Annotated in this window: 57 protein-coding genes and 1 pseudogene (2 of these 58 cut by a window edge); 24 read left to right on the plus strand and 34 right to left on the minus strand. The window is 41.8% G+C overall.

Annotation, left to right across the window (positions count from 1 at the left end; translation table 11 throughout):
* The 9 genes from A391_RS0100570 to A391_RS0100610 form a co-directional block, all read right to left on the minus strand.
* A protein-coding gene (locus A391_RS0100570; protein ID WP_370867186.1) for a heavy metal translocating P-type ATPase crosses the window boundary here: on the minus strand, positions 1-1,208 show its 5' portion. It extends 1,042 nt beyond the left edge of the window; 1,208 of the gene's 2,250 nt are visible here — the first part of the coding sequence; the start codon lies at positions 1,206-1,208; its stop codon lies beyond the left edge, outside the window.
* Positions 1,209-1,293: 85 nt separating this feature from the next.
* Positions 1,294-1,503, minus strand: a complete 210-nt coding sequence (locus A391_RS0100575) for a heavy-metal-associated domain-containing protein (RefSeq protein ID WP_019896646.1) — start codon at positions 1,501-1,503, stop codon at positions 1,294-1,296.
* Positions 1,504-1,520: 17 nt separating this feature from the next.
* Complete coding sequence (locus tag A391_RS13535) at positions 1,521-2,096, minus strand: DUF2231 domain-containing protein (protein ID WP_019896647.1); 576 nt, start codon at positions 2,094-2,096, stop codon at positions 1,521-1,523.
* A complete protein-coding gene (locus A391_RS0100585) occupies positions 2,089-5,220 on the minus strand; it encodes an efflux RND transporter permease subunit (protein WP_019896648.1) in 3,132 nt (1,043 codons plus the stop codon). Before A391_RS0100585 ends, A391_RS13535 begins: the two co-directional genes overlap by 8 nt.
* Before the next feature lies 1 nt (position 5,221).
* Complete coding sequence (locus A391_RS13540; RefSeq protein ID WP_019896649.1) at positions 5,222-6,556, minus strand: efflux RND transporter periplasmic adaptor subunit; 1,335 nt, start codon at positions 6,554-6,556, stop codon at positions 5,222-5,224.
* Positions 6,553-7,839 (minus strand): TolC family protein, encoded by a 1,287-nt coding sequence (locus A391_RS0100595; RefSeq protein ID WP_029143908.1) that lies wholly within the window; start codon positions 7,837-7,839, stop codon positions 6,553-6,555. The genes A391_RS13540 and A391_RS0100595 overlap by 4 nt, the downstream gene beginning before the upstream one ends.
* 59 nt (positions 7,840-7,898) lie before the next feature.
* Positions 7,899-8,228, minus strand: a complete 330-nt coding sequence (locus tag A391_RS0100600) for a copper-binding protein (protein ID WP_019896652.1) — start codon at positions 8,226-8,228, stop codon at positions 7,899-7,901.
* 61 nt (positions 8,229-8,289) lie between these two features.
* Positions 8,290-8,715 (minus strand): hypothetical protein, encoded by a 426-nt coding sequence (locus A391_RS0100605; protein WP_019896654.1) that lies wholly within the window; start codon positions 8,713-8,715, stop codon positions 8,290-8,292.
* A gap of 225 nt (positions 8,716-8,940) precedes the next feature.
* Positions 8,941-9,228, minus strand: a complete 288-nt coding sequence (locus tag A391_RS0100610) for a hypothetical protein (RefSeq protein WP_157261312.1) — start codon at positions 9,226-9,228, stop codon at positions 8,941-8,943.
* Positions 9,229-9,386: 158 nt separating this feature from the next.
* Between A391_RS0100610 and A391_RS0100615 the strand changes: the two genes are divergently transcribed.
* Positions 9,387-9,764, plus strand: a complete 378-nt coding sequence (locus A391_RS0100615) for a septal ring lytic transglycosylase RlpA family protein (RefSeq protein WP_135276574.1) — start codon at positions 9,387-9,389, stop codon at positions 9,762-9,764.
* Between the two features lie 127 nt (positions 9,765-9,891).
* On the opposite strand, the gene A391_RS0100620 is transcribed toward A391_RS0100615, so the two are convergent.
* Positions 9,892-11,052 (minus strand): IS30 family transposase, encoded by a 1,161-nt coding sequence (locus A391_RS0100620; protein WP_019896657.1) that lies wholly within the window; start codon positions 11,050-11,052, stop codon positions 9,892-9,894.
* A 173-nt stretch (positions 11,053-11,225) separates the two neighbouring features.
* Between A391_RS0100620 and A391_RS0100625 the strand changes: the two genes are divergently transcribed.
* Complete coding sequence (locus tag A391_RS0100625) at positions 11,226-11,405, plus strand: hypothetical protein (RefSeq protein WP_019896659.1); 180 nt, start codon at positions 11,226-11,228, stop codon at positions 11,403-11,405.
* Between the two features lie 14 nt (positions 11,406-11,419).
* Here A391_RS0100625 and A391_RS0100630 read toward each other — a convergent pair whose 3' ends face one another.
* The 6 genes from A391_RS0100630 to A391_RS13555 form a co-directional block, all read right to left on the minus strand.
* Positions 11,420-11,656 carry a hypothetical protein gene (locus A391_RS0100630; protein WP_051089081.1) on the minus strand — a complete coding sequence of 79 codons (237 nt, stop codon included), beginning with the start codon at positions 11,654-11,656 and terminating at the stop codon, positions 11,420-11,422.
* 155 nt (positions 11,657-11,811) lie between these two features.
* Positions 11,812-13,674: a TniQ family protein gene (locus A391_RS0100635; protein WP_029143909.1), complete on the minus strand. Its 1,863-nt coding sequence runs from the start codon at positions 13,672-13,674 to the stop codon at positions 11,812-11,814.
* Positions 13,675-13,682: 8 nt separating this feature from the next.
* On the minus strand, positions 13,683-14,696 hold the full coding sequence (locus A391_RS13545) for a TniB family NTP-binding protein (RefSeq protein WP_019896662.1): 1,014 nt from the start codon (positions 14,694-14,696) through the stop codon (positions 13,683-13,685).
* A complete protein-coding gene (locus A391_RS0100645) occupies positions 14,668-16,602 on the minus strand; it encodes a DDE-type integrase/transposase/recombinase (protein WP_198291921.1) in 1,935 nt (644 codons plus the stop codon). Before A391_RS0100645 ends, A391_RS13545 begins: the two co-directional genes overlap by 29 nt.
* Positions 16,603-16,670: 68 nt before the next feature.
* Positions 16,671-17,471, minus strand: a complete 801-nt coding sequence (locus A391_RS14085) for a TnsA endonuclease N-terminal domain-containing protein (RefSeq protein WP_019896665.1) — start codon at positions 17,469-17,471, stop codon at positions 16,671-16,673.
* A 254-nt stretch (positions 17,472-17,725) separates the two neighbouring features.
* Positions 17,726-18,088, minus strand: a complete 363-nt coding sequence (locus A391_RS13555) for a helix-turn-helix domain-containing protein (protein ID WP_081621906.1) — start codon at positions 18,086-18,088, stop codon at positions 17,726-17,728.
* Between the two features lie 216 nt (positions 18,089-18,304).
* Here A391_RS13555 and A391_RS0100660 point away from each other — a divergent pair, with 216 nt between their 5' ends.
* From A391_RS0100660 to A391_RS0100680, 5 genes are read left to right on the plus strand one after another with little or no spacing between them, the layout of a single operon-like run.
* Complete coding sequence (locus tag A391_RS0100660) at positions 18,305-19,366, plus strand: DDE-type integrase/transposase/recombinase (protein WP_019896667.1); 1,062 nt, start codon at positions 18,305-18,307, stop codon at positions 19,364-19,366.
* 33 nt (positions 19,367-19,399) lie between these two features.
* The gene (hsdR, locus tag A391_RS0100665; protein WP_019896668.1) at positions 19,400-21,778 is read left to right on the plus strand and encodes an EcoAI/FtnUII family type I restriction enzme subunit R; all 2,379 of its coding nucleotides are present in this window, start codon (positions 19,400-19,402) and stop codon (positions 21,776-21,778) included.
* Between the two features lie 41 nt (positions 21,779-21,819).
* Positions 21,820-23,298, plus strand: coding sequence for a type I restriction-modification system subunit M (locus tag A391_RS0100670; RefSeq protein ID WP_019896669.1), 1,479 nt, complete (start codon positions 21,820-21,822; stop codon positions 23,296-23,298).
* A gap of 2 nt (positions 23,299-23,300) precedes the next feature.
* Positions 23,301-25,049: a restriction endonuclease subunit S gene (locus A391_RS0100675; protein ID WP_019896670.1), complete on the plus strand. Its 1,749-nt coding sequence runs from the start codon at positions 23,301-23,303 to the stop codon at positions 25,047-25,049.
* A gap of 8 nt (positions 25,050-25,057) precedes the next feature.
* Positions 25,058-25,711, plus strand: coding sequence for a DUF3800 domain-containing protein (locus tag A391_RS0100680; RefSeq protein ID WP_019896671.1), 654 nt, complete (start codon positions 25,058-25,060; stop codon positions 25,709-25,711).
* 402 nt (positions 25,712-26,113) lie between these two features.
* Here the strand turns inward: A391_RS0100680 and A391_RS0100685 are convergent, their stop codons facing one another.
* Entirely contained in the window at positions 26,114-26,515 is a 402-nt protein-coding gene (locus tag A391_RS0100685; RefSeq protein WP_029143910.1) for a toll/interleukin-1 receptor domain-containing protein, read from the minus strand.
* Positions 26,516-26,573: 58 nt separating this feature from the next.
* On the opposite strand from A391_RS0100685, the gene A391_RS0100695 reads away from it, so the two are divergent.
* Positions 26,574-27,661 (plus strand): IS3 family transposase gene (locus tag A391_RS0100695; RefSeq protein ID WP_088177624.1). Its coding sequence is split into 2 segments (ribosomal slippage): positions 26,574-26,826 and positions 26,826-27,661, totalling 1,089 coding nucleotides; the frame shifts between segments, so codons are not numbered across the junction.
* A 33-nt stretch (positions 27,662-27,694) separates the two neighbouring features.
* Here A391_RS0100695 and A391_RS0100700 read toward each other — a convergent pair.
* Together A391_RS0100700 and A391_RS14485 are read right to left on the minus strand one after the other, a co-directional pair.
* A complete protein-coding gene (locus A391_RS0100700) occupies positions 27,695-28,003 on the minus strand; it encodes a hypothetical protein (RefSeq protein ID WP_157261314.1) in 309 nt (102 codons plus the stop codon).
* Between the two features lie 119 nt (positions 28,004-28,122).
* Complete coding sequence (locus tag A391_RS14485; RefSeq protein ID WP_019896677.1) at positions 28,123-28,293, minus strand: hypothetical protein; 171 nt, start codon at positions 28,291-28,293, stop codon at positions 28,123-28,125.
* 480 nt (positions 28,294-28,773) lie between these two features.
* Between A391_RS14485 and A391_RS0100710 the strand changes: the two genes are divergently transcribed.
* Entirely contained in the window at positions 28,774-29,037 is a 264-nt protein-coding gene (locus A391_RS0100710; RefSeq protein ID WP_019896678.1) for a hypothetical protein, read from the plus strand.
* Between the two features lie 262 nt (positions 29,038-29,299).
* Here the strand turns inward: A391_RS0100710 and A391_RS0100715 are convergent, their stop codons facing one another.
* The 6 genes from A391_RS0100715 to A391_RS0100740 all read right to left on the minus strand — a co-directional run bounded on the left by A391_RS0100715 (position 29,300) and on the right by A391_RS0100740 (position 32,620).
* Positions 29,300-29,983, minus strand: a complete 684-nt coding sequence (locus tag A391_RS0100715) for a hypothetical protein (protein ID WP_019896679.1) — start codon at positions 29,981-29,983, stop codon at positions 29,300-29,302.
* Entirely contained in the window at positions 29,976-30,659 is a 684-nt protein-coding gene (locus tag A391_RS14090; protein ID WP_019896680.1) for a hypothetical protein, read from the minus strand. The genes A391_RS0100715 and A391_RS14090 overlap by 8 nt, the downstream gene beginning before the upstream one ends.
* A 10-nt stretch (positions 30,660-30,669) precedes the next feature.
* Positions 30,670-31,695 (minus strand): hypothetical protein, encoded by a 1,026-nt coding sequence (locus tag A391_RS0100725; RefSeq protein ID WP_019896681.1) that lies wholly within the window; start codon positions 31,693-31,695, stop codon positions 30,670-30,672.
* Positions 31,696-31,729: 34 nt separating this feature from the next.
* Positions 31,730-32,005: a hypothetical protein gene (locus tag A391_RS0100730; protein WP_019896682.1), complete on the minus strand. Its 276-nt coding sequence runs from the start codon at positions 32,003-32,005 to the stop codon at positions 31,730-31,732.
* Between the two features lie 89 nt (positions 32,006-32,094).
* On the minus strand, positions 32,095-32,316 hold the full coding sequence (locus A391_RS0100735; protein WP_019896684.1) for a DUF2188 domain-containing protein: 222 nt from the start codon (positions 32,314-32,316) through the stop codon (positions 32,095-32,097).
* Between the two features lie 28 nt (positions 32,317-32,344).
* Entirely contained in the window at positions 32,345-32,620 is a 276-nt protein-coding gene (locus tag A391_RS0100740) for a DUF3892 domain-containing protein (protein ID WP_019896685.1), read from the minus strand.
* A gap of 248 nt (positions 32,621-32,868) precedes the next feature.
* Here A391_RS0100740 and A391_RS0100745 point away from each other — a divergent pair, with 248 nt between their 5' ends.
* A complete protein-coding gene (locus tag A391_RS0100745; RefSeq protein ID WP_019896687.1) occupies positions 32,869-33,567 on the plus strand; it encodes a response regulator transcription factor in 699 nt (232 codons plus the stop codon).
* Complete coding sequence (locus A391_RS0100750; protein WP_019896688.1) at positions 33,551-35,734, plus strand: HAMP domain-containing sensor histidine kinase; 2,184 nt, start codon at positions 33,551-33,553, stop codon at positions 35,732-35,734. The genes A391_RS0100745 and A391_RS0100750 overlap by 17 nt, the downstream gene beginning before the upstream one ends.
* Positions 35,735-36,172: 438 nt before the next feature.
* On the opposite strand, the gene A391_RS0100755 is transcribed toward A391_RS0100750, so the two are convergent.
* The 5 genes from A391_RS0100755 to A391_RS0100780 all read right to left on the minus strand — a co-directional run bounded on the left by A391_RS0100755 (position 36,173) and on the right by A391_RS0100780 (position 43,444).
* Positions 36,173-38,068 (minus strand): TniQ family protein, encoded by a 1,896-nt coding sequence (locus tag A391_RS0100755; protein ID WP_019896689.1) that lies wholly within the window; start codon positions 38,066-38,068, stop codon positions 36,173-36,175.
* A complete protein-coding gene (locus A391_RS0100760) occupies positions 38,065-39,078 on the minus strand; it encodes a TniB family NTP-binding protein (RefSeq protein WP_019896690.1) in 1,014 nt (337 codons plus the stop codon). The genes A391_RS0100755 and A391_RS0100760 overlap by 4 nt, the downstream gene beginning before the upstream one ends.
* Positions 39,079-39,104: 26 nt before the next feature.
* On the minus strand, positions 39,105-41,102 hold the full coding sequence (locus tag A391_RS0100765) for a Mu transposase C-terminal domain-containing protein (RefSeq protein WP_019896691.1): 1,998 nt from the start codon (positions 41,100-41,102) through the stop codon (positions 39,105-39,107).
* 9 nt (positions 41,103-41,111) lie between these two features.
* Positions 41,112-41,792: a TnsA endonuclease N-terminal domain-containing protein gene (locus A391_RS0100770; protein ID WP_019896692.1), complete on the minus strand. Its 681-nt coding sequence runs from the start codon at positions 41,790-41,792 to the stop codon at positions 41,112-41,114.
* Positions 41,793-42,541: 749 nt separating this feature from the next.
* On the minus strand, positions 42,542-43,444 hold the full coding sequence (locus A391_RS0100780; RefSeq protein WP_019896694.1) for a LysR family transcriptional regulator: 903 nt from the start codon (positions 43,442-43,444) through the stop codon (positions 42,542-42,544).
* Between the two features lie 107 nt (positions 43,445-43,551).
* Here A391_RS0100780 and A391_RS0100785 point away from each other — a divergent pair, with 107 nt between their 5' ends.
* Entirely contained in the window at positions 43,552-43,920 is a 369-nt protein-coding gene (locus A391_RS0100785; RefSeq protein WP_019896695.1) for a nuclear transport factor 2 family protein, read from the plus strand.
* 29 nt (positions 43,921-43,949) lie between these two features.
* Positions 43,950-44,603, plus strand: coding sequence for a pyridoxamine 5'-phosphate oxidase family protein (locus tag A391_RS0100790; RefSeq protein ID WP_019896696.1), 654 nt, complete (start codon positions 43,950-43,952; stop codon positions 44,601-44,603).
* 271 nt (positions 44,604-44,874) lie between these two features.
* Here A391_RS0100790 and A391_RS0100795 read toward each other — a convergent pair whose 3' ends face one another.
* Positions 44,875-45,333 (minus strand): YybH family protein, encoded by a 459-nt coding sequence (locus A391_RS0100795; protein ID WP_019896697.1) that lies wholly within the window; start codon positions 45,331-45,333, stop codon positions 44,875-44,877.
* Between the two features lie 631 nt (positions 45,334-45,964).
* Between A391_RS0100795 and A391_RS14535 the strand changes: the two are divergent.
* The 11 genes and pseudogenes from A391_RS14535 to A391_RS13570 all read left to right on the plus strand — a co-directional run.
* Positions 45,965-46,440, plus strand: a pseudogene (locus tag A391_RS14535) (transposase); the annotation flags it as partial.
* 416 nt (positions 46,441-46,856) lie between these two features.
* Positions 46,857-47,462 (plus strand): TetR/AcrR family transcriptional regulator, encoded by a 606-nt coding sequence (locus tag A391_RS0100810; RefSeq protein WP_019896700.1) that lies wholly within the window; start codon positions 46,857-46,859, stop codon positions 47,460-47,462.
* Positions 47,463-47,530: 68 nt separating this feature from the next.
* Positions 47,531-48,700, plus strand: a complete 1,170-nt coding sequence (locus A391_RS0100815) for an iron-containing alcohol dehydrogenase (RefSeq protein ID WP_019896702.1) — start codon at positions 47,531-47,533, stop codon at positions 48,698-48,700.
* Between the two features lie 69 nt (positions 48,701-48,769).
* Positions 48,770-49,075: a putative quinol monooxygenase gene (locus A391_RS0100820; RefSeq protein WP_019896704.1), complete on the plus strand. Its 306-nt coding sequence runs from the start codon at positions 48,770-48,772 to the stop codon at positions 49,073-49,075.
* A gap of 113 nt (positions 49,076-49,188) precedes the next feature.
* Positions 49,189-50,151: an LLM class oxidoreductase gene (locus tag A391_RS0100825; protein ID WP_019896705.1), complete on the plus strand. Its 963-nt coding sequence runs from the start codon at positions 49,189-49,191 to the stop codon at positions 50,149-50,151.
* Between the two features lie 48 nt (positions 50,152-50,199).
* Positions 50,200-51,222, plus strand: a complete 1,023-nt coding sequence (locus A391_RS0100830) for a zinc-binding alcohol dehydrogenase family protein (RefSeq protein WP_019896706.1) — start codon at positions 50,200-50,202, stop codon at positions 51,220-51,222.
* A 36-nt stretch (positions 51,223-51,258) separates the two neighbouring features.
* Positions 51,259-52,248, plus strand: a complete 990-nt coding sequence (locus A391_RS0100835; RefSeq protein WP_019896707.1) for a zinc-dependent alcohol dehydrogenase family protein — start codon at positions 51,259-51,261, stop codon at positions 52,246-52,248.
* A gap of 513 nt (positions 52,249-52,761) precedes the next feature.
* Entirely contained in the window at positions 52,762-53,895 is a 1,134-nt protein-coding gene (locus A391_RS0100840; RefSeq protein ID WP_019896708.1) for an alkene reductase, read from the plus strand.
* Positions 53,896-53,933: 38 nt separating this feature from the next.
* Positions 53,934-54,245, plus strand: coding sequence for an ArsR/SmtB family transcription factor (locus tag A391_RS0100845; protein WP_019896709.1), 312 nt, complete (start codon positions 53,934-53,936; stop codon positions 54,243-54,245).
* Between the two features lie 259 nt (positions 54,246-54,504).
* Positions 54,505-54,792, plus strand: coding sequence for a hypothetical protein (locus tag A391_RS0100850; RefSeq protein WP_019896710.1), 288 nt, complete (start codon positions 54,505-54,507; stop codon positions 54,790-54,792).
* 2 nt (positions 54,793-54,794) lie between these two features.
* Positions 54,795-55,577 (plus strand): sce7726 family protein, encoded by a 783-nt coding sequence (locus tag A391_RS13570; RefSeq protein WP_019896711.1) that lies wholly within the window; start codon positions 54,795-54,797, stop codon positions 55,575-55,577.
* Here the strand turns inward: A391_RS13570 and A391_RS0100860 are convergent.
* The 3 genes from A391_RS0100860 to A391_RS0100870 form a co-directional block, all read right to left on the minus strand.
* The gene (locus A391_RS0100860; RefSeq protein WP_019896712.1) at positions 55,574-56,629 is read right to left on the minus strand and encodes a beta family protein; all 1,056 of its coding nucleotides are present in this window, start codon (positions 56,627-56,629) and stop codon (positions 55,574-55,576) included. The two genes, A391_RS13570 and A391_RS0100860, sit on opposite strands and share 4 nt — an antisense overlap.
* Positions 56,619-57,026 (minus strand): hypothetical protein, encoded by a 408-nt coding sequence (locus tag A391_RS0100865; RefSeq protein WP_019896713.1) that lies wholly within the window; start codon positions 57,024-57,026, stop codon positions 56,619-56,621. Before A391_RS0100865 ends, A391_RS0100860 begins: the two co-directional genes overlap by 11 nt.
* A 190-nt stretch (positions 57,027-57,216) precedes the next feature.
* A protein-coding gene (locus tag A391_RS0100870) for an NrdJb (protein ID WP_019896714.1) crosses the window boundary here: on the minus strand, positions 57,217-57,671 show its 3' portion. It continues 244 nt past the right edge of the window; the window shows 455 of its 699 coding nt (coding positions 245-699); the start codon falls outside the window, past its right edge; the stop codon is at positions 57,217-57,219.

The raw sequence follows: 57,671 nt of genomic DNA on the forward strand, positions 1-57,671 counted from the left end.
CCTAATGCACATGGACAGGCAATAATAAGCACCGCAACAGCATTAATGAGACCATAGACCCAACTAGGCTCTGGGCCAAATATTCCCCATGCAAAAAATGTCAGTATCGCGATGACGACAACGGTGACAACAAAGTAGCCAGCCACATGATCAGCCATACGCTGCATTGGAGCTCTGGAACGTTGAGCCTGCATCACCATTTGCACAATACTAGAGAGCACAGTCTGAGCACCTACCTTCTCGGCGCGCAACATTAATGCACCATTTATGTTTAGCGTTGCTCCAATCAGCTTATCACCGACACGTTTTGTTACAGGAACAGGTTCACCCGTTAGCATGGATTCATCTACTGCACTTCCGCCTTCAATCACGACACCATCTACCGGCACTTTCTCACCTGGACGAACGCGAAGCGTGTCACCGACATGAACGTGCGTCAAAGGCACATCCTCTTCACTGCCATCAGCATTAATCCTGCGGGCAGTCTTAGGTGCCAATCCCAGTAAGGATTTTATTGCAGCAGATGTCTGTGAGCGTGCCTTCAGTTCAAGCACCTGACCCAGCAAGGTCAGGGAAATGATTACGGCAGCCGCCTCAAAGTAGACTGCCACACGCCCCATCGCCATAAACGACTCGGGAAAAACATCAGGAGCTACCGTAGCAACAACGCTGTAAACAAATGCTGCTGAAGTACCCAGACCAATCAGAGTCCACATGTTAGGTTTGCGATTAATGACTGACTGCACACCCCGCTGGAAGAAAGGCCAGCCTGCCCATAATACAATCGGTAATGAAAGAACGAGCTCGATCCAGCTTTGTGTTGTCATTTCGAACCACTGTAATCTGTGACCCAGCATCGCTAAGACTGTGACGATGATGGTGAGTGGCAACGTCCAAATAAAACGTCGTTTGAAATCCACCAATTCGGGACTATCACCTTCTTCCAGAGTCGGCATTTCCGGCTCCAGAGACATGCCGCACTTAGGGCAGGCACCAGGTTTGTCCTGACGTACCTCGGGGTGCATTGGGCAGGTATAAATTGTACCTGTGGCATTAATTTCGGCAGTTACCGGCTCAGTATTAACAGGATTAGATTGATGATATTGAGAAGGATTTTCTGTAAATTTACCCTTACATCTCGCACTGCAGAAATAAAACATTTTGCCTGAATGCTGCAAAGAATGTGGAGACTGTTCAGTAACACTCATTCCACATACCGGATCTTTTAACTGCTCAGAGTTATTGTTATGCATATCCACGGGCTCTACTCCTTCGATTATTAATGTAGCTTAACTAACCAACCAAACCGTACCCAGCGTTTTTCACAGCCGATCTAAGCTGATCCGAGGTAGTAAAATTCTCGTCGTATTGAACCTGAGTATCGCCAGTTGATAACTCCACCTGCACTCCATCAACACCGTTAATAGATTTCAGTGCTCGCGTTAAACTATTTACGCAACCGCCACATGTCATGCCGGTTACTTTTAAAAATTCTGTTTTCATGATGATTCTCCTTAAATTTAGTGTGTATGCTCATGCTGCGAATGCTCATGAACTTGATCATCTGGCACTGTATCCGCATGGGAATGTTCACTCATGTCGGTCGCAGTGTCACTGTAGTGACCATGTCCAACACCATCTTGTGGAACTGGCAGTGACATGACTCCCAAGCCATGCCGGTAGACTAGCTCTCCACCATGCCATGCCGTGATGGCGACCATACTCCACGCGCCAATCACCGCAACTACAAACCACCAAACAGGAGGTGAATCTATCTTATTGCGCCAACCATCCCAGCTAGCCAGAATGATTAATACTATCGATGTTCCTAACGCCCAGTTGCGGTGGATTAACATGGCAGCGTGACTGGCATCATCATGGGTTACGCTGTTATAAGCCTGCCAGCCAAAAAACACGGCTGGCAATACTGATAATGCGCTTAGCCACAATAGAGTGCGAGCAAGAGTGGCAAAGTTGCTGAAAATTGGCTTCCCTCGCGTTGCAGCTGCCGCAATATGAAAAAAAGCTGACACCGTGGTAAGTGCAATTGGAAAGTGCACTATCAACGGATGCAGGTTAGGAATTATTTCAGGCATTCGGAGCTCCTTTTCTTTGGAGTGATATTTGTTTTATAAGTGCGTAAATTGCCGGGATCACGATAAGCGTCAATACCGTTGAAGAAACCATACCGCCTACCATAGGCGCAGCAATACGCCGCATCACTTCAGACCCAGTGCCGCTTCCCCACATAATAGGAAGTAAACCTGCCATGATGGCCACTACAGTCATCATCTTTGGTCGTACACGTTCTACCGCACCTTCCATCACGGCTTCATAAATATCGGCGACAGTGAAGACTTTGCCTTCGGACTCGCGCTTTGTTTTGAGCTCAATGTATGCATGATCGAGATAGATCAGCATAATCACACCGGTCTCCGCAGCTACACCAGCTAATGCAATGAACCCAACCGCAACGGCAACGCTCATGTTGTAGCCTAGCCAATACATCAGCCAGATTCCGCCAACCAGAGAAAACGGCACTGACAGCATGACGATAAAGGTTTCTGTTAAGCGCTTGAAGTTTAGATATAGCAGCACGAAGATGATGAGCAATGTAAGTGGAATCACGATCTTCATCTTGGCTTTAGCGCGTTCCATATATTCAAACTGGCCGCTCCATGTTGCGTAATATCCAGGTTGGAATTTAACCTGCTCACGAACCGCTTTCTGCGCATCGGCTACATAACTGCCGATGTCTCTATCGCGAATATCGACAAAAATATAAGCGGATAGCAATGCATTCTCGGTACGGATGCTAGGCGGCCCTTTCTCTAAGGAAATGTGCGCCAATTGACCTAGCGGGATCAATGCTCCGTTCATGGCAGGCACTAATACCTGACGCGCGATAGCATCCGGGTCTGAACGCAGTTCGCGTGGATAACGCGTGATTACCCCAAAGCGCTCTCGTCCTTCAACCGTCGTGGTAACTACTTCCCCGCCAAGCGCGCTGCTGATCACATCCTGCAAGTCGCCCACGGCTAGACCATAGCGAGCCAGTGCCATCCGATCCGGCTCAATATTCAGGTAATAACCTCCCGTGATACGCTCTGCATAAGCACTCGTGGTTCCCGGTACGTTTTTAACTACAGCCTCGATAGATTTGGCGAGCTTTTCCATTTCAATCAAATCCCTGCCGAATACCTTGATGCCGATTGGTGTGCGGATACCTGTTGACAGCATGTCGATACGTGCCTTAATCGGCATCGTCCAGGCGTTGCTCACACCGGGCAATTGCACGGCTTTATCCAGCTCCGAGATAATCTTGTCGATATTCATGCCAGGACGCCATTCGCTCTCCGGTTTAAGATTAATGACTGTCTCAAACATTTCCATAGGCGCCGGGTCCGTAGCGGTATTAGCGCGACCTGCCTTGCCAAAAACCGAGGCTACTTCCGGGAAGCTCTTAATGATTTTGTTCTGGGTTTGCATAATCTCTGCGGCCTTCGTCACAGATAGTCCGGGCAAGGTGGCTGGCATGTAGAGCAAGGTGCCTTCGTTGAGGGTGGGCATGAACTCGCTGCCGAGTTTAGTCAGAGGATAGACAGAGATACCAAGCACAAGCAGCGCAAGCAGGATGGTAGTTTTTTTCCAGCGCATCACTAATGCAATGACAGGACGATAAATCCAGATCAGGAAGCGATTTACCGGATTTTTACCTTCTGCCATGATTTTGCCTCGTACAAACAGCAGCATCAGTACTGGTACAAGCGTTACCGAAAGCAGTGCTGCTCCAGCCATCGAGAATGTCTTGGTGAATGCAAGCGGCTGAAACATGCGGCCTTCCTGCGATTCCAGCGTAAATACAGGCAAGAAGGAAACGGTAATGATCAGCAGGCTAAAAAATAGCGCAGGGCCTACCTCTTTACAGGCATCAATAATAAGCTGCAATCGAGGCGCATCAGGCGGTGCCCGTTCAATATGCTTGTGGGCATTCTCTATCATCACAATGGCAGCATCTACCATAGCGCCGATGGCAATCGCGATGCCGCCCAAGCTCATGATGTTGGAATTGAGACCTAACGCATGCATCAGCGAAAATGCAATCAGAACACCAACCGGCAACATCACAATCGCGACTAGCGCACTTCGCACATGCATCAGGAATAGCATGCAAACCAATGCGACCACGATGCTTTCTTCCAGCAGCGTGGTCTTGAGATTATCAATCGCCCGATGAATCAAATCGGAACGGTCATATACGGTTTCCACCGTAACGCCCGGTGGTAAGCCAGGCGCAAGCTCAACGAGTTTTTGCTTGATGTTGTGGATGACTTCAAGTGCATTCTGACCGTAGCGGGACATGGCAATGCCGGCGACCACTTCGCCTTCACCATTGAGCTCGGCAATGCCGCGTCGCTCATCCGGTGCCAATTCAACCCTTGCCAAATCACGCAGCAATACCGGTGTACCTTTATCGGCCTTGACTACGAGTGTTTCCAAGTCACCGATGCCGCGCAGATATCCTTTGCCACGCACCATATATTCGGTTTCCGTCATCTCGACTACGCGTCCGCCGACATCGCGATTGCTCTCGCGAATCACCTGTGTAACACGCGATGGTGATACACCATAGGCTTGCAGCTTGCGTGGATCAAGAACGACTTGATACTGTTTAACAAAGCCGCCAACGCTGGCAACCTCTGCTACGCCATGCGCCTTGGTCAGCTGATAACGTAAATACCAGTCCTGAATTGCGCGCAATTCCTCAAGAGAGCGATTTTTTGCCAATACCACATACTGATAAACCCAGCCTACACCAGTAGCATCCGGACCCAGCGTTGGCGTAACGCCGCGTGGCAATCGGCCAGTCACACTGTTCAAGTATTCCAGTACGCGAGAACGTGCCCAGTAAATATCAGTACCATCTTCAAAGATCACGTAAACAAAGCTGGCACCAAAGAACGAAAAGCCACGCACGACTTTTGATTTTGGTACTGACAACATCGAGGTAGTGAGTGGATAGGTCACCTGATCCTCTACAACCTGTGGCGCCTGCCCCGGATACTCGGTATAGACTATCACTTGAACATCGGACAAATCCGGGATGGCATCCAGAGGCGTTTTTAGCAACGAATAAACACCGGCACCCACTGTAAATAACGTGGCTAACAAGACAAGAAATACGTTGCGTACTGACCAGTTAATAATTTTTTCCAACATGTCAGTGCCCTTCGTGCCCAGTTACCGGTGCAGGAGTGGTTTCCGCAGGTTCCGGCAAACTGCTTGAATGTGAACTGTGCTCGCCAAAGCTCCCTAGTGCGGCTTTAAGATTGCTTTCAGCATCAATCAGGAAATTGGCGCGAACTACCACGTTCTCACCTTCACTTAATCCTTCAGCCACCTCAACATAACCATCGCTACGCATACCAAGCTTGACCTCACGTGGCTCATACAGCCCTTCTGTGAGTTGAACCAGCACAACCTGACGTATACCACTGTCGATCACAGCCGAATCCGGAACCGCCAATACGCTGGCATCATGACCTGACATCAGTTGAATGCTGGCATACATATCAGGTTTTAGAATTCCGTCTGGGTTAGCCAGCACTATCCGTACTTTGGCAGTGCGGGTCTCAGAGGTGACTGTTGGATAGATGTAATCAATCTTGCCTTTGAGCTCCTTACCTGGATAGGCATTGACAGTAATGTTCACCGTCTGGCCAACATGCACCAGAGCGATGTCCTGCTCGAACACATCGGCCAGCAGCCAGACTCTCGATAGATCTGCAATCTTGAACAGGAGTTCGCCCGGCATAAAGCGCATACCCTGCACAGCAGTTTTCTCCAATACCACGCCGTTTGCCGGCGAGTACATCGTAAGCGTACGTGTCGCTTTACCGTCCTTTTTCAAACGCTGTAATTGAGCATCTGAAATATCCCAGTTACGTAAACGTTTAAGCGCGCTGTCAGCCAGTTGACCAACACCAAGCAATGATTCCGAGGTGCCGTTACTCAATGACTGTCGGCCATTCCAGGCGATCAGGTATTCTTCCTGCGCAGATACCAGTTCCGGACTGTAAACTTCCATCAGTGGCTGCCCACGTTTTACCGGCTGCCCGGTTGAATTGACATAGAGTTTTTCAATGTATCCCTCAAATTTGGTGGTGACTGTTGAGAAACGCTGTTCGTTAAATTGGAACTGCCCCACCGCACGCACCGTATTGACCATTTTTCGCGATAGCACTGGCTCAGTTTTTACGCCAAGCTTCTGTACCTTGTCGGTACTGATCTTGACCTGGTTATTAGAAACTTCCTCATCTGCATACACTGGGGTGTAATCCATACCCATAGAGTCCTGCTTAGGCACTGGAGATGTATCCGGCAATCCCATAGGATTTCGGTAATAGAGTATCTTCCGTTCAGCCGGTGCTGTAATAGCCGCAGGCATTTCTACTGACGGGTGGCTAACCTGCTGCAATCCCCACCAGTAGCCGCCACTTACAGCCGCAGCAACAACAGCTAGCGCCAGTGCAATCCATATTCCAAAGCGCTTCATAAATCTTCCCCAATCATTCTTTCAATCTCTGCAAGGCGGACTTCCTGTTCAACCCGCATCTTTATCTGGCCTTGTCGCGCAAGCCTGATTGCCTTTTGTGCATCCAGCAGCGTTGCAAAGTCCACTTTACCGTTTTCGTAACCTGCCAATGCCGAGCGGAAGGTCAACTCTGCTTGCGGGAGTAATGTGTAAGTAATAAGGCGCCCTTGTTTTTCTGCTGCCTCGAAAGCGACCAGGTTTTCCTGAAGTTCGCCTATCACCTGATTCTCTACTCCGCTACGACGTTCCTTGGCTGCATCTAGCATAGCGGCAGCCTCACTTTCCTGGGACCTGCGCGTATCAAAGCGGATAGGAATATTGACCTCTACCATCGCCTCCCAGCTACTGATATTGCTACCACGTTGAGTAGGCGCAATGCCTAGCGTTAGATCTGGGTAACGATTCTTTTCTATCAATCGCTTGTTAGCATCTGCCGCTGATATTTGTGCTGATTGTGTAGCAAGTAGTGGGTTATTTCGTACCACCTTTTGTTGCAAGGCCACTGTATCCAGCTTTTCTAGCGGCAGACGACGCAACTCTGGTAACGCAGAAAGAGGCGCACCTTGTGTCCGCCCCAGTATCGCGTTAAGACGCGCCTTAGCCTGTTGCTGATCGGTCTCCAGGCTGATAATCTCGGACTGTAAGGTGGTCTTCTCAACTTGAGCGCGAATTGCATCTTGCTGCGGCACTAAACCACTGGCATAGCGAACGCGAGTGACCGATTCAAGATCGCCTAGCAAGGTTAAGATATCCTCGTTAAGCTTCTTGAGGCCAACAGTCTGAAAATACTGGGCATAAGCGTTTTTGATTCGGGCGTGGGTTTCGGCAACACCGATGAGCCTGCGTCCTTTAAACTGCTCAAGCTGTGCAGTAGCCACTTCCCTACGCAAGTCCCGCTTTCCCCAAAGTGGAATGCTCTGCATTAGAGTGTATTTAGTTCCACTTCCTTTGCCAGGAAAAGGATTAAAACCATCAGGCGCATCACGCCCAGCAAAATCCATAAATTCAACGCGCAGCAAAGGGTCAGGTAGAGCGCCTGCAGGTGCGATTCGCTCGCTTGCTGCATCCGTCTCATATCGCATTGCCGTAAGCTCAGGGTTATGTGTGTCTGCCCAGTTTAGTAATTCCTGTACATTGGCACCGATAGGGTTGCCGGAAGCGACGTCTTCCGCCCAGGAAAGGCCTGGCAACATAAGTGCTGTGAAGGTCAGGACGAGCATTGTTTTTGAATTATTTGTTTTCATTTTCATACCTGTAGTCATCTGTATGGCTACCACGTTGAATTGCGGCTAGCCCAGATTCCTTATTTAACTGGTTTGATTTTTGTAATCAATGGGCCACTACCGTCGACTTTAACGAACTCGAATTCAACCTGATCACCAATCTTTACTGTGTCCAGCAGAGCCTTGCCAGCAACGTTAAAAAACATGGTCATACCAGGCCATTTAAGCTCCGGAACAGCGTCATGCTTCAATTTAACCTTGCTTAATGCACTGTCCATGGCAACGACTTCACCTTTTGCTGAATAACTCTTTTGATTATCTGCAGTCTGATGATGGGCATCGTTTGCGTAGACTGGAGCAGCAGCGATACTCAATACCGCAACGAACATACAAATTAATAACTTTTTCATTTCTTTGATCCTTTAATGTTTGATTGAATCTGGGCGGGACGTTGCCCGCCCGATTCACAAATTAATGCTTGTGTGTATTGTCAGTTCCTTTGGACATACAGTCCATTTCACCTGACCCTTTAGACATGCCACCCATATTCATCATCATGTGATGCTCGTCCATCATCTGGCTCATCATTTCATCCATGAGTTTCTGATGCTCGCTCATCCATTCTTCATGTTCCTGCATGGTCATGCCTGACTTCGGTTTCATAGCCTGCATTTTGCCCATGTTGTCATGCATCATTTTCATGTGTTCGCCCATAAGTTTTTTACGCTCATCGCCTTTGGCGGCCTCAGCTGCTTTAAGCTTCTGCTTGGCTTGCATAACTTTTTGAGTCATCTGCCTTTGAAATTCATCCTGCGCAGCAATCGCGGACACAGATAGAAAGCTGATGCTACAGACAGCAAGTGTTGCAATCATTTTGTAAATGGTTTGATTCTTCATGATAAATACTCCTAGACAATTTATAGTCACTGCAATTGCATAGAGGTGGTTCAGCAGTCGTGCGCGGTTATGTATAGGCGTAAACAGCCATACGCTAGACCTCGAACGGATATAAAACCACCGCCGGGAATACGTGCCGAAGAAATAGAAGTGTGTTGGGTACGATCAAGTACTCAGATAAGCATCTGAGTTCGAGAGCCGTTTAAAACAAGACGACCTTCGGCACTATGCGAAGGTTTGTCTGGGGGGATGAAAAAGTGAGGGTGGAACGGTATCCGGAACTTCAGATATATCGGTGGAGTACATAGGTAATGCACCACTAAATTCCAGAGGGGTGTTAAATGGAATAATTGCCTGTGCTACGCTTAAATGGCAGGGCAGGCATTTGTCACATGTTACATTTTTAGCTGGTTTTGCACTGTCATGGTGATCGCAGTGAGCCATATCATCCATATTGCTCATGTCAGCATTCACCTGCATTTGCTGGGTATCATGCATCTGACAATTAGGCATAGCTACTGCTGCCATGCCTTCTACAGGGAGGCATATCAGCATAATGAATTTAATTATTTTGGACTTCACGGATCAATTTTACGCTTAAAAAAAACTCTTTGCAATTACTTGAACGTACTATGTATGATAAAAAATAGAAATGATAATTGGAACTCATTTTGAAAACGTTATTGATATTCGCATTTTTACTGGCTTTGTCCGGTTGTAGCAGCATTCCAAGTGGTGGTCGCGACAATTGGATAGGACATACCGAATCGGGAGAAGCTTCTTTCTACGCTGATAAATTTCAGAATCGAAAAACTGCTAGCGGAGAGCGGTATAACCATAGTTTAAAAACAGCGGCTCATAACAAAATCCCTTTCGGTTCAAGCGTAAAGGTAACGAACAAGAATAATGGCAAAAGCGTCGTTGTAAAAGTAAATGATCGTGGCCAATTCGCAAAAGGCCGAGTTATTGATCTTTCAAAATCTGCATTTATTAGTATTGGCAACCCATCTTCTGGTGTGATAAACGTTAGTATAGAAGTTGTTCAGTAGCACATGACGATTCCTTCATGCGTGACGCCGCTTCGCGGCACAGCTTAATTCAGACATTGAACGTCCGCTTTGGGCTGATCACAGTCGGTTAGCTTCTATAGTTGACCGTCAGCTTTGCGGTGTGAGTTCAACCGGTCGATGCAACACACGTTTTGAATCTTTCTGCTGGGGTCTCGTAATTTAATGTTTTACGAGGTCTGTCATTTAGCTGTCTAGCCACTGCACTTAGTTTAGCTTGTGAGTGTACCGATAAGTCAGTGCCTTTTGGAAAGTACTGCCTTAACAAGCGGTTTGTATTTTCATTACTGCCACGCTGCCATGGACTGTTTGGATCGCAAAAGTACACATCAATATTCGTCTCCACTTTAAACCGTCGATGATCTGCAAACTCCGTACCTCTATCCAGAGTTAATGATTTATATAACTCATTTGGGAGTTTCTTTGCTTGCTTAATTAAAGCAGATACAACGCTTTCGGATTTTCTGTCTTTAATTTTAGCTAACATTACAAATCGTGAATGACGCTCAACCAATGTAACGATGTAGCTGTTTTTAGACCCTGCTATCAAGTCACCCTCCCAATGTCCTGGTATAGCACGATCCTCTATAGAGGCTGGACGTTCACTAATCGAAACTGTATCAGTAATTTGCCCAAGTCCATTTCCTTTTAAGCTCGAATGCTTGGACCTACGCATAATACGTTTCGTCCTCAGGTATTGAATTAACTCCTTCTTCAATACACCGCGAGTCTGAACATACAAGCTACGATAGATGGTTTCATGTGACACTTGGTTATGCTCTTCTGTAGGAAACTCTCTTTTCAACCAACCAGCAATCTGCTGCGGTGACCAGTTTAATTGTAGCTTACATGTGATGGCTTTTATTAAACCTTGATTACATGATAGTTTGCAAAGCTTTGGACGTTTCGCACGATCCCAGGCAGCTTGATCTGCATGTGTTGCGCGATATTGCTGACAACCTTCATTTCGCTTTATTTCACGGCTAATGGTAGATGGAGAGCGTCCAAGTCGATGGGCAATCGAACGAAACGATTCTTGAATTGCCACACCTCTGGAAATTTCCTCGCGCTCTGAAAGCGATAATGCTAGATGTGATCTTACTCTTTGAGGGGGTCTAATCCCGCCCGTCACAGATAATATACCAGCTATTGAAGAGTGATTTCTGTCAAATATCCGCGCTATATCGTGTAATGAGTCACCTTTTTTCCACCGATCCCACATGATGGCTTTTTGTTCATCACTGTAATAAATTCTTGGTCTCTGTTTCATTTTTCAACACCTCATTCTTTTGTATAAGAATAACGTGTTGCATCGACCGGTTGAACTCACAGGATTTAGCAGACAAACTCAGCTATTTTTTACTATAAATCTAGGTTGTTTTACGATTCACATATAAATTAAAATATGAATTAAATTCCATCTAAATTGAAAAGAGCATATTTATGAACTCTGATATACCAACAACATGGTCCATAAAATTACTTGATGCTGGAGATGGATCTGGTGATGCAATACTTTGCTTGCCGGATGAGCTACTAGAATCAACTGGATGGTCTATAGGCGATGATTTAATGTTAGATTTTGTTGAAGATGAAAATGCAGTAAGAGTAGTGAAGACCTAAAGTCAAAGCCTACTTCAGTCCTCCATCACTAATGGCAACCCCATATCAATCCTAGCTAATCTCTGTGCGGTTTTGATCATGGATTCAGTCAAATTCTCCATCTCAGTATCTGCTAGAGATATCTGCTTATACTTCTCCAAAGCTGATTCAAAGGATGCTTCTTGAACATAGGCAATCAATTGCATATAGCGATCTCGTTGCTTAGTGTTCGTGCTTTTAGTTTTCTTGCAATAGAGGTTTTCTAGGTGCATTGAGATATAGGCAATAAATTCTAGCTGGAAAGCATTCTCTATGTTAATTTTATCCGTGTAGCAAAACCTTAAACTTGGCGGTTTCAACCTTAGATTGCCAATCGCCAATATTTTAATTAAGTGAATATCCGCTTTGCGGATTAAGGCAACCTACTCTAGTTAATCAAACTCCAGTTCGATTCTGCAGCAGCTCGATTTAAAAATGGCTGAGATTTATTGGAGTTAAATTTTGAAAATAGAACTAGTTCAATTTGCCTATATTCACATTCACGTACTATTTTATTCGAACTAGTTTTATATTTTGCAGCGATAAAAGCGCATGAAACATAGCGATCGTGAAATTCCTTCACAGAATCTACTTTTATGTATGTTCCACTAGACTTTTGTTTGCTTTCAAGTAGTCCATCCTTAGATAAATTCTTAACCACTAGCGGATCACAGTGTAAATATTTGGCAGCAACTGCAAGTGTGCAATAACCTAAAACTTGCTTTTTTTGTTCTTCAAAAAACTGTTTTACTTCTGATAGTTTAAATAATAGATCAGACAACCGCTCTGATTTATGAAAAACAATCGTAATTTCAGAGTTAAGCACTGCGGTTATGAAGTTTGCCTTAATTTTAGATGCACCTATCTTCATAGCCATGGCTTGTTTTAGGGATATACTAGGCTCCGCAAGAAAAGCTTCATTGGAAGATGCACAATTTAAAAACTGATCTCTAAAATTTATTACATCCTGTTCATGATAGGCTACAGTTGGGTTAGCGATATGTTGTACTTTAAAAATACCCTGATCACGCAAAATCTTTAAAACACTAACTGGAATATCTAAATATTTAGCAGCTTTTCTGATTGTTAGACTTTTACCATTGGAAATTTTAAATAGAAGCGTCTGACTAATATCAAAAAAATTTCTTGTTCTTCCATTTAAATGACTCGTCTTTCCAACGATTGAGCCATTCGAGACTAATCTTCTTGCAGTACTTGGCATAACCCCCAACGCTTTTGATAAGCCGTAGATACCGACTATTGGGCTATAAACGTTTTTATATGTTGTGACGTAGCCTTGCTTCCATCTATCGTTACCATAGCCCACAAATGCGTCTTTTATAAACTTTATTTTGTTTTTAGGTATTTTTGATTTGAAAAGACTTCCGTAGAAGGATTCGAACTGCTTACGCAATCCAAACCCTTCAGTTGAGGCCCTCTCTTGTCTAAAAGAATCTAAATGTTTATATAATCCTTCAGGCCAATTCTCGAGAGCTTTACTTGCTCTGGTTAGCACTGCTTCATGCGCTAGCGTTTTAACATTTTCATCATCATAGTTTGCATAACTATATTTGTTTTCAAAACGGTTTAAAACAGCTAATAACTCTGGGAGCTTTAAGCGATCAAGATTATCAAGTGGAAAGCCAAGATAATGCTTAAGAAAATTGAAATCATGCGGTTCATGCCGTAATTGATTAGAGATAAAAGCGGTCAATCCAATCAGCGCTTTGTTTATCGATAAGTCACCTTTGATTTTTGACAAATCAAAACCACATTTACATTTCAGTAACGCTGGCCGAAACCAAGATAATTTTTTATGGCAAGCAGGGCAGTCTTTAATGAGATATCTACGGTGGATAGGGCATAGAACGATGTGCTTTATATCCGTATAAGATTCAATATAGCCTTTTTCAAGAACACAATCGACGCAAATTCTTGGTTCTTTTATGCATAGGTTGTATGTCGGCAAATAATGATCGTATATAAAAATATGTTTTGAGACTTTTGCTGACCCAGGTCTTTGATAGCCAAGCTCTAATATTTCCTCTTGAGTTAGCAGGAACAATTGTTTAAGTTTCTTAAGCGGTGGAATGATTGAATCCATTTCACCTTTACTAAATCCTGCGCTTCCAAGCATCATCGCGGGCGTCGGGTATGCGTTTTCGGCTGAGACTCTTAGGATATATCCTTTTAAACTTTCGTATTCAAACGGCTTCGATGCAATCACAACTGGTTGGATTAATTCTGACATAATCATCCTCAACTTAAGGCCTCGTGAAGTGAACGAGGTTTATATGCCTGTTGAATGGTTTCTGATTGATATTCGTCAGTTCGCTTGCCGATGTCAGCCGCTTTTTTTAGCTGTACTGTCTCATAAAGCTGAAACTTGTCTGAAAATGGGCTGACTTGATATTGATCAATTTGATTCACTACATTAAGGTAGGCGTTTTCAATATCTTCGTATCGGATTACAGTGCGATCTTCATCAATCACTATCCAAGCGGCTTGTCGAATAATGTTAAATACATAGCCTGTTAGCCCACCAGTGGCTAAATAAAACCTATAGGCAAACTCATCCTCTTCAATATCGGGCAACTTAAACTTTTCACTAAGCAAGCTTTTAAAACCTTCTAAAAGTCCTATAAATTCAGCTCTGGAGTCCTCATCATTCCAGTCAAATCTTGGAAGACGCATTGTTTTAACAAACCGGCCTCTGAGTTGTTCGTTTTGATATAACAAAGCTTCTGCATATGGAAGACCTGCGATCACTACGACAATATTTGATTTATTTAGCAGTGTTTTTAACCAATCCGTCAGGTGATGAATTATTCTGTATTTGGATGTTTTATCAACAAAATGTTGAATCTCATCAATAATGATCATCCTAGTTTGACATGCGTTAATAAAATGTAATAACCGTCTAGTTTTATCTTGCTCAGTTCCTTTATTTGCGGCTGGATCTCCATACTCCGCCAACATCTCACTAGTCAGTCCTTTTACTGTAGGCTTTGATGGGACCTGTACACGTAATATGGGTAAAATTGTTGTTCCATCAGAGTTTCGACTTGATTTAAATTTAGCACTTAACTCCTCTTGTAGCCTTGACTTTCCAGTCCTTGACTCCCCAACGACGAAAACGCCTATTGAATCGCGTAATGTTGATGCGGCGTGATAAAAACTCTCTAATGACTTTTTGGTTTCATCAAATGCTGTGTGCATCACAAGCATTTCCTCAATAAAAAGTTTAAGCTCTTGCTTTGATGTCATTTGCATTTTCAAACCCTTTGTTTTCGTCACGATTAGTTCTGTTGGTCTCGAATGTCTTTCTTTTGATAGTACTGACTAATGGCGTTTTTATTTTAGAAACCACATTGTTTTCTTCATTATTTACAGTAGTACTCATACTGGACGTCTTAGTTACCAATCTTTTACTTTGTCTCCTTGTATTTTTATTCTTATTACTTAACTCCAGCCCTATCAGTTCTTGCATTTTTTCATGTGCACGAGATACTGCTTCCAGATCATCACTCATAAAATATTTTTTTGCGTATTTTTTGTTTGCCTTATGTCTTCCATATGTCAGGTTATTTGCATATTTGGCATAGCGCTCTATAACTGGCACGGTGAGTGTTGTTCCATCAGGAGGAAGGGCATAGATATAACCAAGATTTTCTGGATTCCACTTAATGCGAGCTTGTTTTATGGGTCCAAATTTAGCAACGATAGCTTGTAATTCGTCGCAATTATATTGAAGGCTATTAATTGAGATTCCTGTATGACTTAATCCTCTTTCAGCATTCGTACCCATGACGACATCTAAAACTTCAAGATTTGTCGGAATTGGTATATCAGATGTTTGGATATTATCTGACCATGCATCGTATGGCCGCATCCCTAGTACACTGTGTGTCTTTTTATGGTAAATATCTACTATCCATATTGTGATGATTTCTTCCATCGCTTTAAGCGAAATAGTCGCGTTTTTTTTAGCGTCATATCCAGCATTTTCAGAGATACTAGAAAAGGTACGGCCTGGAACACCATCTGTAACTTGACGACTCATTGTGCCTAATGCTCTTTCCACATGTCCTTTCCACCAAGGTGTTTTTCTCTGACAAAATGTCAAATTAATGCCAAGTTGACTGCAACTATCATCTAGGGATTTACTATGAAATTCCAACCCATTATCAACAACTAAATTTTCCATAACGCCAAACATAGGCCAGTCACTTTCAACGCCATTCCACTTACTTTTTAAATCAGTTTTTGGTGGTATTGCCATTTTTAACAATCGAGCGACAACCATGACTGATGGCGGGTCGTAACTTATGCAAAATCCCATTATTGATCTTGAGAAGACATCTATTGCAATAGATAGCGTAGGCCTTGATACACACAAGCCAGTTTCTTCGTCGACCAACATTACATCTAATTCCGTATGGTCGATTTCTACTCTTTCTAATGGATAACTAGCTATCACACCTTTGGTTGATGACCTAAACCTATTTCTGGCTGCATTTGCGCCGTTCCTTCTTGCATACTTATCATATTCAGGTATGTCTTTAATTAAACTAGAAATGAGAGAATAGGTTGGGTAAGATAGCTTTTCATCAGGTGGGCGTAATTTGTTCTCTTTCCTGACCTCTCTCTTTGCATCTTCTAAAGTTTTATTGATACTGCCTCTATCTGGTTGAAGGTAAACCCTGTCGATAGATTGCTCGCAAATATCATAAATTTTAGCTTGATAGCGTCGCGTTCTATTTCCTTTCCTGTCGTTCAAATGCGCCAGTGCTAATATATTCTTATCAGCCTCTATATAACGTTTCATCCATCGTGCCACAGTTGCGGGGTGTGGGGCTGCATCCCAATCTTTACGCCAGATATCGTCAATAGCTATTGATAAAATTTCACGAGATCTACAATCACCATATAACTTATATATTTCCTCTAGTAAATAACGCTTTCTTTTTATGATTACCTGCTCATGTTCGTCATACATATCAAGGTTAGCTGCGATTTTTTCGTTGCGATTTAGCTTAATAGTCCCAGGTGTATGAATAGGCATACTTGCTTCAAAAACGATTTCACCTGTTGCAATTTTTGCATAAAGATTATTGATGCTCAGATTTCGCATTCGATGAGTATTTACATCTAAGATCTGCCATTCATCATCAATCAAACGCTCCAATTTATAGGACACTTTGTTCCAAACGATATGCTGACCGTGCCTTAAGTATGCAAAAGCCATTATGCAATCTCCGAATTTCCCAAACTTAGTAACGATTCAGCAGAGAGCGGCACTGATAAATCACATACAAGAAATCCAGTTATGATCATCTTGTATATATAGTTCTCAGCTAACTCATGTTGCAAATAATTAGTAAGCTTTGATAGCTCAATCGTGTCTGTTGACAGAAAAGCACGTCTTGTTAACTCATGAATGTTTTCGGATGTTTGATACTTTCCGAAGAAAAGTAGATGTCTTGCGTTTTCAAGATAAGAAAAACTTTCAAGTTGCTGACTTACAACCATGAGGTAATCATAACCTTCGTGTTTTAAGAGCGGTTTTAGCAGAGTCGCTCGCTTTTCGAGATCCAAATCATCTAAAGCAAAATTTGGTTTAATTTCAATGAATAGGCTATTTTCTCCAGATAGCTTCACTAATATATCGGGATAATGCAGATTTATAATACCCGTATGATCCTTGTATTTAATTAATGCGGGTTGCTCGCTGTAGCTTTTAACATTTGGGCAAATCTCTAATATTCTAAATGCCGCAAGCTCGTTATGAGACTCCCAATGCATCATTCTGCCGTTTTTAAGGGATGGGAATTTCCCAGTCATGCGATAATTTGATCGTCGCACAACTTTGCGCATTCGTTGGTTCGGCTCAGCAAATTTTATCGATAGGCTCCTGCCTCTAAATAAGAAATCTTTTTCACAGTGAATTTCCTCGAATTCGTTAAGCATCGTGTATAAATTTTCACATTCAACTTTTGGTTCACTTGCTTTATTTTTGTTAAATATGCGCATCATGGCTTCGTTCATCGTTGTCCTTTTTAGAAATTTGGGCAAAATATTTCCAGCGTTGGTAATTACCAACGTTTTTTGAGAATAATGAGATTTGTGAAGACTTGACTGAACGAGGATGTTGGCAGATACTTACATCACCATAACGTAGTATCAGTAACACCAAAGAGGGCAAGTCTTTTGATTTGTCCTTTTTTACATTTGAGTACTCCTTTCTTGTGCGTACTTACTCTTGGTCAGCAACCTATTATTGGTAAAACTAGCATGCGTCATTAATCGACTTCCTTCATAAGTCTTAATACATTCGTCAAAATCTCTATTTGACTTGGTCGCAAGTATTGCGCTCTTTGACTTAGCTCATAGCAAAATTCATAAAACGAATGTGACGCCCCAGCAGGAAGTAAAAATTTCTTAGAGGACATCGACACTGCCAACGTGACCTGTGATTTTTCATTTTCATCAAGGCTTAGTGCTGAGAACATTTTTAAGATAAAGTCTTTAGTTGGCGGACCTTTTAAGCCATTTTCAAGTGCCGAAATATAACTTTGCTCATAACCCATCGCCTCCGCGAATTCAGTCTGGCGCATTCTTCTAGATTTTCGTATACCTGATAAGACTTCCGAAAAAGGACTCATAAATTAGTTAACTCGTTTAAGTAATATTAATCATATTAATCATAATTTTTATACCGTCAACAAAAATATCATTGTAAATCATACACTTACTAGTAAACAATTTCTGGTCAAAGTATTACTAATTTTAAAAATTGCAATTATAGAAATTTGAATTGCCTGATATCAGCTTGATTACATAAAATGTGACTAATTTTTTAAAGCTATCAATATCCTGCAATGACTATTACTAACGATAATTCTGCAAAAAAGATTTTTTCTAAAACCTCAAAAGAGAAATTAAAAATCTTAAATATCGCAAAAAAGCCGAGTTATATCGAAGCCATCTGCTATGAAGAAAATATTTCCGTTTCAACTTTCTACAACTGGAAAAGGGATTATGAGCAGTTTGGGCTACTTGGACTTGAGCGAAAAAAAAGCGGGGCAAGAAAACGTGAAAGTAATGTGATCATTGAAAATAGGGATCAAGTTATTTTATGTAGTATTCAAAATCCCGATTTTGGTTGTTGCAAGATTGCTGACAAATTAAAGTCACAAGGCATCAGTATTTCCTCTCCTACTATTCAAAAAATACTCAAACGTGAAGGTATAGAAAATGTAAGTAAGCGCTTATTCAAATTAGAAGAAAAGCATATCAAGGAGGGTTGGTTAATTTCCGACTTCTACCTTAAGCTAATTAATAAGAACAATCCTTGCCTAAAACATCGAAATGAAATTGGAAGTTACCCTGGCGAAATACTTGTCCAAGACACTATCTTAATTTTTGAAAACTCCCCTAAAGACTATGTCTATGTTGTTATTGATACCTATTCTAATTACGTATTTTCATACCCTTATAAAGAAAAATCAGCTGAAATGGCAATTGATTTGCTGAAAGTAAAAGCACTGAGGTTTTTTAGAGAGCGTAATTTTAAGGTTAAAAAAATATTAACAAGTAAGGGGCGTGAATTCTGCAAATTTGATCACCTATATTCAAATTTTCTTATAAGTGAAAATATTGAACATGTGATCTATTCTGGTAATTTAAAAAACTGGCATGGCTTTATTAGCCGATACAAACAAGACTTTCTACCAAAGTTTAATAAAATTTCGTTAAAAGATTTGTCTATTACTGAAATCAAAGAAACCATAAGTCAAATGACTAATGATGCGTCTAATGCAAGTAAAGCTAAATTAGGTTTTCCTGCCTTTGGTGACTCACCAGCAAACATAGTAAATAATACAATGTTGGACAAAAGTAATATCTCAAGACTTATGACTAGACGCACAAGACTGGATTAAAGTTATACTGTTAAAAAAATTTAAGATTTCAGTGTGGACAATAAAAAATATTCTGAACGCGATATTTGTTCCAAATTCATTACACCTGCGATTACAAGCGCAGGCTGGGATTTGCATAGCCAAATCCGTGAAGAAGTCAGCTTCACTAAAGGCCGCATTATCGTTCGTGGCAAGATGCATGCACGTGGTGAGCAAAAGCGTGCTGACTACATTCTCTACTACAAATCCAATATCCCGATTGCTATTATTGAAGCCAAAGATAATAGTCATAGTGTTGGCGCAGGTATGCAACAGGCGCTTAATTACGCAGAAACACTAGGTGTCCCATTTGTATTTAGCTCAAATGGCGATGCATTTTTGCTCCATGATAGAACGGGTAATGCCACACAAACTGAGCAAGCGTTAGCACTGAGTGAATTTCCTTCGCCAGATGAGTTATGGCAACGTTATTGCGATTGGAAAGGCCTACAATCTGAACAGGCTCGCACAACGGTTGAAATGCCATATTACGACGATGGTTCAGGTCGGGCGCCACGTTATTACCAGGCGAATGCCATTAATAACACGATAGAAGCTGTCGCACGTGGTCAACAACGTATTCTACTGGTCATGGCAACCGGCGTAGGTAAAACCTATACCGCCTTTCAGATCATCTGGCGTCTGTGGAAGTCAGGCACCAAAAAACGCATTCTGTTTTTAGCTGATAGAAATATCTTGGTTGATCAAACTAAAAACAATGACTTTAAGCCGTTTGGTCCTGCCATGACCAAGATTAGCAAACGCCAAATTGATAAAAGCTATGAAATATATCTATCGCTTTACCAGGCAGTCACGGGTAACGAAGAAGATAAAAACATTTATAAGCAGTTCTCACCTGACTTCTTTGATTTAATCGTCATCGACGAATGCCACCGTGGAAGTGCAGCAGAAGATTCAGCCTGGCGTGAAGTACTTACTTACTTCAACACAGCAACACATATCGGCCTAACCGCTACCCCAAAAGAAACCAAAGAGGTATCCAGCATTCATTACTTTGGTGACCCTGTGTATAGCTACTCTTTGAAGCAAGGCATTGAAGATGGTTTCTTAGCACCCTACAAAGTGGTCAGAATCGACATTGATAAAGACTTGCAAGGATGGCGCCCCCATAAAGGTCAAGTAGATAAGCATGGCCAAGTCATAGAAGACCGAGTATATAACCAGTCAGACATGGACCGTCATCTTGTCCTAGAAAAGCGTACGGAATTAGTCGCCCAAAAAATCACAGAGTTTTTAACCGCAACAGATCCCTATGCTAAAACTATTGTCTTTTGCGATGATATCGATCATGCCGAGCGTATGCGTCAGGCACTCGTCAACCTAAACCCAGCGCGTGTAAAAGAAAATCGTAAGTACGTGATGCGTATTACGGGCGATGAGATGGAAGGCAAAGCAGAGTTAGATAATTTTATTAATCCAGAAGAGCGCTATCCAGTCATCGCGACCACCTCAAAGCTGATGACCACAGGTGTGGATGCCCAGACTTGTAAGCTGGTAGTGCTGGATCAGCATATTAAATCGATGACAGAGTTCAAGCAGATCATCGGTCGAGGTACGCGGATTAACGAAGACTACGGTAAATATTGGTTTACGATTATGGACTTCAAAAAAGCCACAGAGTTGTTTGCCGATAAAGACTTCGACGGTGAAGCAGTCGTGATTTATGAGCCAAAAGGTGATGAATCCCCTGTACCGCCAGATGAAGCGCCTGAAATCATCTTAGATGAAAACGGCAACCCAATTACGCAGGTCACAGATGCAGCTGGTGAAAACACCACTCCAGATATCAGTATTGATGACGAGCCTGGCACCAAGCGTATCAAGTATGTCTTGGGTGATGTAACGGTTTATGTCGTTTCAGAACGAGTCCAATACTATGGACCAGAAGGTAAGCTGATCACAGAATCCCTAAAAGACTACACGCGCAGCACGGTGCGTAAAGACTACTCATCTTTGGATGAGTTTTTACGTAGTTGGAGCCAAGCTGATCGTAAAGCGGCTATATTAAAAGCGCTAGAACAGCATGGCGTATTACTTGAAGCGCTAGCGGAAGAAGTGGGCAAAGACTTTGATGCGTTTGATTTAATCTGCCATGTGGCGTTTGACCAACCCCCACTTACCCGTCGTGAGCGTGCGGAACAGGTGAAGAAACGTAATTACTTTGCCAAGTATGGTGAGCAAGCAAGACAAGTATTAGAAAGCTTATTAGAAAAATACCAAGATACAGGTATTGAAAACATCGAAGATATTAAAATACTGACATTAGATCCATTTAAAGACATGGGGACTGCCAGTGAGTTAGTATCTGCCTTTGGTGGCAAACCAGCCTACATTGCTGCACTACAAGAATTAGAACAGCACCTTTACGCCTAGCCCTAAGCTAGCAGTTAACACAAAAAATTAAGCATACCAATATGAGCATTTCCAGCACCATTAAATCCATTCAAGACATTATGCGTAAAGACGTTGGTGTCGATGGCGACGCACAACGCTTAAGCCAACTGGTATGGATGCTGTTTCTAAAAATATTCGATGACCGTGAAACAGAGTGGGAAATACTGCAAGACAACTATCAGTCACCCCTGCCAGAACAATATCGCTGGCGCAATTGGGCCGCCAATGCTGAAGGCATGACGGGTGACGCGCTGAAGCAGTTTCTCGATAACGAGATGTTTCCAGCCCTACAGAACCTTGAAGCCAAAGGCGGTGATCAACGCGCCTATGTGATCCGCTCGGTATTTGAAGATGCCTACAACTACATGAAGTCCGGCCAGTTAATCCGTCAAGTGATTAATAAGATTCAAGAAGGTGTGGATTTTAATAAAGCCCAAGAACGCCATTTATTTGGCGATATGTACGAGCAATTACTGCGTGATTTGCAAGCTGCAGGTAATGCTGGTGAGTTCTACACACCTCGTGCGGTCACAGAGTTTATGGTGCGCATGGTTAACCCACGCCTAGGTGAAAAGGTCATGGACCCTGCCTGTGGTACTGGTGGCTTCTTATCTTGCTCCATTGAACATATCCGCAAGCAGGATGTTAAAACGGTAGAAGACGAAGCCATACTGCAAACCAGCATCCATGGCGTAGAAAAAAAGCCCATGCCGCACCTGCTATGCACCACAAACATGATTCTGCATGGCATTGATGTGCCAAGTAACATCAGGCACGACAACACGTTGGCAAGGCCTTTAATCAGCTGGGGGCCGAATGAGCGTGTGGATGTTATTGTGACCAACCCACCATTTGGGGGCAATGAAGAAGATGGAATTGAAACCAACTTCCCTGCCACTTTCCGCACGCGTGAAACCGCAGATTTGTTCCTCGTGCTGATTATGCAGCTATTGAAAAGTGGTGGCCGTGCGGCATTAGTTCTGCCAGATGGCTTTTTGTTTGGTGAAGGGATTAAAACCCGCATCAAAGAAAAACTTCTCGAAGACTGCAATCTTCACACCATTGTGCGCCTGCCCAACAGTGTGTTTGCGCCTTACACCAGCATTAAAACCAATTTGCTGTTTTTTACCAAAGGCACCCCAACACAAGACATTTGGTTTTATGAGCATCCATTACCAAAAGGGGTAAAAGCTTATAACAAAACCAAACCGATGAAGGTAGAAGAGTTTGAACCACTCGCCGCATGGTGGGGTAATGAAGCTAATAACTTAAATACTCGTGAAGAATCGCCCCTGGCTTGGAAAGTCAGCCTAGATGACATTAAAACCCGTAATTACAACCTCGATTGCAAAAACCCACATGTGGGCGAGCAAATCACGCACGACCCTGAAGTGTTATTAGCGCAATACCACACCATGCAACAAGACATTGCCAGTCTGCGCAATCAGCTCAAAGGCATCTTGGGCGAAGCCTTAGCCTCAAGCACGCAGGGCAACTAAGCATGACCAATATTGCAAACCTGCTCACCGAGCATATCGATATTTGGACAGCGGCGGAGTCTGAGAAAAAATCAGGTCGTGGCAGAGCCAGTGGCAATGCAGGTAACGTGTATGGCGTTAAAATACTGCGCGAGCTAATTTTAGAATTGGCCGTGCGCGGGAAACTGGTGCCGCAAGACCCCAATAACGAACCCGCCAGCGAAATACTTAAACGCATTCAGGCTGAAAAATCCAAACTTATAGCAGAAGGCAAACTTAAAAAAGAAAAACCACTTCAGCCGATTGGTGATGATGAAAAAACTTTTGAATTACCATTAGGTTGGGAGTGGGTAAGAGTTGGTTCATTAGGCGATTGGGGTGCTGGAGCAACGCCATTAAGAAGCATATCAAGCTACTACGGTGGTTCAATGCCGTGGTTTAAATCTGGTGAACTCATAGCTGACTTTATTGATACCTCAGAAGAAACGGTAACAGAATTAGCTTTAAAGGAATGTTCTTTAAGATTGAACCAGCCAGGTGATGTACTGCTAGCTATGTACGGCGCAACAATTGGCAAAGCATCTATTTTAAAAGTCGCGGGAACAACAAACCAAGCTGTATGTGCCTGTACTCCAAACGGCTGTATATTTAATAGATATTTGCTTCTAATGCTAAAAGCAATGAAAGCAAACTTTGTTGGTCAAGGCGCAGGTGGTGCGCAACCAAATATATCTCGTGAAAAAATTATTGCTACATTAACGGCATTACCACCACTCCCTGAACAACATCGCATCGTCGCCAAAGTCGATGAACTGATGGCGCTGTGCGATCAGTTAGAACAACAACACAGCAATGCAAAAGAAGCGCATGAAACCTTGGTGAGCCAACTGCTCGCTACACTTACGCAAAGCCAAAACGCTACAGAGTTTAACGCCAACTGGCAACGCATCTACGCGCATTTTGATGTGCTGTTCACCACCGAAGCCAGCATAGACGCACTCAAACAAACCCTGCTACAACTCGCCGTCATGGGCAAACTCGTCCCGCAAGACCCATTTGATGAACCAGCCAGCGAACTACTCAAACGCATCCAAGCCGAAAAAGCCAAATTGATAGCAGAAGGCAAACTCAAAAAAGAAAAACCGCTTGCGCCAATTAGTGAGGATGAAAAACCTTTTGAGTTACCAATAGGTTGGTCATGGATATATTTCGGTGACTATAGCGTAATTGAACGCGGAGGTTCGCCAAGACCAATACAAGACTATATTACCAATGAAGAATCAGGATTAAATTGGATAAAAATAAGTGATACAAGTGTAAATTCAAAATATATAACTAGTACGCAAGAGAAAATTAGAAAAGAAGGCCTTGTTAAAACAAGAATGGTTTGCCCAGGCGATTTTTTATTAACAAACTCAATGAGTTTTGGTCGGCCATACATAACTAAAATTCAAGGGTGTATTCACGACGGATGGTTAAGGATTCATCCATCAGAAGTTATGGATAAAGACTTTTTATACCAATTACTTATGTCACCTTATGTCTACGGTGCATTTACACAATCAGCAGCAGGTGCTGTAGTTCAAAACTTAAATGCTGATAAAGTCCGTGAGCTGAAAATACCTATACCACCCCTCGCCGAACAACACCGCATCGTCGCCAAAGTCGAGGCACTGATGGCGCTGTGCGATCAACTCAAAACCTGCATTCAACAAGCCAACCAGCAACAGCAGTTGATTGCCGATGCGCTGGTGACCCAGGCAGTAGCATAGGGATTAGTTTGTTTATATACCTTGATGAATCTGGTGATTTGGGCTTTGATTTTACTAAAGCCAAAACTTCACAATATTTTGTGATTACCATTCTGGTGTGTCATCACAAGCAGGTGGTGGATGGCATAGCTACGGCAGTTAAACGTACCTTAAAGAACAAACTGAATCATAAAAAGCAAAATCAACGTGTGGTTAATGAATTGAAAGGGGCAGAGACCTCTTTAACAATTAAACAATATTTTGCGCGTCATTTACCTGATGATGGCTGGGATATTTACAGCGTCACGCTCAATAAGTCTCGCGTTGAGCCCCATCTGCAAACTAAAGAGGGTAAAAAGAGGCTGTATAACTTTTTAGCCAGATTTATTCTTGAAAAAATACATTTTGCAAATGATTTGCCATGGGTGAATTTGATTGTAGACCGCTGTAAAAACAACGAAGAAATTAAAGACTTCAATAACTATGTAGAAAACCAGTTAGATGCACTACTGCCGCTAAATTGCATGTTAACGATTGATCATTTAGCTTCTCATGAAAATGCAGGTTTACAGGCTGTTGATTTGTTTTGCTGGGGAATTGCTAGAAAAGATGCGCATAAAGATACAAATTGGTTTGCGTCTTATTGCGACAAGGTGAGATTAGACACGATTTATTTGCCTTAACCGAAATGACAGGCAAAAAAATAGACGGCCCCTATTACGCTCTTATCCTTAGGCTTATCGCCAGCCGATGGAAGGAAACACCTAAGGCACGTAACAGGACTTACCCGTCAGGATGGAATCTTAATGTAGTTTAGTTTACTAAACAAGATGTTTAGTTCAAACTTTGATTTTGCGAAGAGTTCGAAAGCTGGGGATTAAAGATTTTTCCACCACAATAAAGCGAAAAGCCCCAATGATCTCACCGAGCCACAGGAGCCGACTGCGCACTCCCAATCCACTTAAGAGAGCTGTAGATTATTTTTGACAATTTTGTCAACAAAGACCCACCACTCCCGGAATCGACGGGGAAATTTTGGGTTGATATAAAAACATACACTTGGCGAGCTACATAGACTCACGGATTTAGCTCCAGATAGTGACTAGTTCGGCGATTTTTGTTGCGATAACTGTCATTGAGTCTTCTGATGTATCTAGGCCGCTACGCGAGGCGAGCATTGGACTGACCTCGCGTAGGGATGCGTATGTTGTGCCGTGCACGATGGGAACCAGACGGTTACCTTGAAGGAGCGTCGAAAGCTCTTTGTCAGCGACACCCTCATTTGGAAGGCGAACGAGCAATGCTGGCGTCACAAGGACCAGACCAATTTTAGAAGCTGCAAGGCCCTTATCTATCGCACGCATCATTGGCACGCCTAGACCAAGATCCTTTTCACTGAACCAAACCCTGATGCCAGCTGCTTCGAGCAGATCGTGCAGTTCCTTTGCGGCTCCTTGCCGGTCGTCCCAGGCGTGACATAGGGTAATCCCCCCAGCAAAAAGTAACGATTAAAAGTAGAATTTCCACTAATGGGAGATTTACGAAATGAAGCACTCGAAATTTACAGACAGTCAGATTATTGATGCATTAAAACGTGTGGAGGGTGGTTTACCTGTTCCTGAGCTATGTAGAGAGGTTGGTATAAGCTCAGCTACTTTTTACAAATGGCGTGCAAAATATGGCGGGATGGAAGTATCCATGATGTCGCGCATGAAAGAGCTTGAACTTGAGAATGCTCGGTTGAAGAAGATGTACGCTGAAGAAAGATTAAAGTCAGAGATTCTGCAAGAAGCCATCACAAAAAAGTGGTAAAGCCATCTCTGCGTCGTGAGATGGCAGTTAAAGCGGTCACAGAAAAGACGGTATCCATTCGATTGGCTTGTGCGATGTTTAATATCAGCGTGAACTGCTACCGTTATCAACCAAAGCTTTCTGCTGAGAACCAGTACATCAGCGACTGGCTGCTAAAGTTAACTGACAATAATCGCAACTGGGGCTTTGGTCTGTGTTTTTTATATCTACGTAACGTCAAGGGATACAGCTGGAATCATAAGCGCGTTTATCGCATTTACAAGACGTTGGAGCTTAATTTACGTATCAAGCCAAGAAAGCGCCTCAAGCGCGAGAAACCAGATGCGCTGATTGTACCGATGGGCATGAATCAGGTATGGTCGATGGATTTCATGCACGACCAATTGCAAGATGGCAGGAGCTTTAGATTGTTCAATGTGATTGATGATTTCAATCGGGAGTCACTGGGTATTGAAATTGACCTATCCTTACCTTCTGAAAGAGTCATTCGCGCATTAAATCAGATCATTGAATGGCGGGGTAAGCCAAGTACGTTGCGCTGTGATAACGGCCCTGAGAATATCAGTGGTGTTATTCAAGCTTGGGCTGCAAGACGTGGGATTGAAATTAGTTATATCCAACCAGGCAAGCCACAACAGAATGCTTATATTGAACGATTTAACCGTACAGTGCGTTATGAATGGCTATCGCAATATCACTGGCAAGATTTAGATGAGGTAAGACTATACGCCACTCAATGGATGTGGCGTTACAATCACGAACGTCCAAACATGGCCTTGGGCGGGATAACACCAATACAGCGGTTGGCTATGGCCGCTTAACTCTACTTTTAGTCAATGCTAAAAATGGGGGGATTACCATAGAAAGCAATCTCGAAGATCCGGTTTAGTCGCTGCTTGAACTTCAACTGCTTCACGTACTGGGGTAAGCGAAACCACTTGAGCGGGAGTATAAGAGACTGATGACCCTGCACGGGACCAGCGCGGCCTTGTACCACTGCTAGATCCGCTACTGCCCCAGCTGCTTCTTGATGATAAGTAGGAGGAAGGGTAGCTCCGCGACCCGTAGGAGCTATAACCACCATAGCTACTACCACATGCTGGGCAAGCAGCTCGACCGCTTGATGTGCGATGTCCATTTACTGGTGCCGTGCATCTAGCCATGTTATTTACCCCTTAATTTTGTATCAATTTTAACTTTTACCTTTATTACTCATTGCACACTTACGATATCAAATCGTAAGTTATGCCTCATCCTACAGCATCAATATGCGGCGGTAGCCTTATCTCTCTTTTCTTACTCCCTTAAACGGTGTTCCATCTTGCTTTACATCCATGAATCTTCCCGTATTAGTATCACGCTTTACCCATTGACCAGCCGGAGTTTGAGTTTGTGACCGTTCTTTTACTGCACCATTTCTATGTCCATCACCTTTTGGTGGGTTTGTAGCCATGATTTCTCCTTTAGTAAAAATCTAACAACTATTTACGACTCAGCACCTACACTACCACTCGCATTTCTTGAGGTTTAAGTTGCAACATATGCGCAAATCGACATCAACTTAGTTACAGCTTATGGTGTAACCCACAATAAAAAAATCGCAACTTATGGTATTTCTAATCGCAACTTATGGCACCAAAATCGCAACTTATGTCTTAAACCACAACAATGTTGGTGGCTTCATAAGATGCTAGTTAACTATAAGCTAAATCATATAGTTGCTAACATACACAACACCATAAGCTGCTATCTACATACCCCCATAAGTTGCAAGTTTCTTCTGAGATTTACGCATAAAGCGCAATTAGCAAATAGCCAGCGATCAACCACGAATGTTAGAAAGTATTCAAACCCATCACCTTGGGCTAGAGGTGACCCTTTCATTACCTAACAGTACAAGTTTGTCTAAATCAAAAATTAGTTAGGAATTAAAATGAATGGTATCCAAAATTATTTAATGGCAATAGCTCTAGCAACAATTCGTAAAGCTTCAGCAGATATAATTAAAGAAGGGGAAATTGATCCTGCGATAGCAGTAGCAAGTATGCAAGAGTTAATTGCACATCTTAAAAAGAGCGAGTCTTTTTTAATATCTACTGTTGAATGTGACGTTAAATATAGAGGAGTTGAAACAGCACGTGTACCAAAAGTAGGTGACTCAGGGGTTTATCCCGTGTTCTTTCAACATCGCGAATAATTGTTTAGCTTCCGCAGAATTGATGTCATTAGAGTAGCAATGAGATTTACCATCAATAGTAGTGATATTGATACTCTGATGACCACCTTCTATACCTTGAATATTAATCGTGGTTATCAAATCTAAATTGATATATTTAATATCGATTATTTTAGATTTATTATTATTTATAACGATAAATTTAGCCATTTATAATCCCTGAAAACTAGGTAATCAATAATTTTTCCAGCTGTTTTATTTTAATATTTTGTAAACATGAATATTAGGTGATTATTTCCAAGCCGGGAACATTATCTAACTCGCCTGATTGTATTCCCCAAGTATTAATTATTGATAATGCCGTATTAAAACTGCTGAGAGCAGCCTCAATATTAACATGCTGAATGAACGGAGGCTCCACTCCCTCTGGCTTCAGCATAAAATCTAGAGTAATCATAGACCGATTCTCTCCAAGCTGAGTTTGCCTCGCTGGAGGCATTATATATTTACCCGCTAGCTCAGATAACTTGTAATGGACAAGATTGTTTCTAAATACAACCAGTGTCTCAATACTATTAATCTGTTCTGTCGATAAAGAATGATTGTGCTTACGTTCAAAAAGTATTCTTAGCTTTGCGACCAATGAGGATTCTTGTTCCTTTTGTTTGTATGCTTTTCGTAAACGAACGAAGTCATTCAATTCTTCTTTTGGAATGAGATCCTCTGAGATCTCATTAGCAAAAGCCTCAAGTGCCATTGCTGAAAACATTATTGCAATAATACTCGATGCTAATAAGCGGTCTTCATCATCGTCTTTTGATTTGAGGGCATGTTCATATGCTTGATCTAAATAAAGTCTGATAAGTGAAAAATGGAAATACCTTATTGCATTTGATCCATCTATTTTTGCTTCATATATTACGGGCATAAATTGTTCTTCTTTTAGTAAATCAAAAGTCTTAACCAATCGAATGGCCACCCATACCCCGAGGAGGTTTATGTTCTCTAACTAACTCAAGCTCAGGTGAGTCTATAGTGTGGGATAGAATTCTCAAATTATCAATTTCGAACATATTGATTTCCCCCTTATTTGTTACGTTTACAATAACCCCCGTAAACCCTTCAGAAGAGTCACCATCTGTAAATGTAGCTATGTAATCTAGATATTCAGAAAACTCGTTGGAATCAACTCCAATAGCTGCATTACTATTTAACAGATCATTGCAAAATGCTGTCATATCTAAACATTGGCCATGGTACTGTATTGCTTGATTTCTAATATCGATATAACACATGAAATTCAAAGTCGTTTTTTCTGCTATTTCAAATGGGAAAGCCATAAAATGACACTTTTTGGATATATCCAAAAACTTAGATTGATTGCCACGCTTAATAGTGTTGATCAATAGATTCTTATGATCCTTCTTAAATTCTTGTTGAACCAGTTTTTCAGAGCGCTTGAATTCGAATATAAAATTTTTACCACCCCATTTAGTTAATAAATCCCCGATAGAACAATCAGCGGGTGTTTGCTGCAACAATTGCATTGAAGTATTAGCTATATTTATTCCCCGTTGCCCTGCCAAATAACCAAGTGTGTAAATAAAATTACCTATGTATACATTTTCATAAGGTTGTCGCATATTCGTTAAGCTATCCTTTTATTAATTTTTCGTATGTGCCAGATATTGCAGTTTTAACATCAGAAAGGGCCTGAGATATTTCAGCTACAGACAATCTGATTTCACGTCCTTCTTGCTCTAGCTCTTTAGTGCGCTCCATATATTTACGATCTATGACTCCGAGATTGTGTGTGATGGGATGTCTCTTCTCAAATGCCGACTTAAGTTTTTCTGAGACTTCTTCATCTAATGGATTTTTACCAAATAGGGAGTTGAGCTCTTTCTGAGTTCTATCGATGCTTTGGAACGCATTCCCAAGTTTTTTGAATGACGATTCGATTTGATCAGCAGAATCTCTGCGCATAAGCATTGCGCGTCTAACGATGGCACGCATAGCAGCTTCAAAAATAGAAACCGTATCTTCCAAACAGTTTTCTAAGTCCTTTGCAGCAATACGTTTCCCAAATTGAGTTTGCCGTCTATCAACATCATTCAACATCAACTGAACGACTGCTAGCTCCGCTTCAATATGACTGAGAAAAATGTCCTCTCCGCAATCTGCACACCAAGTAGCTAGCCCAAAAACGGTTTGATCAAGAGTGCAATGGGGGCAGACTATATCCCGACGAACTTCATCTTCAAATGGGCGATGTACATATGGTAGAGCTGCAGGCTTGTAGGTCATTTCCATTGAAACGAATCCTTCACTGAGTTTCTTTTTACCTGACGCTCCAATTCCGAAAGCATTTCGTACCATGTCCTGAACGCCTTTGTGAGCCTCTCTTAATGCCATTTCTTTTGCGTATCGAATTTGCTCTTGAGTAGCAAAGTCATTTGGCTCGGCCTCATGTCTACAATATGGGCAATAAGCTAAGGTGTGGTTTTCAGTAATTCCCGTTCCTAGCGTCACTTTGAAATACCCTGGTGAACATTCTGAGCTAGGACACTCCCTGGCCATACGCCCATCATCGTTTTCTGGAATCGAAATTGTCAGATTGTATTTATCATTACCAAGGTTTTGAATTTGGTGCTCACCGCCTTCTTTAAACAATCCCATTTTTTATCCCAATATTAAAATTCAGTAGCGCACTCTATACATCAATTGTGTGTGTCCAACCTGGAACACCACTTCGCGCCAAATAATCAACAAGTGTTTTAATACCATAGAACCTAACCCGCCCATTGTCACTATAAGCAAGCGCTGACTGGTCTACCTTCAGTCCAGATACTCGCGCCCTAGCAGTTAATTGTGCCAAGAGTGCTGCGTTACCTGAATCACCCGATGTTGACTTAGCATCAAAAACTGCGAAATTTATCCATCCTCCAGAAGTTGAACGTTCCCTAAGATGAGCAAGATTAATTTTCATATTTGTCCTGTCTAATTAACAACTGTCATTTGTGTGATGCTGCAGAACTACAGTTTCACCGCATCATCGATACATGGTGGTTAGGCTACTTATCCTTTTGGAGGAAAAGGATCATTGCCATAGCTATTGCGCTCGCGAATCTGTCCATTGGTACCATGTATGAGTAGTTCTGATTGCTGATTTTGAGCGATCTCTTTTGCACGTTGAATCGCTTCTTGCTGCGTGGAGTAGACAGCTGTAGCTTTAGAATTACCCTCGCCAACTACTGCCCACTGATTGTCATGAGGAACGACGTGTTGATTTTTAGCCAATTTAGTTCTCCTATTATCTGAATTGTTTTTAGCAAGCTGGAAGCGAAAGTAAGTTATCGTCCCAGACTCCATCTGCGTAAGTACGAATATATGGCGCATGATTTTCCGGCCTAACGACACCAACGTCAGAACGCTTACCAGTCTTAGCATCCAAAACATAAAACGTATTTGTTTTTGCATCAATGCTACTAACAACATCTTTAACCGACCATCTCCAGCCAGTCGCAGGATTACCTACGTGTGTAATATGCTCGTGATTTCTGTTTTGCGGTTTTGTAATACAGGTTATTCTTACGTCTGCCATTTTTATCCTTCCTATTCAATATTAAGGGTTAACAATCACAGTAATGTGATGTGTACAGTATCTTATTAAATTGATTAAGAAGGGCTAAAAAGGACATTCGGGATTTTGAATCAAAATTAAAAATTATTAAGATTTACTCATAGTCGTTTAAAAAACATTAATCCTGCATTAAATGGATTAAGAAATCCGAATAGTTTAAAGACCAAACTTGTTGTATTTTAAGAATCGGATATTGAAGGGAGAATGAGATGACAAGTATTGCCATAATCGAAGATGATAAAACAATGAATAATTACTTAAAGTCATTGATTGAAACCATCTCTAGTGTAACTGTTTCACAATATTTTAATTTAGCTGATGCAGAGACTGCTGTACAAAACCAGCATTTTGATTTGATTATTTTAGATATCGAGTTGGGTCAAACCCCAAAAGAAAAATTAGGTGGTATTCGGATACTAAATCTATTGAGTGGCAAAAAAAGTGTAACACTAGTAGTGTCAGGAGCTTCAGAGGAAAATCTTCCCGACATTGTAATTACCTTACAAGCATACGATTTCATTGGTAAGCCTATCAACGATCTAAACTTTATCAATAAAGTCGAGCATGCTTTACACTCTCAAAATAATGACTCAAAGAAGGATTTAGATGAAAAAATAAAAACCTGGCCTACAGGACTAGCTCCTGATCCTGACCGTAATCCAGGTTTTTTATGGAGGGGTAGAAGTGTTAGATTAACGCTTACCCAAATCAGACTATTAAACTGTTTGATCAAAACTCCGGGAGTTACAGTTGAATCATCAAAGCTTGCTAAGCAGCTTGATACTTCTAACTCTTTATCCGCTGTTGCCACCCATTTAAGCGACTTAAGACGACGCTTTACTGATATCGACCCTCATTTCGATGCTATTGAACCCAATCCAGGTATAGGTTATGTCTGGACTACTTAGCGTTCGTAAATCCATACAACGATGGATTTCTAGAAGAAACTATTCAATAAGTATCTTTTTTTCTGGATTTCTTCTGACAGCATTTATTAGTTTTGCTATTTATGATTTTCTGCAAACAGCTAAAGCAAAAGATGAACAAATCCAAACAGTCGGGCTGAATAATGAATTAGCACAATTTATTCTAGGCCTTCGAGAAGATGATGGTTATCCATTATTGGATAATCCTGAGCAACTTTCTAAAGTTGAACGTCCGCTTTCAGTCATTTTTTTAAGAAAGCCTTTTTTTACTTACTTTCTAAATAGTGGAAATCTAAAAACATTTTCAACCAAGGACATTCATTGGGAAATGCCACGATCCTGCACCGTAGAATTTACTTCAAAAGTTGCTGACAAGAGTGGAAAAGAATACTTCTCAAATAGGTTAAAAGCATGTTTTGCTGCTATTCCAGGTGACCTTAATGGTAAGTATATTTATTTTGCTCTGAAATATCCAACTCGAGAAGTAAATAGACATACACCTGGCACATTACTTTCTAATGCTGACTTTATTGCAATGTCTCTTAAAGGTGAACGAGAGCTAAAGCTTAATTTGGTTTTTCATGCATCTGATCGTGCTAGCTCAAGATACCCATCAAAGATGGCTAGATTTAGCGGTTTTCATGAGGTAACGGCATATAGCGCTAATGACATGCGCTTGCCATTGATGTCAATAAATGCTCAAGCCTTTGAGCAAATTTTCGAAGATGAGAACAATGCACCTCAAAATTACGTCACAGTTTTAGGGCGCATAAATGCGAATCTTTTATATCCTTCCCTAGAAATTAATTCCGCCTGGCCATCATCTATCATAAGGAATCTTAACGTTTCAATTTCCACTAATCATTACAACACGGAAACCACAGTCAATGCAAAAAGCTTTGAAATACCTTATGGCACATATGGATCCTCTCTAATTTCTCTAGAGCAATTGTATGTTTCCTTAATTTCTTCCAAAGCCGATTTGGAGATATTTAAAGAAAACAATCAACAGGTAGTTTGGCGATCTAACTCATTAGATAAGACTGTAAATACTACTACTGGTCTGATTCAAAAGTTTTCAGATTGGTGGGCCAAACAAATTTTGAAGATTGCTGGTTATAAAAGTGATGATGTCATTATCCATAAACAAATTTATGGAAGCGAAGGCATTGAAATATCTCTAAAAGGCAAAAATACTAGTGTTCCAGATATTGCTGCAAGGTCATTCCTTTGGCTTTGGTTAGCACTTGTTTTAACTGCTTCTTTTGGACTCTTGTGCTATCGAGCAATTTCTCAACTAAAGAAAATTACTAAAACCGCATATGCAATGACAGCAAGTCCTACTGCTGGAAATGGGTTGGAAAAATACAAAGACAGAACTGATGAGATAGGTACATTAGGTAAAACTTTTAACTTACTTTTCAAACGTGCCCGAGCTAGAAATAATAAATTAATAATGAGGATTAAGCGCGAGGAACATGAACATAACGAAGCTGTAAGAGCTGCCCAAGAGCAAATTAAATCTCGCCATGCTGTTTTAGAGGCTATTGGTCATGAAATCAAATCGCCTCTCCAATCACTATTAGTTCAAATGCCTCCGAATTCACAATACCGCGACAATATTGAAAGAATGAAACGTGCTGTAGATGCTTTGTACGAAGCCACATCTGTAGAGGCTGGACTGCAAAGTGGAACAACAATTATCAAAGAAATAAATATTGCTGAATATTTGAAAATACTAACCCTTAATCTTACGAGTCAGCACAAGGAAGTTATTTATGAGAGCTCTGATGAGCCAGTGCGAGCATTGGGTGATCCTATATTACTGAATACCGTATTGGATAATATTTTGGATAATGCATTTAGACATAAAACTTTTGGCACATATGTAAAAATCTCCCTTAAAAGCACAGATTCAGGCGTGCATATTGAAATATTCAATATTGGAGAAAATATTCCATCAGAACAAATCGAATCAATTTTCAATTATGGCGTTTCAACCCGTGGAAAACTAGATAATAAAGGGATTGGATTATTTTCCGCTAGAAGCTATATGGTGAGTATGCGAGGTACTATATATGCAGAAAATAAAACTGATGGTGTTGCCTTCATTATTACTCTACCGACTGTCTTAGAAAGAAATATATAACAGAAACTTCGAATTTGGAGTTTTCAAACCGTCATGAAGGCAAGATTAAATTTGAATAGTGCCTTTACAGCGAGGAAAGGTTGAACAGCCCCAGAATTCATTTCCGGCATTGTTACCTTTGCGTGCTGTGGACTTTACCCGTTTTGATAGGCACATCATAATCTCAAATAAAGAAATTAGTTTTTAACTATTTACATATTCAAATAAACTGATATTGTTACGAGCTGAAGGCTACGTTAAAGCGAGTGAAAGAACGTAGCGCCGCCTAGGAAACTAGGTGTCACCTGGAGTGGCTAAGTGTGAAAGCACTGAGAGAGTTTCGCATGCAGTGGCCGCTTATGCGGTCATTGTTCTTTATACGCTTTAATTTTTCAACTATTCATATAGTTGCAACTCAAGTAATCCCACGAGCAGATAAACTTAGCTTTATTTCCACCATTAAGCTGCTTTTATATCTTGAGTTTCATCATTAATACCCAGTAAATTAACATAGTCATTAGGTATCCAATAAACGTCTGTGTTACATGCGATCTTAATAATAGGAATGCGCATCTGCTTACATAGCTTAAGCACTGCTTTTTGTGTTGAATTTTTAAGAGAAGCAATCTGACGACACTGAATCATACTGTTATTGAAGTGGTTAAATGAATGCTCCGTTATACGAAGCCCAAACCCTTTTAGATAAGTTTTCGTGAGTAGTCCATGTTTTATCAACGCAAATAGAGTCGGGCGTTTTATTGCCAGCTCAAACTCAACTTCACTAAGAGAAACAGTGTTCTGTAGTGCTAGCTTGATATTATCAAAATAGCTTTTAACTTTACGTGCATCAAAAACCAATCCACTAGGTAAAGCACTAGCTGTTCCGATAGCTAAAATTTGGCGTTTAGAAACAGCATTTAGCCACATAGCTTTCATCTCTGATGTCACTTTAAGTCTCATTACCTGATCCAATGTTAGGTGACGCTTACTCACCAGAAATGGTACTTTAAATTGCATTCCCTGCATCAGATCACTATGCAGTCTTTCAACATCACGCTCATGAAACATATGTATTGGTGCAACAAAGTGTTTAGCCTCGTAATAACCGTGTGAACGATAGGCACGTATTACCTTTACAGGAAGATCAAGCCGCTGGGCTACCTGCTTCAAACTGAGCCTACTTCCTGATGCAAACTCAATAGTCTGTTGTTCAGCTAAGGTCACTAGCTTGCGCGTTGCATTCAACGCGTTAATTTCAACATTAATGACCTTATCCTCAATCATCTTTCTGAGTGTGCTGGGTTGTACGCCAAGTGTAGTTGCCAATTTTTTCATACTCATAGACTGACCGGAATTGACTGACGAGAATTTAGGGTGAATTGAAGCTTGTCTCCATCTATGCTGACCAAATACAATGAAAGCATCGCGCATAAACTCTAATTGTTGATCTTGGTCTATATTTTTGAAGAATGACTCATAGAATGAATTGAATTGACCGCGCAGACCGCTGGCTTTTAGGTTAGCAGTTGGTGCATGCACCTCGGTCAAGTAGTCATGAAATCGATGTGGCCAATCTGAAAAAACATCAGCAGTTGTTTTCATCGCTGCAAATTCAACATCCTCTTCTGGGGCATGCTCACGGTTAAAGAGTCCAAAACGATAGATTATCGAAAGCAAGGTTTGTATCGACAGTTGCTCCATCGCTTCTTTCGGAAATCCACACGCATCCATCTGCACATGATTTAAAGGCTGATGCATCAGTTTGTCATATAACACGCCCAGTAAAGCCAACAATGAAGGATCAGTAACGCTCTCAGAAGTATTTTGTGTGAGGTCTGCGCCACAACTGCATTTGGTTAACCCCATTCGATGCCAACTCAAAGGTCTGTGACATTCAGAACAGATAGTCACAGCTCTAACCTGATGCTTATGACAAGCCACAGCGTATTTCAACTCATGAAACCCACCCACATAGCCAAACTCACTTACACACTCCAAACATAAACTTGCGTGTTTAGAACGCGTGAACATGGATGGAATAGCATGACCCATGACCTGCAAATAACGGCCACTATGCTTGGCATCCTGGCCGTCCAATCCTGAAGCTTTGAATTCTTCTGCTGATTTACCAAATAATACCGCCAGCTTATCAAGCGGAGGTCTTGCTGACCGCGCTTCGTTATCGTCCATACCAGCATAATGTAATATGCCTAATGGTGATTTATAGCCATTGGCTTCAGATGTCCTCAAAATAAAGCCAGGTAAAGCCTCCCCCTCTTTGGGGGAGGGTGTGATTACCAATGGCTGGATAGCTGACTCATAATTTAGCCCATGACTCTCACTAGAATGTATCATCGCGCGAGCACCTCCGCTGCACTGATGTCCTTGGCTTTTGATCGGCTGGCTCGTGGTTTAATAGGCTCAGGACTTGCTGTCCCAATGAGTTGCACTGCTTCTAGCAAGTGTTCCGTAGGAACCATATCAAACTCAGGCCAGAATGGATTGGTCATTGGTGCAACCTCATCTACCCACACTGCCTCTTCATAAGCGTTAGCCAGATCTTCTAACGTAATGCTGGACTGATCACTCATTTGTGCATTCAAGCATGCTTGATGCAGAACCTTGGCTACATAACCGATCAATCCTCCGGTTGCACAGTAAAATCTGAAAGCCATTTCATCAGAAGCCAAATCAGGAAAATGATAAAGACTTAAGCCTGCTTGGAAAGACTCTAAACATGCAATAAATTGTTCTCTCGAGTCTTCGTTTTCCCAATCAAATCGTGACATACGGATAGGTGCTAAGAAGCGGCCACGCAATTGCTGGTTCTGATTAATGACAGCCATGCAATCAGGCAGACCAGCGACTATCAGCATCAATCCAGAACGATCCACGAAGATCTTTAACCAATCTGACAAGTAGTGTTGCACCTTATGAGACACCTTGTCATAGAAGTGTTGAAACTCATCAATGATTATCGTATGTGTTTTAGTGTGCTTGAGTAAGGTATATAAGCGTTCTGTCTTTTCGTTTTCTGACTCTCGTTTGTGCCATAACTTATCACCAATCTCCCTTAACAATATTTCAACCAGCGCTTTTACTGTAGGTTTTGATGGCGTTCTGATACTCAGTACTGGCACCACCAAGCCTTCGGTAGTACGATATTTTTTATACTCCTTAGTGATGTACTCTAACAAACGTGATTTACCAGTACGCGCTTCGCCTACTACGGCAATGCAAGTGGGCTCTTGGTAATGTTGTGCAGCGATTAAATGCGTATCGATACGTAATTTCGCTTTTTGAAACATATCATGTGGTACCAGTATTTGATCCACAGTGGTTGGAATGTAAGTCGTTTTATTCATGATGTGTACCCTCAATATTGTTGATTTCAGTATGCGCGTTGGTCGATAACCGGTGCATAGCTAGGGCGGACCTTAGTAACGACAGGTTTATCTGGACTCACTGGAGCTACTGGTCGCTTACTGACAACGTTTGCGACTTTTTTAGGCGTCGATTTGGCAGCAGATTGCTGATTGGTATCCTTATATCTAGCGACCCTTGCGTTAGATTTCCTGCGTTTCAGATTTAAGTCTTTTTCAACAATCTCACGAATTTCGGTCTTAGCTAGGGCGTAGCTGTAAACGTCTACTTTGTTGAAATGCTTTTTAGCGTAATCACGACAGATCTTGTGTAGCCACAAGGTTGTACCTTTAGCGTAATCTTGATCAAGTGCAGGCACCTCAATATATCCTTGATGATCCTTTAAGATGACATATAGATGACCAATATCGGCTTCATCCACACGGATATCTACTGTTAAGGGATCGCCATATTGACGTCTGAGATTCATCAACTCAGGAGAGTTATAGAGTAGGTTATTAATCTCAATGCCTTTGTGAGTGACTTTCTTATTTTCAACCGTCTTACCCAATAACATATCCATCTCTGCTGGGTTATGGGCCAAAGCGATATCCTCAGGATGGACGCTACTGGTCCATACTACGGCTGGTGTTTGGTTATCTAGACTACGGTGTGGCTTTTGGTGATAGTAGTCAGCAATCCATTTATGGATGATTCGTCGTAATGTACTTAAAGTCACCACTGCATGCTTGGCAGGATCGTAATCATCCTTTTCAAAAATATTACTAAAGGTAGTGCCAGCTATCCCGTGACTGACGCCATCATTAATCGTACGATTGAATCGCTCTATCTTGCCTTTAAACCAAGGTGTTTTACGCGGCGTGTAAACAATCTCCACACCGAAAGCGAAGCATGCTTTTTCTAAACTGATACTGTGAAATTCCAATCCATTATCTACAAACAACTGTTCCATTACCCCATGCGCATCCCAAGTATTTCTAATGTCAGGGAATTGCTCCTGCAGGTTAGTTTTAGGTAGGAAAGCATGCTTCAAGCACTTACCCACAGTAAGATAGCTAGGAGGTTCAAATCCTATGTAAATACCAAGGATGCAACGCGTATGACTATCAATACAGATGGTGAGCCAAGGCCTACCTAATGGCATATGTGACTCGTCATCAATCACGAATAAATCGAGCTGAGTATGGTCGATCTGTGCAGACTCTAGTGCTTTCTTTGTGACTAGATGTTTTAGTTTGCTACGATATAAACGATTGGCAGCAATACGCCCATATCTTGCTGCGCATCGATCAAAAGCAGGGATTAAACCAATAAGCCTTGTGATGAGTCGTCTAGTTGGGATGGCTAGCTGATCTGACTTGATACGTTGTTTATTCTCTCGTGTCACCATCACGACAGCTTCTTCGGTTGTATCTTGTATTGTCTTACGTTCGCGCTGAAGATAAATCCTATCAATACAATCTGAAACGATATGCATGACTTCTGTATCGTAACGATCATTTCGATTGCCTTTATGATGGTGTGCATCAACTAGCGCAAATGCGTCTTTACCATTGGTCAGATATTTCTTTTTCCACCTAGAGACAGTGATCCAATTTGGTTCTTTATCTACATCTGTCTCACTCTTATCTTTGTTCAGCGTCTTCCATACCTCATGAATCGCTGTTTTCATCAACGCTGCCGTGCATGGTAAATGCTCAACCGCCTTGACATACATACGCCTAATTTTGGCTTTTTCCCATTCGGATTCTTCTGTTTGGTGACTAATCTTTTTTGATTTCTCTTTAAAATCCTCTTTGGATTTAGCTGCTTTATCAGCATCTTCCATAAATACTAATTTACCCTCACTATAGTGCTGTTGAAGTGCCTGGATACCGAACTCATGAATTCTGCCAGTCCTTACTTCTTGTGCCTGCCAAACGCCTGCTGTGATCTCTTGATTTAATTGATACTCACGTCCATCCATATCAAAAGATGTATTTTTACAAAAATATGCAATTGCCATGATTTGCTCCTAACGTGATGAATTAAAGTGGCTATGGATTGAAGTGGCAGAATTGATTGGTTGATTGAAATCGATACTTAGCTTACCTTCGAGTATTAATCGACTGACATTTCGCAATATTTGTGGGGATTTCTGTTCAAATACTCCCCAAGACATGACTGGCTCATCTAGGAATAAGCGTCTGATAAGCTCTTGTTCAAGAAGAGAGATAGGTTGACGACCAAGCTTGTTTAATCGCTTGATGTTATCAAGTCGAGGCTGCTTCGCCAGTATTTCTGCAAACACCACGCGATAGCCATATCCGTATTCTGGTAAAGTTTGCGTTAAATATGCTGTCCGCTCAGACACTTCAGGACTATTAGCATCACTCTCAGTTTTGACTTCCCATAACTCACGTCGATTCGCATCTATCACCATAAAGTCAGGATAGTGACGTCGCTTAGCACCGTTTAATGTGAAAATGATTTCACAAGGTTGCTCACAATAAGAAATGACATTTGGTGTCGCATCAAGGACGCGCATCGCATTACCTTCATGTACTGATTCCCACTGCATCATGCGTTGCATTTTCCAGCTAGGATACTTGCCAGTATTGCGCGCATTAGAACGTTTAACTACTTTGCGACTGCGGATTTTTCCATCTTTTGGGAAGATAATTTGTATCATTGGTACTGCTGTTAATTGACTCATTGTTAACTCCTAATTTGCATCAATCGGAGTAACTCAGAAATTTAGGCGTAGGGAGTCCTTTCTTGCCAGTCAGTGCTTTCTGCTGATTGGAAAGTTAGGCTGCAAGGGTGCCAAGACAATAGTCTTAAATTTGACAAAATACGTTGTTGTCGTAGAATGTACTTAACTAGTTGGACGCTAGTAAATTAAGTCACACTCATTAGACTCAAGTGCATTTCGCTTGGGTCTTTTGCATTTTTAAGCAGCCTTATAATTTAGGCCGCTTTACTCTATAAGCTTCTTTTCTTCGGTACTTCCTTTCAAAAATGGCAGTTTTAAGACTGCCGCCTAATCAAACTACTCATCACAAAATATGTTTCTGAGTAATCTGAAAATCAAATTATCATAGTTTTTAAATCGCGCAACTTTTGCTATAGCAATAACAATTAATCCATTTTCAATAAAAATGCAATCACTAATTTTTATTAACATTATGATTTATATAGATAAATTTTAACCATCAGTTAATTTACGAACTGCTAGTTACAAATTCTTGGTTTGGAAAATGAGAAAAGCCGCTAATTAGCGGCTTAATTTGACAAAATAAATTTATATGATTGATTAGTGCAGTTCATAACTACTAGTTAATGATGAATAGTTCACTACTAGTGGTGACACTCAGAAGTAATACTAATAACATTCAATTACTGACTTGATGAAAGGCAGATTGCGGCCCACAGCGGACATTCATATTGTAGATTTAGCAGAGCCTAGTTTTGAAACTGACCTGGAAAAGGAATCACGAGATTTTTTTCTAAAAACTCAATGAGAACTTTCGTTTTAGTCGGTAAATGTCTACGGGAAGGATAAACTGCATATAACGTTTGGTCTCTTCCTGGTGCAAATTCTGGTAAGGCTAGAACGAGTTCACCCGCTTGCAGCTCTCTATGCGCTTGCCAATAGCAAATCATACCGAGACCTAGACTATCTTTAACCGCCTCTATTAAAGCTTCGCTATAGTTTGTTTGAAAAGTGCCACTCACGCGCTGATGTATGATTTTTCCACCAGCTTTAAATTCCCAGTTGTAATTTTCGTTTAAAACAATGCAGTTATGATTGGCCAAGTCTGCAGGTGCAGTCAAAGGCGGAGCTTTGGTAAGATATTCTTTGGTGGTACAGAGCACTTCGGGCGACGGGCCTAACTTTTTTGCTACCAGCGTAGAATCGCTCATTTGGGTGCCACGAATAGCCAAGTCTATTCCTTCCGCCACAATATCCAGCACTTTGTCTGAAAGCTCAAAGCTAATTTTTATTTTTGGGTATTGCTTCAGAAATTTCAGCATCAAAGGCGTTAAATAAAGGCGGGCAAAAGAGGCTGATGCTGTGATGCGAATTAACCCTGCGGGCTCAGTTTTTTCGCCCCAATCCATTTCATAATCATCGACTGTTTCTAATAAATGCTGCGCTTGTGAATATAGTCGATGCCCCTCATCCGTGTGCTGGATAGTTCGGGTAGTTCTATGAAATAAGCGTACGCCGAAATCCTTTTCGATTTGTGTTAATCGTTTACTGATTACCCCTGGTGTAGTCCGGTTTAATCCAGCGACTAAGGTTAAGCTTTTTTTCTCAAATATTTGTACAAATATCCGCAAATCATCTAAAGAATTAAACAAGTTGACTCCACCTATTATTTCCAAAAAAGCACAAATAATATTCTATAACGAGCATTTATTCCAATATAAAAACAAGTCATCATGGCGTCTAACTTGAGGAGATCCATATGTCAGTGACCAACATGAGTGATTACGAAGCCATTACTAGACTAGTTCAGCATTATATTGATGGTGCGGTTTCTGGAAAGGGAAGTGATATGAAACCTGCCTTCCACGACGATACCACAATTTTTGGTTATGTTGGGCCGGACTTATTTGCAGGCCCGATTCAAGGTCTTTACGATTGGAACGATGAAAACGGACCAGCCAAGGGTTTAATTTTTCGTATTGCGAGTATTGATATTGTCGATACCATCGCAAGTGTGCGCGTAGAAACAGATAATTGGACCGGACATCGATTTACAGATTTTTTTAACGTCTTGAAGTTAGACGGAGAGTGGAAAATCATGAATAAGATATTTCATTTACACCAGTAATTTCCCAACATACAAACCCGGAGGCAATTATGGCATCGTTATACTCACCAGAACATCGTGCATTACAAGAGGAATTTAATACAACGAAATTAGCCGATTTATTGGATAACGGTTGGATACACGAAAAGATTTCCGAGGATGAAAAGAATTTCATTAGTAGTCGCGATATGTTTTTTCTTTCAACTGTTGACCCTCATGGTATGCCCACGGTTTCTTATAAAGGTGGACCAACGGGATTCGTAAAAGTGTTAGATGAGAGTACTTTGGTATTCCCCGGCTTTGACGGCAACGGAATGTTTTATTCAGTTGGTAACATTGAAGCGCAACATAAGGTTGGCATGCTTTTTATAGATTTTGAAACACCGCATAGAGTCCGTGTACAGGGCACAGCAAAGTTAATAAGAAAACATGAACTGATGGAGGAGTACACAGAAGCCAAATACTTAATCATGATCAGCGTCACTAAAATCTGGGTAAATTGTCCACGCTATATTCATAAATACAAAAAAATCGACCAATCCAAATATGTACCTGAGCCTTGCAAGGTTACTCCCATACCCACATGGAAGCGTCTGGATATTGTGCAGGATGCAATAACTCCTGAAGAAAAAGCGATCGCTGAATCACAAGGGCTTGTAGACATTAATGAATACGAAGCGAAGGTGAAACGTGGGGAAGGTTAATATTTTGAACAGCTGTGAATAAAGTGCATGACTGCTTTGGGCCGATAGATGAAAGCTAAAAACCTTAACTTAACGGCAGCTTTGTCCCCCTAATATGCCGAAGACGTATCAATCCGCAAAGCGGACTACCAAAACTCAAACTTTGTGGACTTTTAGGAAGAGTGGACAGAATCTTGGTGCTTTACAACTTTTTACAACAGACAAACTAAACCCGCTCAAAGATGGTCGGGTTTATCATTTAACTGAATGCAGCACTAGTCTCTTGAGGAGTTTAATTGCCGGCGTTCCAAATGTGAGTGCGAGCTACCCACTTACCATTTGTATCTTTCTTAAAAACACTAGTCGTAATGCCGCTGTAAGTGACTGTTATACCATCCTTTTCAGCACCACTTGCGCTCCACTTTGCGACCTGATAAAGCGTTTTATCATCACCATCAACGGTGACTATTTCCAATTTATGATTCTTCAAACCTGCTTCAAAAAAACTTTTAAATAAATTCTGAATCTCTGCACGTCCAGTCAGAACTTTGCCGTTGCCTGGGGAAAGTACAGCGTTTTCTGCATATAAACTCGCAAGTGAACTCGCATCTGAATTATTAAAGGCTTTATTCCAAGTATTGTTTAATGACTCTACCGTTGTTTTGGCAGTCATTTCTTCAGCAAACGCAATACTTGTTGTTACAAGGCTAAAAGTTATTATCGCGAGTGTGTTTTTAATCAGTGATTTCATATGGGGTAATCCTTAATTGAAGTGTAAAAAACCATGAAATAAATATTTTTTCATGTCGCTTGCAGCTAATTTGTCCAAGCATCATTAATAACAGAATTTAGCAGTCATCAACTGAAATAAGAAGATGAGCCAAACTCTAGTTAGGCTCATTATAGTTAGCTGGCTAACTAAATGCAAATTTAATCTTTCAGCTTATGTATTACTTTTCTAAGCATTAGAAGCACTTTATTTCTTGCAATAACTTAGCTGTTAACTACTTTTTGATAACACGCATTAAAAAGTCGCTAAACTTAAACTGTGATTGAAAAAACCTTAGGAGATTTTTATATGGAACACAACTTGGACTTCCTAGAATATCGTAAACGTTTTTTAGTTTCCGTTTTGTAACTTTTCAAACATCATCGGGCTCAGTTGATTGAGGTGACTGTTCCGACGTTTTCGATTATTGAAGCCAAACATAAGCACTTTCTACCCATTTTCCCAAAAAAGCTTCCAAGTTTTGCACGCGATCAAATGAATATATGTGCTCTCTGGGACTTTCTTTACATCTACCAACAACTCTTTTTGAATCGCCACTAGTTTACTAGACACCTTTGAGCCGTAATAATGGCAACTTAAAAAGGTGTATAAAATGAGTGCGAAACGTTATCCAGAAGAATTCAAATTAGCAGCAGTGCGTCAAATCACAGAAGGTGGATATGCAGTCTCCGAGGTGGCAAGACGCCTTGATGTGACAGTAGATAGCCTTTATGCATGGGTCAAGAAATATGGACCAGATGCTGCGGCCTATCAAACTAAAAACGCAGAGCAAGCTGAGTTAACTCAACTGCGCAAAGAGCTAAAGCGCGTCACAGAAGAACGTGATCTGTTAAAAAAAGCCGCGGCATACTTCGCAAAGCAGTCCGAGTAAGATATGCCTTCATTAAAGACCACCGGGACTGTTGGCCGACAAGATGGCTTTGCCAGATGTTAGAAGTGCATCCCAGCGGCTTTTATGCCTGGTTAAAACAGCCACATTCAATACGCTATAAAAATGATCAACGCCAGACAGGATTGATTAAGCTGAGTATTCCAGTCAAAGGAGCCATCTGTAATTGTTTCAAAATAGCCACTAATAATTATCTTACTGAGCCAATTATTCATTGATCCGCAAAATACTGTCAATGTCGCATTAGCGGGACAAAGCGGCCGTTCAGTTGAGTTCTTCTGACTTCAGCAATCGGCCCATTTCAGTCATACCAAAAACAAAGCTGGTCAGCAGCAATGGAGGACAAAGCTTTCATTCACTTAAAGTTTTAATATTTCTACAATTGGCTTAAAGCTTATCTTCATAAAAATTTACAGAATTTTATATAACCAAAGAATCTCATACTCATGAGAAACATAGCAGATTTTGAATTTTCAGTTATTAAAAATTTATCATTCGTCGTCATCAAACAAATTCATATTAGATTCTTAGCATAGTAAAACGGATTTTTATATTTCAGTTAGACGACTGGTCTAATCTATGCAATAATGCGCTTATGGGTAACAAACTTCCAACCACAAAATCTAGTGATACACGTCAGCAAATTTTAGACACAGCCAAGGATATCATCCTAGGCAAGGGCTTTGCTGCTGTCGGCCTCAACGAAATACTCTCTGCTGCAGGGGTGCCTAAGGGGTCGTTCTATCACTATTTCAAATCCAAAGAGCAGTTTGGCGACGCATTGCTGGAAAATTACTTTGACGATTATTTGCAGATGTTAGAACACTTACTCAAAGATGACGGCAGTTCAAATTCCAGCCGACTGCTCAAGTTTTTTCAATCATGGTTGGACACCCAATCTAGCGACGCCACAACAGATAAATGCTTAATTGTTAAATTGAGCGCAGAAGTGACCGATCTCTCCGAAGCTATGCGTATTACGTTAAAAAACGGTACTGATCGTGTCATCGCGTGTCTTACCAACTGCTTGCAAGAAGGCATCCGCAAGGGCGAATTTCCTGCCAATCTAGATGTAAGTAATGTCACCGCAGAAATTTATTATATGTGGATTGGCGCTACGCTTTTGACCAAAGTCAATCGCACACGCGCTGCTTTAGAGTGCGCCATGAATGCTACGAAAATAAGACTTGCACTTAACTAAGCCAATTCTTTTTATTTGGCACAATACTAGCCGACTGGTCTAATAATTTTAATGTTTAAGGAGTTTTTATGCTGAATTTTGAATTTTATAATCCCACACGAATTGCTTTTGGCAAAGGCAAAGTCGCGGAAATTGATAAGCTGATACCTATTAAAGCCCGCGTATTAATTCTGTACGGCGGCACTAGCGCAAAAACGAATGGCACTCTGGATGAAGTTAAAGCCGCACTGAGTGAGCGTCACGTCGAGGAATTCAGCGGCATCGAGCCTAATCCAACTTATGAAACACTCATTAAAGCTGTTGCCCAAATCAAAGCCAACAATCTTGATTATTTGCTAGCAGTCGGCGGTGGCTCGGTGATTGACGGTACCAAGTTTGTCGCAGCATCGGTATATGCTGAGGGCGATCCGTGGGAGATTTTGCTCCAGCGCGGTGCAAATGTTGAAAAAGCCATGCCTTATGGCACGGTGCTGACATTGCCTGCTACAGGCTCTGAAATGAACGACGGCTCAGTAGTCTCGCGTATTGAAACATCATCCGGTTTGCAGGATAAGCTCTATTTCAGTAGTGAACATGTGTTTCCACAGTTCTCTGTACTCGACCCAAGCAAGAGTTTCACCCTGCCTCCGCGTCAGTTGGCAAACGGCGTGGTAGATGCATACACCCATATCATGGAGCAATATCTGACCTACCCCGTTGGCGCCCGCGTGCAAGACCGCTTTGCGGAAGGACTGTTGCAGACGCTGATTGAAATTGGCCCGAAAGTTCTTCAAAACCCACAAGATTACGAATTGCAAGCCAATTTCATGTGGGTGGCCACGCTAGCCTTAAATGGCTTGATCGGCTCTGGTGTGCCAAGCGATTGGGCGACGCACATGATTGGCCACGAAATCACCGCACTGCATGGTTTGGATCACGCACAAACGCTAGCTATCATTTTACCGAGCATGCTCAGCCTGCGTCGCGATGCCAAGCGTGCCAAGCTACTGCAATATGCCGAACGCGTTTGGCATATCAGTGAAGGTACGGAAGATGCGCGTATTGAAGCGGCCATTCAGAATACCCGATCATTTTTTGAGAGCCTAAATGTACCAACGCGATTATCTGCCTATGACATTAGCGCAGATGCCATTCCTGCCATGCTGTCACAGCTGGAAAGTCATGGCATGGTCGAGCTCGGTGAACACAAGGATGTGACGCTGGATAAGAGCAGGGAGGTGCTGGAAGCAAGTATTTAGATTATTAAAGCGGATAAAGTGTGACAGCACATATCCAAAACCTTCGTGTTATTTTTATTAGGAGTGATCATGAACAAGAAATTAGCCCTGTATGTACGTTTGAATGCAAAGCCAGGAAAGGAAGCGGCACTGGAAGCATTTCTGAAATCCGCACTGCCGCTGGTGGAAAACGAGCCGGAAACCGCTACCTGGTACGCACTCAAATTTGGCCCTGCCACTTTTGGCATTTTTGACACCTTCAGCGACGAGCATGGCCGTCAGGAGCATCTTAGCGGCAAGATCGCCGAGGCGCTGATGGCGAATGCCGCAGATTTGCTAGCCGAGATGCCAGTGATCGAAACCGTTGATTTACTGGCAGTCAAGGGTCAGACTTAAAACAGTTTTTGGCTAAGTATATAGCTCTTCCCCTTACTATTTCCAGCCTACACTGGCACATCATTACCCTCCCTTTTTTTAGATGTGCCAGTATTTTTTTATAATGGAACAGAATGTTTACCCCTAATCCAAATCAATCACCGACAGCCAACCGTGGATGGCAGCGTGTGTTCCAGCGCGGAAAACTGACCTTGGGTATCATGTTCCCTATCGAGGCCTTTGAGCGCGATCAGCCAACCATGCACAACCAAGTAGTGCTTGCGCAGTTTGCTGAAAAATCCGGTTTTGCCAGCCTAGCCTTCCGTGATGTGCCGCTTAAAGACCCGAATTTTGGCGATGTCGGCCAGATATTCGACCCGTGGGCTTATCTCGGATATATGGCCGCGCAAACCTCAGAAATCGCATTGTTAACGGCGTCCATCATTCTGCCATTACGTCACCCGATTCATATTGCCAAAGCCGCCGCCAGCATAGACCGTCTATCCAATGGCCGATTGTTAATGGGTGTTGCAACTGGTGACAGAGTGGTGGAGTTTCCGGCCTTTAATGTAGATTTTGAGTCGCGCGGTGCGATGTTTCGAGAAGAAATCGAGTTGCTCAAGATTTATTGGTCAGAGTACTTTCCGCAAGTCAGTAGCAGCTTCGGCCATCTGCAAGCTGCCGATGTGATCCCCAAGCCAGTCGCTTCACATGTACCCTTGCTTGTTACTGGCCACAGCCAGCAGGATTTGGGTTGGATAGCGCGCAACGCCGACGGCTGGATAAGCTACCCTCGCAATATTGAGGCACAGGCGCAAGTGGTGCAGCGCTGGCGAGATTCAGTGGAGGCAGAACTACCAGGACAGTACAAACCATTTACACAGTCTTATTTTATTGATCTTGCCGACAGCCCGAATGAAGCAGCAACGCCTATTCATTTAGGTCACCGACTCGGCAGGAATGCCTTGCTGATGCATCTGCGTGCTAGCAAACGCATTGGTGTAGATCACCTCATTTTCAATGTCAAATATGGCAAACGTGCAGCTGACGAAGTGCTGCAGGAACTGGCAGAGTTCGTGCTGCCAGAATTTATGTGACATATAAGCGCAGGCGAGGATGCCTGCGCCACTAAAACAGGAGACACCATGAAAGCCGTTGCATTAACCAGATATTTACCTATCAGCGATCCTGAATCACTGATGGATGTCGAATTACCGAGACCCGTGACAATCGGTCGCGATCTTTTGGTGAAGATCCACGCCATTGCAGTCAACCCTGTCGATACCAAGGTGCGTAAGCCTAAAGACAAGTTGGAAATAACACCCAAGGTTCTAGGTTGGGATGCCGCTGGTGAGGTGGTCGAAGCCGGACCAGACTGCACGCTGTTCAAGCCTGGCGACAAAGTATATTACGCTGGCGACATTACGCGCTCAGGCTGTAATGCCGAATACCAGCTCGTAGATGAGCGTATCGTCGGCCACATGCCACAGAGTTTGAGTTTCGACCAGGCAGCCGCTTTGCCGCTGACTGCGCTGACCGCATGGGAGGCACTATTCGACCGGCTGGGCATTGCACTTGATATAACGCAAAACCGTAATAAGAGCTTGCTTATCATAGGCGGCGCTGGCGGGGTGGGTTCTATTGCAATCCAACTCGCGAATAAGTTGGCGGGATTGACCGTGGTAGCCACGGCATCGCGCCCAGAGACCGTAACATGGGTGCAGGAATTGGGCGCACAGCACGTCATCAATCATCAGCATGACCTGGTGACGCAAATACGCGAAATCGGCATTCCCCAGCCTGATTATATTTTCTGTTGCAACGATACCGATGGCTATTTTGTTGTCATGGCCGAGCTCATCAAGCCGCAAGGCCGCATCTGCTCGATTGTGGAAACCGCACAGCCGGTAGACCTTAACTTGCTAAAGAACAAAAGCGCGACTTTCGTCTGGGAGTTGATGTACACCCGATCTATGTACCAGACGGAGGACATGATTGAGCAGCACCATATCTTGGATCGTATCGCACGATTAGTAGATGAGGAAGTACTTGCATCTACGCTCAACGAAACACTGTCTCCTATCAACGCTACCAACTTGCGTAGGGCGCACGCGCATCTCGAAGCCGGTAGCACCATAGGTAAGATCGTATTGAGCGGCTGGGCTTGATTTCCACACTATTTTTTACATCATCAGGAGATAAAAATGTCACGTATCGTCAGATTCTACCAAACCGGTGGGCCAGAAGTATTACAGATAGCAGATGAACAAGTCGCCGCACCAGGCAGGGATGAAGTGCAGATCAAGGTGCAAGCCATCGGTCTCAATCGTGCAGAAGTCATGTTCCGCAATGGTCAGTATTTGGAAGCACCGATACTGCCAGCGAGGCTGGGCTATGAAGCGGCAGGCATAGTCAAAGCAGTGGGAGGTAACGTGACTGAGTTCAAGATAGGTGATGCGGTCAGCACAATCCCAGCGTTCTCTCAGAATCAGTATGGTGTTTATGGTGAGTTGGCGAATGTGCCTGCATTTGCCGCGGTAAAGCATCCACCATCACTTTCCTGGTCAGAAGCAGCCTCCATCTGGATGCAATATATGACTGCCTATGGCGCATTGGTGGAGTTTGCCGATACCAAAGTCGGTGAGTTTGTGCTGATTCCGGCGGCATCAAGCAGCGTGGGTGTGGCAGCTATAGAGATTGCCAATCTGCTGGGTGCTATTCCCGTTGCTTTGACGCGCACCAGCAGCAAGCGCGAGGCTTTGCTCAAGGCCGGTGCCAAGCATGTGATTGCGACGGAAGAACAAGACCTGGTGACCGAAGTGAACCGCATTACCAATAATAAAGGTGCACGCGTGGTGTTAGATCCGGTTGGCGGGCCGACCATCAGCAAACTGGCAGAAGCGACAGCCCAAAGCGGCATTATTTTCCAGTATGGCGCGCTAAGTACAGAGCCGACGCCATTGCCGCTGTTCCCCGTGCTCGCCAAGCAATTAACCATACGCGGGTATACCCTATTTGAAATCAGCACTCATCCTGAACGCATGGCACGCGCCAAAGCCTTCATTGTGCAAGGGTTGACTGAAGGCAAGCTGAAACCGCTGGTGGCCAAAACCTATCCGCTAGCGCAGATTGTCGAAGCACACCGCTATATGGAATCCAACCAGCAGATCGGCAAAATTGTGGTGACAGTTTAGCACTATTAGCAACTGCATAGGCGCTTTGCAGTCGGTTGGGCAGTCACGTTTGAGTGCCGAAATGAAGCCTCCACGATGAAAGTATACAAACATAGAATCTGGGGGCGTTAATGGTGGATTTTGTTTAGCAAGCTCACCCTAACCCTTTAGCGGGACGCCTGACGGTGCTCATGCATTCAACTGTTGAAGGTCAGTTAAGGGACGATTAGAGTCGGTTATTCTAACAGCTCATATAATTCTAAAGAGAAAGTCAGCTTAATCCTGTCTACTTTCAGTTTAAGGATATTAGGAGTATTTGAACTGCTATTTTAACTTTATTCCGGGATGGGGTTTTATGAAGGTCGAAAATGGATTCCGCGATGACATTCTGACTGTATCAGCAATCTTAATTCTACTTTTTATTTATGAGCATATATGACCCATAGCTGAACTTCATATATATATTCAAAACAACTCTTCACATTTATGCATTTAAATGTGACAATGTATGCAACTTAAATTAAAGAGGCATATATGAACGTATCGTCATTATTTGAAAAAGTCCAATTAGGCGACTTGTTTTTACCCAATCGAATTGTATTACCGCCACTAACTCGCTGCCGTAGCTCTCAACCGGGAAATGTGCCAAATGAATTAATGGCAAGTTACTATAAACAACGCTCTACTGCAGGTTTTATGGTTACAGAAGGTACACAGATTGAAACACGTGGGCAAGGCTACGCTTGGACACCAGGCATACACTCAGAGGAGCAAATAGAAGGTTGGAAGAAAGTAACGAACGCTGTACACGAAAGTGGTGGAATTATTTTTTGCCAACTTTGGCATGTTGGCCGAGTATCCCATTGCGAGTTACAACCAAACGGAGATGCACCAGTAGCACCATCAGCCATTCAAGCTAAGTCTGTAAAGGTATTCATCGAGACTGGACCTGGCGAAGGTGCTTTGGTTGAACCAAGCATGCCTCGTGAACTGACAACCGAAGAAGTTAAAGAATTAGTTAACTTATATCGTCAAGCTGCTAAAAACGCAAAGTTGGCTGGATTTGATGGCGTTGAACTTCACTCAGCTAACGGTTATCTGCTAAATCAATTCATATCTGAGCATACGAATCACAGAACTGATGAATATGGTGGCTCGCTACCCAATAGACTACGCTTTTTAAAAGAGGTAACTGAAGCTGTAATCGAAGTGTTTGGGCGCAATCGAGTAGGTGTACGATTCGCTCCACTGTTTGCTACCACTACAGAAGACCGAGTTTACCTTGGCCTAGTAGAAAGCAATCCTCATGAAACCTACATTTGTGCTGCTAAAATGTTGAATGACCTTGGGATCGCTTATTTATCAATCGCAGAGGCGGATTGGGACAACAGCCCAGACTTGCCTGAAACATTTAGAAGTGAATTACGTAAAACATTTGAGCGTGCGATAATCTATGCGGGTCGTTATAGCGTACAAAAGGCACTAACAGTAAATTCAAAAGGCTACGGTGATTTATATGCATTTGGTAGAGCATTCATCGCAAACCCAGACTTACCGTATCGAATTCAAAAAGGATTATCGTTGAATCAGGTCCAAAATGATACCCTTTACGGTGGTGGCGAAGCAGGGTACATTGATTATCCATTCAGCACACAATTATCAACTTAAATAGTGGGCTTTCCCACTGGCAATAAGGTGAGAGTAAGATGGATTTAAATGAAGCATTAAAAATGCTAGCTAACCCGACAAGACGTGCAATATTGGCTTGGTTAGCTAATCCTAATGAGGCGTTTAAGGACTACACACAACTTTACCCATACGAGATGTATGGGGTGTGTGCAAGCTTGATTCAGGACAAGGTTGGGCTATCGCAACCTGCCACATCATTATGTTTGAAAGCGTTGCAAGATGCGAACTTGGTCGAATCAACTAAGGTTGGTAAATGGACATACTACAAACGTAACTCGACGGTGGTAGAGCAAGTTTTAGCTACCTTACGTGAAGTATTAAGTGAATAGTGAGGTTGTTATGTCTAGCGGAACTCTAATCAATCAAATAGACCAAATTAGCTCAAATTTGAATGACTGCTATGGGCCGATTATCGTCACTCAATGAATTTCTTTTATTAATCGAGGATGATTTTTGGCAATAAGAATTAATGGCATTTTTCATGAAATGATTCAGTCGCTATTATTGAAAATCAATAATTTGAAGATTTTTATATACAATCATGAGATAACCTCATAATATTATGAGGTTATCTCATGATTGTATAATATGAACTACATTGAATTCCGCCGACATCTTGGTAAAGCAGGTATTACAGTTGAGAAATTCTCAAGTCTGATTGGCGTAAGGGCAAACTCTGTTTCCAACTACTCCAAGAAAGAACAGGTTCCAGCTCAGTATGCAATTATTGCAATATTGATGGGCGAAAGTGTAGACCGTGGTATAGATGTCATAGCCATGCTTTCTAAATTTGGTATTAGATTTCAATCATCAAGAGAGGGAAATATTGCAAATATCAATGATTTTCGTATTTCTTCAAATAAAAGTGAAATTTAAGCATGTTAGATGAGTTAGCAATCAAAACAGCAGTTATCGATCAGTTATATCTGACCGGATCATTAGATGATGCAGTCTTAATCAATGAGATGGTGGTAGCTAACTGGAGTAGAAGAACGGACTTGACCGTTGTAAATGGTAAGTTGCATGCCTTTGAAATCAAAAGCGACTTTGACAATCTTAATAGACTACAGGGTCAAGTAAGTACTTATTTAAGTAGATTTGATAAGGTAACTGTTGTCACCACTACAAAATTTTTATCTGCAGTTAAAGACTCTCTTCCTCCTAACGTTGAGTTATGGGAGGTAACAGAGTTGGATTCAGAGAAATATATTCGCATTGTAAAAAGAGGAAAAACTCAATTAATTACTAATAAGAGAATATTATGTGGCTTTCTTCACAAGCCTGAATTGGTGGCATTTTTGAAGCAAAATAATATAATTTCCTCTACAGAAACATCTCGAGAGAATTTAATTTCGCAATGTGAATCACTATCAAGTTATAAACTAAGGCAGTTTGTTTTATGCTCCCTCAAGCATCGCTATAAAGATACATTCAAACAATTTCAGGCAAAGCGAATTGATAAAACTAAAGTTGACGACTTGTACGCACTTAGTAAAAAAAGTTTATTAAAAAAAGAATATAAAGAAAACAATATTATTAACATTTCTAATTCAGCCCCACAGAAAAATATTAGATTTCTGGATATGCACTTATTAGAATTGAAATATGGTATTCAAGCTGACAGCATTCAGAAAACAGTTTTACTTAGAAAAGTAAGTTAAAAATCTTCATCTAGTGCATCCATTACAGACAACTCTAGCTGCTTCTCAATATGAATATTTACTCGTGCTGCTATCCATTTCGAGCGTACTTTCATACCATTGTTATTTCCGCTCGCTACATTAATAATTTTTTTACTACCCCAATAATCTTCGTCTAAAATTTCTGGATATTTCATTGTCAATGCTTTTGCTGTTTCGATATAACCATCGCCGTCTAGACCTGGTCTTCTTTCTATTGCCCATGCATCAAATAATGGGTATTCAATCTGCGGAGTATATTTACCACCTGTAGCAACATACACTTTTGAATGAATTGAACTATGATCCCCATATATAGCAGCATCTACACCTATCGCTTGATGAAGTTCCCGCTCTAATATATTAATAATCCCACTTTTCCTATCGCTATTCACATCCAAAAAAGGTGTAACTGTTGATGGATAGCTAGTCGAGATAATTGTTATTATTGCTTCTGGTATCTCATCTCGAATTTCATTGATAGCCGCTACGCAAGCAGCGATAGAGGCTGCCATTGTTTCTCGAATATATCCTGCATCTATAATGATTAATGCATTTTCTGGAGAGTCCATCGCAGAAATAGCGTTAATTACCTTTGTAGTATCGTTTGTATAATCAGTTATACGAAAAGCGACTTTGTTTAAGCCTATTGTCTCTAAAAGTCTTGTTTGCCTTATGATTTGAGACTGCTTAGCTTCTTGTACTATTTGTATTGTAGGGATGAAATTACTATGTGATTTAATGAAATCGCACCAAGATTTAAAGTTGCTATCTGGATTCAACAAATTTTTCAGTTCATTATTTTGATATAAACTTTCCCTGGTCAAATCAACAATACAAGGACGATCTCCCACCGCAGAAATTAGCTTTCCAATTGACTCTGCCAATCCCTCAGCTTTTGGCCATGCACCTAAAGTCATTATTGGTACTAGTTTATTTTTTGTTAACTCTCTTAACTCACTGTATCCCTCAATTTCAGCAGGCCTTGTTCTTAACGCAGGGTAATATGAGAAATCATCAAATTTAATTTTCATTTGTTAAACCTTCTTGTTTAGGTTTTCTTGGCGTAGCTGTCTTTAGAGATTTAGATGCCAAAAACTCACTAATTGATATCAATCTTTCCTTTTCATTCTGTAACTCAACATTCTTTTCCGTTAATGTAATAAGTTGATCAGCATGCTTTTTCGTTAATGTTATAAGCTGCTCAGTCTGAGATGCTACTAATTTGATAAGTTTTGAACCCACCCATATTGAAGCAACAGTAGTTAATATTGCAGCACCCCACCCAGAGATAGCTAAATAGTAGGCATTCGGATTAGTTGCATATGAAAAATAAAGAGTTAAGCCAATTCCTGCTAAACCCGTTATAAAGCCACCGATTCCGAACCACATACCAAGAATAGTCGCTGAATCTGTATCAATTTTATTCATTAATTTTTCAAATTTCGCTACTTTTAATTGGTCAGGTTTACTAAATATTTACAGCTCAACTATTTACTTATGATTCTGCTACACCAAATCATGGTTCAACTTATGGGGTCTTTAGTTGCAGCTTATGAGGGCAAACTTGCAACTTATGGGGTCGCTTACAAACAACCCTTTCAAAACAAATTATTAATAATCAACCGCACTTACTCTCACCACAATTCAAGCAAGTCAAACAACCATCCATAATAATGCTCGCTTTGGTATTACACTTCTTACAAAGCTGCGCACCTTTTGGGAAGCCTTCTTCGTTTACTTCTTCGCCTGATTTAGCGTGCTTTTCTAGGTACTCTGCTTTTTTCTCTTCTACCAATTTTTGTTGGTGTTCATCTAAGCCTGGCTTTTTAAGCATGCCGATTTCTTGTAGGTGTTGTTCTACCACTTCACCAATTTCGGCCACTAGGCTAGGGACAAACTTACCACCTTTTTTGAAGTAACCACCGCTTGGTTCAAATACGCTTTTAAGCTCTTCTACCAAGAAGGTCACATCGCCACCTTTACGAAACACGGCTGACATCACGCGTGTTAGCGCAACAATCCATTGAAAGTGCTCCATGTTTTTGGAGTTAATAAACACTTCAAACGGGCGGC

This window comes from Methylotenera mobilis 13, assembly GCF_000384255.1.
Taxonomy (GTDB): domain Bacteria; phylum Pseudomonadota; class Gammaproteobacteria; order Burkholderiales; family Methylophilaceae; genus Methylotenera; species Methylotenera mobilis_B.

Excerpts from the sequence above, each read along its gene's own strand:
- A391_RS0100815 (WP_019896702.1), top strand. The coding sequence starts at position 47,531 with ATGCTGAATTTTGAATTTTATAATCCCACACGAATTGCTTTTGGCAAA.
- A391_RS0100810 (WP_019896700.1), top strand. The coding sequence starts at position 46,857 with ATGGGTAACAAACTTCCAACCACAAAATCTAGTGATACACGTCAGCAA.
- A391_RS0100835 (WP_019896707.1), top strand. The coding sequence starts at position 51,259 with ATGTCACGTATCGTCAGATTCTACCAAACCGGTGGGCCAGAAGTATTA.
- A391_RS0100610 (WP_157261312.1), bottom strand. The coding sequence starts at position 9,228 with ATGCCTAATTGTCAGATGCATGATACCCAGCAAATGCAGGTGAATGCT.
- A391_RS0100740 (WP_019896685.1), bottom strand. The coding sequence starts at position 32,620 with ATGGCAGACGTAAGAATAACCTGTATTACAAAACCGCAAAACAGAAAT.
- A391_RS13540 (WP_019896649.1), bottom strand. The coding sequence starts at position 6,556 with ATGAAGCGCTTTGGAATATGGATTGCACTGGCGCTAGCTGTTGTTGCT.
- A391_RS0100600 (WP_019896652.1), bottom strand. The coding sequence starts at position 8,228 with ATGAAAAAGTTATTAATTTGTATGTTCGTTGCGGTATTGAGTATCGCT.
- A391_RS0100790 (WP_019896696.1), top strand. The coding sequence starts at position 43,950 with ATGGCATCGTTATACTCACCAGAACATCGTGCATTACAAGAGGAATTT.
- A391_RS0100730 (WP_019896682.1), bottom strand. The coding sequence starts at position 32,005 with ATGAAAATTAATCTTGCTCATCTTAGGGAACGTTCAACTTCTGGAGGA.
- A391_RS13545 (WP_019896662.1), bottom strand. The coding sequence starts at position 14,696 with ATGCAAATGACATCAAAGCAAGAGCTTAAACTTTTTATTGAGGAAATG.
- A391_RS0100700 (WP_157261314.1), bottom strand. The coding sequence starts at position 28,003 with ATGGCTAGATGCACGGCACCAGTAAATGGACATCGCACATCAAGCGGT.
- A391_RS0100820 (WP_019896704.1), top strand. The coding sequence starts at position 48,770 with ATGAACAAGAAATTAGCCCTGTATGTACGTTTGAATGCAAAGCCAGGA.
- A391_RS0100765 (WP_019896691.1), bottom strand. The coding sequence starts at position 41,102 with ATGGCAATTGCATATTTTTGTAAAAATACATCTTTTGATATGGATGGA.
- A391_RS13570 (WP_019896711.1), top strand. The coding sequence starts at position 54,795 with ATGTTAGATGAGTTAGCAATCAAAACAGCAGTTATCGATCAGTTATAT.
- A391_RS0100830 (WP_019896706.1), top strand. The coding sequence starts at position 50,200 with ATGAAAGCCGTTGCATTAACCAGATATTTACCTATCAGCGATCCTGAA.
- A391_RS14085 (WP_019896665.1), bottom strand. The coding sequence starts at position 17,471 with ATGAACGAAGCCATGATGCGCATATTTAACAAAAATAAAGCAAGTGAA.
- A391_RS0100755 (WP_019896689.1), bottom strand. The coding sequence starts at position 38,068 with ATGATACATTCTAGTGAGAGTCATGGGCTAAATTATGAGTCAGCTATC.
- A391_RS0100750 (WP_019896688.1), top strand. The coding sequence starts at position 33,551 with ATGTCTGGACTACTTAGCGTTCGTAAATCCATACAACGATGGATTTCT.
- A391_RS0100595 (WP_029143908.1), bottom strand. The coding sequence starts at position 7,839 with ATGAAAACAAATAATTCAAAAACAATGCTCGTCCTGACCTTCACAGCA.
- A391_RS0100585 (WP_019896648.1), bottom strand. The coding sequence starts at position 5,220 with ATGTTGGAAAAAATTATTAACTGGTCAGTACGCAACGTATTTCTTGTC.
- A391_RS0100845 (WP_019896709.1), top strand. The coding sequence starts at position 53,934 with ATGGATTTAAATGAAGCATTAAAAATGCTAGCTAACCCGACAAGACGT.
- A391_RS0100575 (WP_019896646.1), bottom strand. The coding sequence starts at position 1,503 with ATGAAAACAGAATTTTTAAAAGTAACCGGCATGACATGTGGCGGTTGC.
- A391_RS0100795 (WP_019896697.1), bottom strand. The coding sequence starts at position 45,333 with ATGAAATCACTGATTAAAAACACACTCGCGATAATAACTTTTAGCCTT.
- A391_RS0100850 (WP_019896710.1), top strand. The coding sequence starts at position 54,505 with ATGAACTACATTGAATTCCGCCGACATCTTGGTAAAGCAGGTATTACA.
- A391_RS0100785 (WP_019896695.1), top strand. The coding sequence starts at position 43,552 with ATGTCAGTGACCAACATGAGTGATTACGAAGCCATTACTAGACTAGTT.
- A391_RS0100670 (WP_019896669.1), top strand. The coding sequence starts at position 21,820 with ATGAGCATTTCCAGCACCATTAAATCCATTCAAGACATTATGCGTAAA.
- A391_RS0100630 (WP_051089081.1), bottom strand. The coding sequence starts at position 11,656 with ATGCACCTAGAAAACCTCTATTGCAAGAAAACTAAAAGCACGAACACT.
- A391_RS14090 (WP_019896680.1), bottom strand. The coding sequence starts at position 30,659 with ATGCGACAACCTTATGAAAATGTATACATAGGTAATTTTATTTACACA.
- A391_RS0100635 (WP_029143909.1), bottom strand. The coding sequence starts at position 13,674 with ATGTCAGAATTAATCCAACCAGTTGTGATTGCATCGAAGCCGTTTGAA.
- A391_RS13535 (WP_019896647.1), bottom strand. The coding sequence starts at position 2,096 with ATGCCTGAAATAATTCCTAACCTGCATCCGTTGATAGTGCACTTTCCA.
- A391_RS0100725 (WP_019896681.1), bottom strand. The coding sequence starts at position 31,695 with ATGGGATTGTTTAAAGAAGGCGGTGAGCACCAAATTCAAAACCTTGGT.
- A391_RS0100745 (WP_019896687.1), top strand. The coding sequence starts at position 32,869 with ATGACAAGTATTGCCATAATCGAAGATGATAAAACAATGAATAATTAC.
- A391_RS0100710 (WP_019896678.1), top strand. The coding sequence starts at position 28,774 with ATGAATGGTATCCAAAATTATTTAATGGCAATAGCTCTAGCAACAATT.
- A391_RS0100675 (WP_019896670.1), top strand. The coding sequence starts at position 23,301 with ATGACCAATATTGCAAACCTGCTCACCGAGCATATCGATATTTGGACA.
- A391_RS13555 (WP_081621906.1), bottom strand. The coding sequence starts at position 18,088 with ATGAGTCCTTTTTCGGAAGTCTTATCAGGTATACGAAAATCTAGAAGA.
- A391_RS0100760 (WP_019896690.1), bottom strand. The coding sequence starts at position 39,078 with ATGAATAAAACGACTTACATTCCAACCACTGTGGATCAAATACTGGTA.
- A391_RS0100860 (WP_019896712.1), bottom strand. The coding sequence starts at position 56,629 with ATGAAAATTAAATTTGATGATTTCTCATATTACCCTGCGTTAAGAACA.
- A391_RS0100840 (WP_019896708.1), top strand. The coding sequence starts at position 52,762 with ATGAACGTATCGTCATTATTTGAAAAAGTCCAATTAGGCGACTTGTTT.
- A391_RS0100865 (WP_019896713.1), bottom strand. The coding sequence starts at position 57,026 with ATGAATAAAATTGATACAGATTCAGCGACTATTCTTGGTATGTGGTTC.
- A391_RS0100660 (WP_019896667.1), top strand. The coding sequence starts at position 18,305 with ATGACTATTACTAACGATAATTCTGCAAAAAAGATTTTTTCTAAAACC.
- A391_RS0100605 (WP_019896654.1), bottom strand. The coding sequence starts at position 8,715 with ATGAAGAATCAAACCATTTACAAAATGATTGCAACACTTGCTGTCTGT.
- A391_RS0100770 (WP_019896692.1), bottom strand. The coding sequence starts at position 41,792 with ATGAGTCAATTAACAGCAGTACCAATGATACAAATTATCTTCCCAAAA.
- A391_RS0100825 (WP_019896705.1), top strand. The coding sequence starts at position 49,189 with ATGTTTACCCCTAATCCAAATCAATCACCGACAGCCAACCGTGGATGG.
- A391_RS14485 (WP_019896677.1), bottom strand. The coding sequence starts at position 28,293 with ATGGCTACAAACCCACCAAAAGGTGATGGACATAGAAATGGTGCAGTA.
- A391_RS0100625 (WP_019896659.1), top strand. The coding sequence starts at position 11,226 with ATGAACTCTGATATACCAACAACATGGTCCATAAAATTACTTGATGCT.
- A391_RS0100620 (WP_019896657.1), bottom strand. The coding sequence starts at position 11,052 with ATGAAACAGAGACCAAGAATTTATTACAGTGATGAACAAAAAGCCATC.